This is a genomic window from Paraburkholderia sp. FW306-02-B (genome assembly GCF_058782725.1).
Genome location: NZ_JBYSXZ010000002.1, coordinates 3,106,860 through 3,164,530, shown reverse-complemented (window position 1 = coordinate 3,164,530; position 57,671 = coordinate 3,106,860). Strand labels below are relative to the sequence as shown.

The 57,671-nt window shown below is 63.0% G+C and carries 48 protein-coding genes and 1 pseudogene (2 of these 49 cut by a window edge); 34 read left to right on the top strand and 15 right to left on the bottom strand.

Annotated elements, in window-relative coordinates; all coding sequences use genetic code 11:
* The 3 genes from AC3WOG_RS35455 to AC3WOG_RS35445 all read left to right on the top strand — a co-directional run.
* On the top strand, positions 1–968 hold the 3' portion of the coding sequence (locus AC3WOG_RS35455; protein ID WP_492582364.1) for a pyridoxal-phosphate-dependent aminotransferase family protein. 253 nt of this gene lie to the left of the window's left edge; the window shows 968 of its 1,221 coding nt (coding positions 254–1,221); its start codon lies off the left edge, out of view; its stop codon occupies positions 966–968.
* A 189-nt stretch (positions 969–1,157) separates the two neighbouring features.
* Complete coding sequence (locus AC3WOG_RS35450) at positions 1,158–2,444, top strand: MFS transporter (RefSeq protein WP_492582363.1); 1,287 nt, start codon at positions 1,158–1,160, stop codon at positions 2,442–2,444.
* A 57-nt stretch (positions 2,445–2,501) separates the two neighbouring features.
* Complete coding sequence (locus AC3WOG_RS35445) at positions 2,502–5,522, top strand: FAD-binding and (Fe-S)-binding domain-containing protein (protein WP_492582362.1); 3,021 nt, start codon at positions 2,502–2,504, stop codon at positions 5,520–5,522.
* Between the two features lie 20 nt (positions 5,523–5,542).
* Here the strand turns inward: AC3WOG_RS35445 and AC3WOG_RS35440 are convergent, their stop codons facing one another.
* Positions 5,543–6,436: a helix-turn-helix domain-containing protein gene (locus tag AC3WOG_RS35440; protein ID WP_492582361.1), complete on the bottom strand. Its 894-nt coding sequence runs from the start codon at positions 6,434–6,436 to the stop codon at positions 5,543–5,545.
* Positions 6,437–6,623: 187 nt separating this feature from the next.
* Between AC3WOG_RS35440 and AC3WOG_RS35435 the strand changes: the two genes are divergently transcribed.
* From AC3WOG_RS35435 to AC3WOG_RS35405, 7 genes and pseudogenes are all read left to right on the top strand, one after another.
* Positions 6,624–7,523, top strand: coding sequence for a DMT family transporter (locus tag AC3WOG_RS35435; protein WP_492582360.1), 900 nt, complete (start codon positions 6,624–6,626; stop codon positions 7,521–7,523).
* 51 nt (positions 7,524–7,574) lie between these two features.
* Positions 7,575–8,282 (top strand): annotated as a pseudogene (locus AC3WOG_RS35430) (CaiB/BaiF CoA transferase family protein); the annotation flags it as partial.
* Positions 8,279–9,079, top strand: a complete 801-nt coding sequence (scpB, locus tag AC3WOG_RS35425) for a methylmalonyl-CoA decarboxylase (protein ID WP_492582359.1) — start codon at positions 8,279–8,281, stop codon at positions 9,077–9,079. The pseudogene AC3WOG_RS35430 and the gene scpB, both read left to right, overlap by 4 nt.
* 930 nt (positions 9,080–10,009) lie before the next feature.
* Positions 10,010–10,726 (top strand): ABC transporter permease, encoded by a 717-nt coding sequence (locus tag AC3WOG_RS35420; RefSeq protein WP_492582358.1) that lies wholly within the window; start codon positions 10,010–10,012, stop codon positions 10,724–10,726.
* Complete coding sequence (locus AC3WOG_RS35415) at positions 10,723–11,619, top strand: glycine betaine ABC transporter substrate-binding protein (RefSeq protein ID WP_492582357.1); 897 nt, start codon at positions 10,723–10,725, stop codon at positions 11,617–11,619. Before AC3WOG_RS35420 ends, AC3WOG_RS35415 begins: the two co-directional genes overlap by 4 nt.
* Positions 11,620–11,632: 13 nt before the next feature.
* Positions 11,633–12,286: an ABC transporter permease gene (locus tag AC3WOG_RS35410; RefSeq protein ID WP_492582356.1), complete on the top strand. Its 654-nt coding sequence runs from the start codon at positions 11,633–11,635 to the stop codon at positions 12,284–12,286.
* Positions 12,283–13,482 carry an osmoprotectant ABC transporter ATP-binding protein OsmV gene (locus AC3WOG_RS35405; RefSeq protein ID WP_492582355.1) on the top strand — a complete coding sequence of 400 codons (1,200 nt, stop codon included), beginning with the start codon at positions 12,283–12,285 and terminating at the stop codon, positions 13,480–13,482. Before AC3WOG_RS35410 ends, AC3WOG_RS35405 begins: the two co-directional genes overlap by 4 nt.
* Before the next feature lie 21 nt (positions 13,483–13,503).
* Here the strand turns inward: AC3WOG_RS35405 and AC3WOG_RS35400 are convergent, their stop codons facing one another.
* Complete coding sequence (locus tag AC3WOG_RS35400) at positions 13,504–14,931, bottom strand: MFS transporter (protein WP_492582354.1); 1,428 nt, start codon at positions 14,929–14,931, stop codon at positions 13,504–13,506.
* Positions 14,932–15,059: 128 nt separating this feature from the next.
* Between AC3WOG_RS35400 and AC3WOG_RS35395 the strand changes: the two genes are divergently transcribed.
* The 4 genes from AC3WOG_RS35395 (at position 15,060) to AC3WOG_RS35380 (ending at position 19,532) form a co-directional block, all read left to right on the top strand.
* Positions 15,060–15,929: a LysR family transcriptional regulator gene (locus AC3WOG_RS35395; RefSeq protein WP_492582557.1), complete on the top strand. Its 870-nt coding sequence runs from the start codon at positions 15,060–15,062 to the stop codon at positions 15,927–15,929.
* 311 nt (positions 15,930–16,240) lie between these two features.
* The gene (locus AC3WOG_RS35390; RefSeq protein ID WP_492582353.1) at positions 16,241–18,424 is read left to right on the top strand and encodes an NHL repeat-containing protein; all 2,184 of its coding nucleotides are present in this window, start codon (positions 16,241–16,243) and stop codon (positions 18,422–18,424) included.
* Between the two features lie 110 nt (positions 18,425–18,534).
* Positions 18,535–18,792 carry a hypothetical protein gene (locus AC3WOG_RS35385; protein ID WP_341317246.1) on the top strand — a complete coding sequence of 86 codons (258 nt, stop codon included), beginning with the start codon at positions 18,535–18,537 and terminating at the stop codon, positions 18,790–18,792.
* A 140-nt stretch (positions 18,793–18,932) separates the two neighbouring features.
* On the top strand, positions 18,933–19,532 hold the full coding sequence (locus AC3WOG_RS35380) for a LysE family translocator (RefSeq protein ID WP_492582352.1): 600 nt from the start codon (positions 18,933–18,935) through the stop codon (positions 19,530–19,532).
* A gap of 20 nt (positions 19,533–19,552) precedes the next feature.
* Here the strand turns inward: AC3WOG_RS35380 and AC3WOG_RS35375 are convergent, their stop codons facing one another.
* From AC3WOG_RS35375 to AC3WOG_RS35330, 10 genes are all read right to left on the bottom strand, one after another.
* The gene (locus tag AC3WOG_RS35375; RefSeq protein WP_492582351.1) at positions 19,553–20,776 is read right to left on the bottom strand and encodes a winged helix-turn-helix domain-containing protein; all 1,224 of its coding nucleotides are present in this window, start codon (positions 20,774–20,776) and stop codon (positions 19,553–19,555) included.
* Between the two features lie 190 nt (positions 20,777–20,966).
* Entirely contained in the window at positions 20,967–21,260 is a 294-nt protein-coding gene (locus tag AC3WOG_RS35370) for a hypothetical protein (protein ID WP_492582350.1), read from the bottom strand.
* A gap of 188 nt (positions 21,261–21,448) precedes the next feature.
* Positions 21,449–23,161, bottom strand: a complete 1,713-nt coding sequence (locus tag AC3WOG_RS35365) for an FAD-dependent oxidoreductase (protein ID WP_492582349.1) — start codon at positions 23,159–23,161, stop codon at positions 21,449–21,451.
* Between the two features lie 86 nt (positions 23,162–23,247).
* Positions 23,248–24,240 (bottom strand): DedA family protein/thiosulfate sulfurtransferase GlpE, encoded by a 993-nt coding sequence (locus tag AC3WOG_RS35360; RefSeq protein ID WP_492582348.1) that lies wholly within the window; start codon positions 24,238–24,240, stop codon positions 23,248–23,250.
* Between the two features lie 378 nt (positions 24,241–24,618).
* A complete protein-coding gene (locus AC3WOG_RS35355) occupies positions 24,619–24,870 on the bottom strand; it encodes a hypothetical protein (RefSeq protein WP_007178686.1) in 252 nt (83 codons plus the stop codon).
* Between the two features lie 310 nt (positions 24,871–25,180).
* Positions 25,181–25,774, bottom strand: a complete 594-nt coding sequence (locus tag AC3WOG_RS35350; RefSeq protein WP_492582347.1) for a DinB family protein — start codon at positions 25,772–25,774, stop codon at positions 25,181–25,183.
* Between the two features lie 455 nt (positions 25,775–26,229).
* Positions 26,230–27,930 (bottom strand): methyl-accepting chemotaxis protein, encoded by a 1,701-nt coding sequence (locus AC3WOG_RS35345; RefSeq protein ID WP_492582346.1) that lies wholly within the window; start codon positions 27,928–27,930, stop codon positions 26,230–26,232.
* A gap of 199 nt (positions 27,931–28,129) precedes the next feature.
* Positions 28,130–28,531 carry a RidA family protein gene (locus AC3WOG_RS35340; RefSeq protein WP_492582345.1) on the bottom strand — a complete coding sequence of 134 codons (402 nt, stop codon included), beginning with the start codon at positions 28,529–28,531 and terminating at the stop codon, positions 28,130–28,132.
* Positions 28,532–28,769: 238 nt separating this feature from the next.
* Positions 28,770–30,323, bottom strand: coding sequence for a diguanylate cyclase domain-containing protein (locus AC3WOG_RS35335; protein WP_492582344.1), 1,554 nt, complete (start codon positions 30,321–30,323; stop codon positions 28,770–28,772).
* 396 nt (positions 30,324–30,719) lie between these two features.
* Positions 30,720–32,120, bottom strand: coding sequence for a GntP family permease (locus tag AC3WOG_RS35330; protein WP_492582343.1), 1,401 nt, complete (start codon positions 32,118–32,120; stop codon positions 30,720–30,722).
* Between the two features lie 301 nt (positions 32,121–32,421).
* On the opposite strand from AC3WOG_RS35330, the gene AC3WOG_RS35325 reads away from it, so the two are divergent.
* The 10 genes from AC3WOG_RS35325 to AC3WOG_RS35280 all read left to right on the top strand — a co-directional run bounded on the left by AC3WOG_RS35325 (position 32,422) and on the right by AC3WOG_RS35280 (position 43,857).
* On the top strand, positions 32,422–33,894 hold the full coding sequence (locus AC3WOG_RS35325) for a sigma-54 interaction domain-containing protein (RefSeq protein WP_492582342.1): 1,473 nt from the start codon (positions 32,422–32,424) through the stop codon (positions 33,892–33,894).
* A gap of 76 nt (positions 33,895–33,970) precedes the next feature.
* Positions 33,971–34,231 (top strand): YgdI/YgdR family lipoprotein, encoded by a 261-nt coding sequence (locus tag AC3WOG_RS35320; RefSeq protein ID WP_492582341.1) that lies wholly within the window; start codon positions 33,971–33,973, stop codon positions 34,229–34,231.
* 501 nt (positions 34,232–34,732) lie between these two features.
* Positions 34,733–34,936: a hypothetical protein gene (locus AC3WOG_RS35315; RefSeq protein ID WP_341317234.1), complete on the top strand. Its 204-nt coding sequence runs from the start codon at positions 34,733–34,735 to the stop codon at positions 34,934–34,936.
* A gap of 135 nt (positions 34,937–35,071) precedes the next feature.
* Entirely contained in the window at positions 35,072–36,271 is a 1,200-nt protein-coding gene (locus tag AC3WOG_RS35310) for a serine hydrolase domain-containing protein (RefSeq protein WP_492582340.1), read from the top strand.
* Between the two features lie 133 nt (positions 36,272–36,404).
* Positions 36,405–36,695 carry an H-NS histone family protein gene (locus tag AC3WOG_RS35305; protein WP_492582339.1) on the top strand — a complete coding sequence of 97 codons (291 nt, stop codon included), beginning with the start codon at positions 36,405–36,407 and terminating at the stop codon, positions 36,693–36,695.
* A gap of 614 nt (positions 36,696–37,309) precedes the next feature.
* Complete coding sequence (fae, locus tag AC3WOG_RS35300; protein ID WP_492582338.1) at positions 37,310–37,834, top strand: formaldehyde-activating enzyme; 525 nt, start codon at positions 37,310–37,312, stop codon at positions 37,832–37,834.
* 43 nt (positions 37,835–37,877) lie between these two features.
* The gene (locus AC3WOG_RS35295; RefSeq protein ID WP_492582337.1) at positions 37,878–38,915 is read left to right on the top strand and encodes an aldo/keto reductase; all 1,038 of its coding nucleotides are present in this window, start codon (positions 37,878–37,880) and stop codon (positions 38,913–38,915) included.
* Positions 38,912–40,351 (top strand): NAD-dependent succinate-semialdehyde dehydrogenase, encoded by a 1,440-nt coding sequence (locus tag AC3WOG_RS35290; RefSeq protein ID WP_492582336.1) that lies wholly within the window; start codon positions 38,912–38,914, stop codon positions 40,349–40,351. Before AC3WOG_RS35295 ends, AC3WOG_RS35290 begins: the two co-directional genes overlap by 4 nt.
* Before the next feature lie 135 nt (positions 40,352–40,486).
* A complete protein-coding gene (locus AC3WOG_RS35285; protein WP_492582335.1) occupies positions 40,487–41,872 on the top strand; it encodes an MFS transporter in 1,386 nt (461 codons plus the stop codon).
* A gap of 383 nt (positions 41,873–42,255) precedes the next feature.
* Positions 42,256–43,857: a peptide chain release factor 3 gene (locus AC3WOG_RS35280; protein WP_492582334.1), complete on the top strand. Its 1,602-nt coding sequence runs from the start codon at positions 42,256–42,258 to the stop codon at positions 43,855–43,857.
* Positions 43,858–43,976: 119 nt separating this feature from the next.
* Here the strand turns inward: AC3WOG_RS35280 and AC3WOG_RS35275 are convergent, their stop codons facing one another.
* Entirely contained in the window at positions 43,977–44,846 is an 870-nt protein-coding gene (locus tag AC3WOG_RS35275) for a LysR family transcriptional regulator (RefSeq protein ID WP_492582333.1), read from the bottom strand.
* 362 nt (positions 44,847–45,208) lie between these two features.
* Between AC3WOG_RS35275 and AC3WOG_RS35270 the strand changes: the two genes are divergently transcribed.
* Positions 45,209–47,662, top strand: a complete 2,454-nt coding sequence (locus tag AC3WOG_RS35270; RefSeq protein WP_492582332.1) for a bifunctional acetate--CoA ligase family protein/GNAT family N-acetyltransferase — start codon at positions 45,209–45,211, stop codon at positions 47,660–47,662.
* An 81-nt stretch (positions 47,663–47,743) separates the two neighbouring features.
* On the opposite strand, the gene AC3WOG_RS35265 is transcribed toward AC3WOG_RS35270, so the two are convergent.
* Both AC3WOG_RS35265 and AC3WOG_RS35260 read right to left on the bottom strand, forming a co-directional pair.
* Entirely contained in the window at positions 47,744–48,289 is a 546-nt protein-coding gene (locus AC3WOG_RS35265; protein ID WP_492582331.1) for a hypothetical protein, read from the bottom strand.
* A gap of 132 nt (positions 48,290–48,421) precedes the next feature.
* Positions 48,422–49,207: an IclR family transcriptional regulator gene (locus AC3WOG_RS35260; protein ID WP_492582556.1), complete on the bottom strand. Its 786-nt coding sequence runs from the start codon at positions 49,205–49,207 to the stop codon at positions 48,422–48,424.
* Positions 49,208–49,510: 303 nt separating this feature from the next.
* Here AC3WOG_RS35260 and AC3WOG_RS35255 point away from each other — a divergent pair, with 303 nt between their 5' ends.
* The 9 genes from AC3WOG_RS35255 to AC3WOG_RS35215 all read left to right on the top strand — a co-directional run.
* On the top strand, positions 49,511–50,560 hold the full coding sequence (locus tag AC3WOG_RS35255; RefSeq protein WP_492582330.1) for a sugar ABC transporter substrate-binding protein: 1,050 nt from the start codon (positions 49,511–49,513) through the stop codon (positions 50,558–50,560).
* Positions 50,557–52,077: a sugar ABC transporter ATP-binding protein gene (locus AC3WOG_RS35250; RefSeq protein WP_492582329.1), complete on the top strand. Its 1,521-nt coding sequence runs from the start codon at positions 50,557–50,559 to the stop codon at positions 52,075–52,077. Before AC3WOG_RS35255 ends, AC3WOG_RS35250 begins: the two co-directional genes overlap by 4 nt.
* On the top strand, positions 52,067–53,116 hold the full coding sequence (locus AC3WOG_RS35245) for an ABC transporter permease (RefSeq protein WP_492582328.1): 1,050 nt from the start codon (positions 52,067–52,069) through the stop codon (positions 53,114–53,116). The genes AC3WOG_RS35250 and AC3WOG_RS35245 overlap by 11 nt, the downstream gene beginning before the upstream one ends.
* Positions 53,117–53,141: 25 nt before the next feature.
* On the top strand, positions 53,142–53,468 hold the full coding sequence (locus tag AC3WOG_RS35240; RefSeq protein ID WP_492582327.1) for a UxaA family hydrolase: 327 nt from the start codon (positions 53,142–53,144) through the stop codon (positions 53,466–53,468).
* A gap of 42 nt (positions 53,469–53,510) precedes the next feature.
* A complete protein-coding gene (locus AC3WOG_RS35235) occupies positions 53,511–54,824 on the top strand; it encodes a UxaA family hydrolase (protein ID WP_492582326.1) in 1,314 nt (437 codons plus the stop codon).
* Positions 54,825–54,902: 78 nt separating this feature from the next.
* A complete protein-coding gene (locus AC3WOG_RS35230) occupies positions 54,903–55,943 on the top strand; it encodes an aldo/keto reductase (protein ID WP_492582325.1) in 1,041 nt (346 codons plus the stop codon).
* 6 nt (positions 55,944–55,949) lie between these two features.
* On the top strand, positions 55,950–56,780 hold the full coding sequence (locus tag AC3WOG_RS35225; RefSeq protein WP_492582324.1) for an amidohydrolase family protein: 831 nt from the start codon (positions 55,950–55,952) through the stop codon (positions 56,778–56,780).
* Between the two features lie 54 nt (positions 56,781–56,834).
* Positions 56,835–57,578 carry an SDR family oxidoreductase gene (locus AC3WOG_RS35220; RefSeq protein WP_492582323.1) on the top strand — a complete coding sequence of 248 codons (744 nt, stop codon included), beginning with the start codon at positions 56,835–56,837 and terminating at the stop codon, positions 57,576–57,578.
* Between the two features lie 36 nt (positions 57,579–57,614).
* A protein-coding gene (locus tag AC3WOG_RS35215) for an ureidoglycolate lyase (protein ID WP_492582322.1) crosses the window boundary here: on the top strand, positions 57,615–57,671 show its 5' portion. The gene runs 792 nt beyond the window's last position; the window shows 57 of its 849 coding nt (coding positions 1–57); the start codon lies at positions 57,615–57,617; its stop codon lies beyond the right edge, outside the window.

Genomic DNA, 57,671 nt, shown 5'->3' with positions numbered 1-57,671 from the left:
GCGACAACGTGTTGATGTTCGAAACCGGCCACTTCGCAACGCTGTGGAAAAAGATGGCGGAAAGCCTCGGGCTGAAGCCGGAGTTCCTCGGCCTGCCCGGCATCGAAGGCTGGCGGCGCGGGGTTCAGCCGCAAATGATCGAGGAGCGTCTGCGCGCCGATACGCAGCACGCGATCAAAGCCGTCTGCGTGGTCCACAACGAAACCTCCACGGGCGTCACCTCCGATATCGCCGCCGTGCGCCGCGCCATCGACGCCGCCGGTCACCCGGCGCTGTTGCTGGTCGATACGATTTCGGGTCTCGCTTGCGCCGACTATCGCCATGACGAATGGGGTGTCGATGTCACGGTGTCGGGCTCGCAAAAAGGCCTGATGCTGCCGCCGGGCATCAGCTTCAACGCGATTTCGCCGAAGGCGTTTGCCGCCAGCAAGCAGGCCAAACTGCCGCGCAGCTTCTGGGACTGGACCGACATCGTCGAGATGAATAAGAGCGGTTACTGGCCCTACACGCCGAACACGAATCTGCTGTACGGGCTTTCCGAAGCGCTCGAGATGATTCTCGGCGAAGGGCTCGACAACGTGTTCGCCCGCCACGAGCGTCTCGCCGAAGCAACCCGCCGCGCGGTGCGCGCGTGGGGGCTCGAGATTCAATGCGTCGATCCGGCCGTGTATAGCCCGGTGCTCACCGGCGTGATGATGCCCGATGGCGTCGATGCCGACGCCGTCCGCAAGGTCATCTACGAACGTTTCGACATGTCGCTCGGCACGGGCCTCGGCAAGATGAAAGGCCGCATGTTCCGCATCGGCCACCTCGGCGATTGCAACGATCTGATGCTGCTGGCAACGCTGGCCGGCTGCGAAATGGGCCTGAGGATCGCGGGCGTGCCGCTCAAGGAAAGCGGCTTGCCGGCCGCTATGGAATGGTTGAGCGAGCCGGCGCACACGTCGGGCCTGAAAGCAGCGGCTTGAGCACAGTAGCGCATCCGCGCAACAAGCAACTCGCCGCAAGGCAAGACGGGGAGTGCTTCGCTCACGAAGCCGCGCGCAGAACGCAGCCCAAACAACTTGCGATGTTCCCGCGGCACGCGCCGCTGACGGGACGACGACGCAGCGCGCCATTCCAGGCGCGCCGTCGACAGACAGCAATGGAGAGAGACGATGAAACGGTTTCGTGTGACCAGTGCGACCAGTATCGTTCTAGTGATGCTATGCGTCATGTACTTCATCACTTACCTCGACCGCGTCAACGTCAGCACCGCGGCCGCTGGTTTCGGCAAGGATTTCCATCTCTCGCATACGGAAGTCGGCCTGGTGTTCTCGGCGTTCGCGTATCCGTATCTGATTTTTCAAATCATCGGTGGCTGGGTCAGCGATCGCTTCGGCGCCAAACGCACGCTGATTTTCTGCGGCGCGATCTGGGGCGTTGCCACCTTGCTGACCGGCCTGGCCGGTGGCCTGATTTCATTGCTGGCGGCGCGGGTGTTGCTCGGCTTCGGCGAAGGCGCCACCTTTCCCGCGGCCACCTCCGCGATGGCGCGCTGGGTCGCGAAAGAAAAACGCGGCTTTGCGCAGGGCATCACGCACGCGGCATCGCGTATCGGCAATGCGGTTGCGCCCGGACTGATCGTGCTGGTGATGGCGACCTGGGGCTGGCGCGAATCGTTCTATATCTGCGGTGTGTTCAGCTTGCTGTGGGTCGCGGTGTGGTCGTTCACGTTCACCGAACATCCGAAGGATCATCCGCGTATCACGACCGAAGAACTCGAGGTCTTGCCCGCGCCGAAGCCGAAAGCCGCCGGCGTGCCGTGGAAAGCACTGTTTCGCCGCATGGCGCCGGTCACGATCGTCTACTTCTGCTACGGCTGGACCTTGTGGCTGTTCCTCAGCTGGATTCCTCAGTACTTCCTGCACAGCTATCACCTGCAACTGCAGAAGTCGGCGATCTTCGCTTCGGCGGTGTTCTTTGCCGGCGTGCTCGGCGATACGCTCGGCGGCGTCGTCACCGACTGGATCTTCACGCGCACCAGGAGTCTGAAGCGCGCACGCAGCTGGATGGTGTCGGTGTGCATGATGTTCTGCCTGATCTCGCTTGTGCCGCTGATGTTCACGCACAGCCTGTATCTGTCGATGGCGTGCCTTGCGTCCGGCTTCTTCTTCGCCGAAATGACGATTGGTCCGATGTGGGCGATCCCGATGGACATCGCGCCGGAATACTCGGGCACCGCGAGCGGCATGATGAACACCGGTTCGGCATTGGCCGCGATCATCTCGCCTGTGGTCGGCGGCTTTCTGATCGACTATTTCGGCAGTTGGGAATTGCCGTTCGTCGGCAGCATGCTGTTGATGGCGATCGGCGTGGTGCTCGCGTTTCGCATGCAGCCGGACAGTAAGTTCGCCCTCAACGAAGCCGCCAAAGCGCACACGGCCACGCGCGTGGGTGTGTAAGCGAATCGCGCCGCTCTCGCTCCCCGCCTTCATCCAGCCTTCACTTGGGACGACGATATGACGAATGCTACTTCCGCTTTACTCGTCAAGCCGATCCATCTGGTGCCGTCCGCCGCGCGCCTGACGACTCCTCTCGCGCAGCACCTGCACAAGTCGTTACGCGGCGACGTGCTATTCGATGCGGCGAGCCGCGGCCGTTACTCGACCGATGCGTCGATCTACCAGATCACACCGATCGGCGTAGTGGTGCCGCGCGATCAGGACGATTTGCGCATGGCGCTGGAAATCGCACGCAGCGAGAAAGTGCCGCTGCTCGCGCGCGGCGCGGGCACGAGCCAATGCGGCCAGACGGTCGGCGAAGCGCTGGTGATCGACACCAGCAAGTGGCTGAACAACGTCGTCGCCTTCGACGCGGACGCGCGCACGGTGACGGTCGAACCGGGAGTCGTGCTGGACCATCTGAACGCGTGGCTGAAGCCGCACGGACTATGGTTTCCAGTCGACGTCTCGACGGCCGCGCAATGCACGATCGGCGGGATGGCGGGCAACAATTCGTGCGGCTCGCGTTCGATCGAATACGGCAACATGGTGCACAACGTCGAGGCGATCGACGCGATTCTCGCCGACGGCAGCGAAGCGCGTTTCGCATCGCTGCGAGTCGCGCCGCAAGGTGCGCGCTTGCAGCAGATTCTCGAAGGCGTGAAGCGGATTGCCGAGCGCGAGCGTGACGAGATCGTGGCGCGTGTGCCGAAGGTGTTGCGTCGCGTGGCGGGCTACAACGTCGACCTGTTCGATTGCCAGAATCCGCGCGCCTATACCGATGACGGCATTGCGAACCTCGCGCATCTGCTGGTCGGTTCGGAAGGCACGCTCGCGTTCAACCGGCAATTGACGCTGAAGCTCGCGCCGCTGCCCGCGCACAAAACGCTTGGCGTGGTCAACTTCCCGACCTTCTGGCAGGCGATGGACCTGACGCAACACATCGTCAAGCTGAAGCCGGTGGCAGTGGAGTTGGTCGATCGCACGATGATCGATCTGGCGACGAGCAATCCCGCGTTCCGGCCGGTGATCGAGAAGGCGCTGGTGGGCCGGCCGCAAGCGATCCTGCTGGTTGAATTCGCGGGCGAGAACCGCGATGCGCAACTCGCGTCGCTCAAGCAACTGACCGAACTGATGGCCGACCTCGGGTTGCCGGATTCGGTCGTCGAGATGCCGGATGCGAATGAACAGAAAGCGTTGTGGGAAGTCCGCAAAGCCGGACTGAACATCATGATGAGTATGAAGGGCGACGGTAAGCCGGTCTCCTTCATCGAAGATTGCGCGGTGCCGCTCGAACATCTGGCGCAATACACGAGCCGCTTGACCGAAGTGTTTCACCGCAACGGTACTGAAGGCACGTGGTACGCGCATGCGAGCGTCGGCACGCTGCACGTGCGGCCGATTCTCGATATGCGGCGCGACGGTGCGGCAAAGATGCGCGCGATCGCTGAAGAAGCGGCGGCGCTGGTGCGCGAATACAAGGGCGCGTATTCAGGCGAACACGGCGACGGCTTGTGCCGTGGCGAATGGGTCGCGTGGCAATACGGACCGCGTCTGAACCAGGCGTTCAACGAGATCAAGACGCTATTCGATCCGGACAATCGCTTCAATCCCGACAAGATCGTGCGTCCGCCGAAAATGGACGACGCGCGCAATTTCCGCTTTGCGCCGGGCTATAAAGCGCATCGGATCGGGACCGCGCTCGACTGGTCCGCATGGAACGTCGAACGCGATCCGCTGACGGGGCAGGAGACACTGCCGGGCAGCGGCAACGATCTATCCGGCGGTCTCGCGAAGGCTGTCGAGATGTGCAACAACAACGGCCACTGCCGCAAGTTCGACGCGGGCACGATGTGCCCGAGCTATCGCGTGACGAAAGACGAACAACACGTGACGCGCGGACGTGCGAACACGTTGCGTCTGGCGATCTCGGGGCAACTCGGCGAAGCAGGGCTCGCCAGCGACGACGTCAAGGACACGCTCGATCTGTGCGTGTCGTGTAAGGGCTGCAAGCGCGATTGCCCGACTGGCGTCGACATGGCGAAGTTCAAGATCGAAGCGCGGGCGGCGCGCGTGAAGCGGCATGGCTTGCGTCTGCGCGACAAGCTGGTGGCGTTCATGCCGCGCTATGCAGCAGTGGCGAGCCGTATGCCTGGCGCGATGGCGCTGGCCGACAACGTGCCGGTCTTGTCGGCCTGGTTCAAACGGTCGGTGGGTTTTGCGCCTGAACGCACGCTGCCGCGTTTCAGGAAGTCGTTTCTGTCGACGGTCACGCCAGGCAAGCCGGCTACCGGCGGCGCGTTGAAAGAAGTATTGTTGTTCGTCGACACGTTCAACAACAACATGGAGCCGGAAAACGCACGCGCGGCGCAGCGAGTGCTGCAGGCAGCCGGCTACACGGTGCATTTCAATGCGCGACAAGGCGAGCGGCCAGTGTGTTGCGGCCGGACTTTCCTTGCCGCGGGTCTGGTCGATGAAGCGAAGCAGGAAGCGCGGCGCATGCTCGACCTGTTCAAGCCGTTTGTGGAGCGTGGCGTACCGATTGTCGGTTTGGAGCCGTCGTGTTTGCTGTCGTTACGTGACGAGTTTTTGCATTACGGCTTTGGTGAAGAAGCGCAGCAGCTATCGAAGCAGGCGTTTCTATTCGAAGAATTTCTGGTGCGCGAGGAAAAGGCCGGGCGTTTGCAGCTTGCGTTGAAGCCCTTGGCAAAGGCGCAGGCGCTCGTACACGGCCACTGCCACCAGAAAGCCTTCGATGCGTTCACCCCCGTGCAAACCGTGCTGAAGTGGATCCCTGAACTGACGGTATCGACGGTCGAGTCGTCCTGCTGCGGCATGGCCGGCAGCTTCGGCTACGAAGCTGAGCACTACGCAACGTCGCAGGCGATGGCGGAATTGTCGTTGCTGCCGGCAGTGCGCAAGATCGACGGCAATACGGTGATGGTCGCCGACGGGACCAGTTGCCGGCACCAGATTCACGACGGCGCTGGCGTTGAAGCGATTCACGTGGCGCGGGTGTTGGCGATGGCGCTCGAGTAAGGGCGCGGCGGTGAAAGCTGCTATTCGGCGCCAACCGCCTGCCGATACGCCGTCGGCGCCACACCGATGCTCTCGCGAAACCGGTGGCTGAAGTGGCTGGCGTTCGCATACCCGCAACGCTCGGCGACTTGCGCCAGCGGCAGAGACGTGGTGCGCAGCAGCGTGCGTGCGCGCTCAAGCCGTTGTTGCGCGATCCACGCAGCGGGCGGTAGTCCGAACGATGTGCGGAACATCCGCGCGAGGTGAAATTCCGACAGCGTTGCCACACTAGCCAGTTCACCGAGCGTGAGCGATTGCGTCAAGTGATTCTCGATATAGTCGCGCAAGCGCCGCCGCGTGGCGACCGACAAACCTCCCTTGAGCGACGCATCGGTCCGGCGCACGCCTTGCGCGCGCAGCAGCAAGCTCAGCACCTGGTGCGCGGTTTCGTTGGTGCGCAGCAGACTATCGGGGTCCTGCCAGTTTTCGTCGACAAGCGATTGGCACAGCGTGGCGATACGAGCGTCTTCGAAATAGGTGCGATCGGCGAGCGTCAGTTCTCGAGGTTCGCGATCCAGTTCCTGCACGGCGCGCTGCGTGAAATGCTCGGGCAGAAAGTACAGGTGCATGAAGTGCATGTGACCGCGTACCCACCAGCGCGATTCGTGATCGCCGGGTAGTGCGCAAAGCCGCGCGGGCGCACCATAGCGGCCGGGCAATTTCTGCCGCTCCGTGCGATAGCCGCCGTCCAGATAACACGACAGCGTGTGATGGCCGGGCTGGTCGTAGACCGTTTCAGCTTCTTCGGTATCGCGGGTCCAGAGCGCGATTGCCAATTGATCGCCGAGCCACGCAAACCGTTCCAGATTCGCGTTGGCGTCGCGCAGCGTGTGACATACCGACTGCAGGCCAAACGGCGTGTCGGTGGAATCCATCACGGGAGCGGGAGGCGTGGCGTTCACGGGGCGAGCGGAATGCGGTCGGGTCAATGTGTAAGCGCCAGTATACGGCGAGGCTTTAGCGGCGGCTGGCCGCTACGAAAAAATGCGCAATCCTGGACAAGTGCCGCCGCCCGTGCCGCGGCATAGTCGAATCTCTGATTTCACTGCTGCCGGGTTTGCCATGAATGTGTTGCTCTATGCCGTCACCGTTCTGATCTGGGGCACCACCTGGATCGCGATCAAATGGCAACTGGGGGTCGTGCCGCCACCGGTATCGATCGCGTGGCGTTTCTGGATAGCGGCGCTGGTGCTATTCGCGCTGCTGCGCCTGATGCGCAGACCGATCTGGCCGCCGCGCGCCGCATGGCGCTTCCTGGTTGCGCAGGGGCTGGCGCTGTTTTGCGCCAACTTCTTGTGCTTTTACTACGCCGAACAGGTCGTGCCGAGCGGACTCGTGGCGGTGGTCTTTTCGACTGCGACGCTCCTGAACTCGATCAACGGCCGCCTTTTCATGGGCCGCCCATTGCAGCCGACTGCGATTGCCGGTGCGCTGCTGGGCCTCGTCGGCATCGTGTGCCTGTTCGTCCAGCAAATGGCGGGACACCTGGGCGACCACACTGTGTGGTTGGGCCTCGCGATCGCGTTCCTTGGAACATTGTGCTTTTCGACCGGCAATCTGCTGTCGAGCCGGATGCAATCGATGGGCTTGCATCCGTTCGCCACGAATAGCTGGGCGATGCTGATCGGCGCCAGTGTGTTGACGGTAGGGAGCGCGCTGGCCGGCTTTTCCTTCGCCATCGAGCCGTCCACGCGTTATCTCGGCGCGCTCGCTTATCTGGCTGTATTCGGCTCGGTGATCGGCTTTACGGCTTACCTGATGCTGGTCGGGCGGATCGGGCCGGAACGGGCCGCCTACTGCACTGTACTGTTTCCGATTGTGGCGCTGGCGGTGTCAACGGTGTTCGAAGGCTATCGATGGTCCGCGTTGGCGGTGGTCGGCCTCGTACTGGTGGTGGCCGGCAATCTGGTGGCGTTCGATTTGACGCGGCGCATCTTTGTGCGGCGTGTGAGGGTTTCCTGAGCGGCATCTGCCGCTCAGGAGCGGTGGCTAGATCGTCATGCGCGGCCGCCGCGCTCGCGCTTCGGGCGCGGCCAGCATGTGAGCACCTCGCTGCTCGCCAGTCTGGTGGGGCTGCTGAGCGTGCATGGTCATCGTTACCTGAGCCTTGGCGATATCCCGCGCCGTACCGGCAACGCGCATGCGGTGATCGCGCCGTACGGCGTGTTCGAAACCGCTGATGGTCCCCTCAACCTGGCGCCGATCACGTCCGACATGTGGCTGCGCCTATGCCAGTTGCTCGATCTGCCCACCTTACCGGACGACCCACGGTTCGCGACCAACGAAGCCCGCGTCGCGCATCGCGACGAATTGAAGGCTGCGCTGGAAGCCCGTCTGAAGACGCGCAGCAAACGCGAGCGGACCGAACTGTTCATCGGCGCGGGACTGCCGGCCGGGCCGATCAATACGTTGGACGAAGTGTTCGACGATCCGCAAGTGCGGCATTGCCGACTGGTCGAAACACTCGAGCATCCGACGCTTGGCGCGCTGCGCCAGGTCGTGACGCCGGTGTGCGCTTCCGCGGCAGCGGGCGAGCCTGCTGGGCACATCAGCCGGCATGCACCGCCCGGCCTTGGCGAACATACCGTCGACGTACTGCGCGAGGCCGGCTTCGATGCCGCGTCGATCGAGGCGCTAGTCGCCGCGAAGGCTGTGCATCAACAGGGCGGATACCATATGCTGGCAACAGCCTCGGAACCTGCAGCGGGAGTCACGCAATGAACACGCCGGAAACGTCGTCTTTCACGGTGACGGTCGATATCGTGGACGAACGGATTGCGCAATTAACCTTCAGTCATCCTACGCGAAGAAATGCGCTCAGTGCCGATCTCCTGCACGCGCTCGACGCGCGGCTTGTCGAACTCGCGGCGCGGCGCGTCCCGGTCGTCATACTTGGCAGCGGAATGGGACAGGACGTCTGGAGCGCGGGCCACGACCTCGGCGAACTGGCGCACGACCGCGACCCGATCGCCTACGGCAAGCCGCTCGAACAGCTGTTGCGCCGTGTGCGCGCTTATCCCGGCGTGGTGATCGCGATGGTGTCGGGCTCCGTGTGGGGCGGCGCCGTCGATCTGACGATGAGTTGCGACCTCGTCGTCGCCGACGGCAGCGCACGTTTTGCGATGACCCCGGCGAACATCGGCTTGCCGTATACGACGAGCGGCTTGCTGCGCTTCTTCAACAACCTGCCGATTCATGTGTTGAAGGAAATGTTCTTCTGCGCCCAACCGTTGGATGCGCAGCGGGCGGAGCGATTCGGCGTGATCAACCGTCTGGTCGACGGCGAGAAGCTGGAAGCAACGGCACTCGAACTGGCGCGCGGAATAGCCGGCAAGGCGCCGCTGGCGATCCAGGCCGTGAAGGAACAACTGAGGATACTTGAAGACCTGCAACCCATGCCTGTCCAGGCTATGGAGCAGATTGCCGAACTGCGCCGGCAGGCGTGCGAAAGCGCCGATTTCAGCGAAGGACTCGCGGCGTTTTCCGCGCGGCGGCCACCGGTGTTTGACGGCAAATAAGCCATATGTCTGCCGGGCTAAGCACTGCCGTTCGATCGTCGCTGTTCGGGCAACGGTGATGATCCGAATGGTGCCGCACGCACCGGCGGACTTTTAAGGTGAGATTTTTCGGGAGCGAGTAAGCAAAAGAGGAAACTGACGGTGAGCTTTTTCGGGAGCCAAAGAAAGCGCGAAGCGCGCATATGAAGTACCGCGACGGCGCGCGCAGCGCCGCCGGAAGAATGACTGCCTTGTCACCAGGGCGAAGTGTGCGAGAACACCGATTCCAGATGCACCACTACCGCAACTGCGCGAGAAACCCGCTTAAGAATTGGCGGTTTGAGCCGCTTTCTTTTGCCTACTTTTCTTTGCGGCCGGCAAAGAAAAGTAGGTGCTGCCCCGCACAGGGGCAACGCTAATAGACCACTAAGAAAGCAAGGAAAGGCCAACGAAAATGCCACCAAAAAGACCAACAAAAACAGCAAAAAGGATACCTAACAAAAACAAAAAACCAGAATATGAATGAACCACATGGGTAGACGAACCCCACTAACGCCCGTATAATCCCCTTCACCCTAACAGTGAACATCACAGCTACATAAGCCAAGTTAGAAGGGGTTGAATGCAAATTAGCAGCAATCCGCATTCAGCCTACCGCAGGTAAAAATCAAACCCCAGGGGCCCCAAACCCCACCGGCCAAAGCAAGCCCAGCGGCAGCTTGAGCCGGTCCTATCGATGAATCTGGCAGCACCAGTCTTTGCAGGCTGGCAAGCCACCGAGGGCGAAAGCAAACCACCGCACCACGCCCCCGCGTCAGGAAAAAACCCTGGCATCACTCGGTTCACTTCGCGGCACAAGCCGCGTCCCGAACTTCCCATTCGCAGCGTCATCACGACGCCTTTGCGGCGTGGCCATTCCTGCGCGCTGCTCGAACAAGGAGGCGCATCTTCATGATTCAACGTCCTGCCAGACTGATCGGCAGTCTTGTCGCCATCGGCATTGTCATCGCGCTGTTGTACCGCGCGATCGACCCCAGCGCGCTGCATCAGTACGCGCCCGATCTCGTCTACTACACGAAAAGGCACCTGCTGCTCGTCGGCTATTCGATGGCGCTCGCGCTGCTGGTCGGCATTCCTGCGGGCGTGCTGCTGAGCCGCCCTTCATTCTCGCGTCATGCCGAACGTTTCATGCAAATCTTCAACATCGGCAACACGATCCCATCGTTGGCCGTGCTGGCGATTGCGCTCGGCATCTTCGGCATCGGCGATATACCGGCGCTGGTCGCACTGTTCCTCGCGTCATTGCTGCCGATCACGCGCAACGCTTACGAAGGCATGAAAAACGTGTCGCCCGCTTTGCGCGAAGCGGCGCGCGGTCTGGGCATGACTGGGTGGCAGTCGCTGCTGCGCGTCGAGTTACCCAACGCGATGCCGATCATCATCGGCGGCGTGCGTACGGCGCTGGCGATCAACGTGGGCAGCGCGCCGCTCGCGTATCTGATCGGCGCTGACAGCCTCGGCACGCTGATTTTCCCTGGCATCTATCTGGACAATCAGCAGCAGCTTCTGCTCGGCGCCGCGGCCACCGCGATTCTCGCGCTGGTGCTCGACGGCATTGTCTCTGCCGGCAGCCGCTACCTGCTCGCACGACGCGGGGTGACGGCATGATGAATCTGTTCAAACGCGGCCGCTGGGTCGCGGCCGGCGCGCTGCTCCTAGCCAGCTTCCACGCAAGTGCGGCCACCTTGGTGCTCGGCGGCAAGAACTTCACCGAGCAATACGTGCTGACCGAAATCACCGCGCAGTATCTGCGTGCGAAGGGTTACACGATCGATGCCCGCACCGGTCTCGGCAGCACACTGCTGCGCAGTGCGCAGGAGAACGGTCAGATCGACGTGGTGTGGGAATACACCGGCACGGCTGCCATCGTCTACAACAAGATCACCGAAAAGCTCGATTCGAAGACGATGTACGAACGCGTCAAGACACTCGACGCCAAACGTGGCCTCGTCTGGCTCGATGCATCGCCGCTGAACAACACGTACGCGATCGGTTTGCCTGAGCAGGTGGCGCAGCAAACCGGCATCCGCACGATCTCGCAACTCGCGGCCAAAATCGACGCCGAGCCGAACAGGAAGCACGTGTTCGCGATGGATGCGGAGTTCGCCAATCGTCCGGATGGTCTGAAGCCGCTCGAAGCCGCCTATGGCATGCAGTTCAGCCGCGCGGAAACGCGTCAGATGGACCCGGGTCTCGTGTACACCGCGTTGCATAACAACCAGGTGTCGATCGGTCTGATCTACACGACCGATGGCCGCGTGAAGGGTTTCAACATCACGCCGCTTGAAGACGATCGCCACTACTTCCCCGCGTACAACGCAACGCCGGTGGTGCGCAAGCCGATCCTCGACCAGAACCCGCAACTCGCGACGCTGTTGGACGCGCTGTCCGCCGCGCTGAACAACGACACCATGCTGGAGATGAATAAGCAGATCGATATCGACGGCAAATCGGTGCGCGAAGTGGCGGCGGAATTCCTGCGCACGCACAAGCTGCCTTGAGGGGAGATCTTTGATGAACGTATTCGACTATCTATCGGCCAACTGGCCGGAACTGCTGCAACTGACCGCGCAACACGTGTGGCTGGTGAGCATCGCAGTGGGCTGCGCGATCTTGGTCGGCGTGCCCCTAGGCATCCTGATCAATCGCCATGAGTGGCTCGCGTCGCCGTTGCTGGGCGTCGCGACCGTGGTGCTGACACTGCCGTCGATCGCGTTGTTCGGTTTGATGATTCCGGTGTTCTCGCGCTTCGGCCAGGGCATCGGCGCGGTGCCCGCGATCACCGCCGTGTTCCTCTATTCGCTGCTGCCGATCATGCGCAACACCTACCTCGCGTTGCGCAATGTGGACGCGGGGATCAAGGAAGCCGGCATTGGTATCGGCATGACGGTCTGGCAGCGGCTGCGCCTCGTCGACTTGCCGCTCGCGGTGCCGGTGATTCTCGGCGGCGTGCGTACGGCGGTCGTGATGAACATCGGCGTGATGACGATCGCGGCGGTGATCGGCGCGGGCGGCCTCGGCACGCTGATCATCCGCGCGATCGGCCAAAGCAACATGATGAAACTGTTGGTGGGCGCCGTGCTCGTGAGCGTGCTCGCGATCGTCGCCGACCTGCTGCTGCAAGCGTTGCAACGCTTGCTGACACCGAAGGGAGTGCAAAAGACATGATCGAACTCGACAAACTGACCAAGACGTTTACGCAGAAGGACGGCCAGCAGGTACGCGCGGTCGACTCGGTGAGCCTCACCGTCGGCGAAGGAGAAATCTGCGTGTTTCTCGGCCCGTCGGGCTGCGGCAAGACCACCACGCTGAAGATGATCAACCGTCTGATCGCGCCGACTTCGGGCCGCGTGCTGATCAACGGCGAGGACACCTCGGGCCTGAACGAAGTCGAATTGCGCCGTCACATCGGCTATGTGATCCAGCAGATTGGTCTGTTCCCCAATATGACGATCGAAGAAAACATCACGGTCGTGCCGCGCTTGCTCGGCTGGGACAAGAAGCGCTGCCGCGAACGCGCGACCGAGTTGATGTCGATGGTCGCGCTCGATCCGAAGCAGTATCTGAAGCGCTATCCGCGCGAGTTGTCGGGCGGGCAGCAGCAGCGGATCGGCGTGATCCGCGCGCTGGCCGCCGATCCGCCGGTGCTGCTGATGGACGAACCGTTCGGCGCGGTCGACCCGATCAACCGCGAGTCGATCCAGAACGAGTTCTTCCAGATGCAGCGTCAGTTGAACAAGACCGTGATCATGGTGAGCCACGACATCGACGAGGCGATCAAGCTCGGTGACCGCGTGGCCGTGTTCCGCCGTGGCCAGCTGGTGCAATACGATCACCCGGACACGCTGCTCGCGCATCCGCGCGATGAGTTTGTCGGCGCGTTTGTCGGTCAGGACAGCACACTGAAGCGTCTGCTGCTGGTGAAGGCCGGCGACGCCGCGACGCAACCGGAAACCGCGCGTGCCGACACGCCTGTCGCACGCGCCTTCCAGATGATGGACGACAGCGACAGCCGCTATCTGACCATCGTCGACGACAACCGGCAGGCGCTCGGTTATGTCACGCGCCGTGCGGCGCGCGCGGCGCAGGGCGTGTGCGGCGAGCATCTGAGCGAGTTCAAGGCCACGGTGAGCGCCGACGAGCATCTGCGCATCGTGCTGTCGAAGATGTATCAGTTCAACTCGTCATGGATGCCGGTGATGGACAGCGACGGACGCTATGTCGGCGAAGTCACGCAGGATTCGATCGCCGATTATCTGAGCTCGGGCCGCTCGCGTCGGCAGTCCGGTCAACCGGCCATTGTGTCGCCTGCCGTTGCTGCGGCTGAAGCGGCTGCCGCGCAGGCTGCCGCGGTGCACGCCTGAGGTCCGCAACTAGCTAGCTAGTCAGGCCGCACGCCGGCCTTCGCTCCATCTCGGCGCGAAGGCCGCGTATGCCGCCAGAACCGCCGCGCTCGCATAGGTCACTAACCCGATGCCGGCAACGCACCACAACGCAATCGACACGCGCGGCGCCAGAATCGTCGCCGCGCCTGCCATCGCAACGCCGAGCAGGCCACCTGCCTGCCGCAACGCATTCAATACGCCCGAAGCCACGCCGGCCAACTCGCCCGGCACTTGTTCCAGCACCGTCGAAATCATCGGCGGGACCGACAAGGCCGTGCCGCCGCCGAATACCGCCATCGCCGCATACGTGACGACCCACGGCGCGCGCCATTCCAGACTCATTGCCATCACCGGCACGGCAACGGCGGCGAGTGCGAGTCCGGTCGTCATGAACTGCGTGGCAGTGAAACGCCCGTGCAACTTACCCACTAGTACGTTGCCCAGCGACAGGCTGCCGGCAAGCGGCAACAACGTGAGACCGATCTGCCGCGCGTTGAAACCGAACTCGCCGTGCAGATAGAGGCTCAGCATAAACAGCAAACCGAAGTAGCCGACGTAGACAAGCGTGCCCATCACGTTCATCGCGACGAACAGGCGGTTGCTGAACCACGCGACCGGCACCATCGGATCATGTGCGCGGCGCTCGACGGCAACCAGCGTCAACGTTGCCAGCACCGCGAGCAGCGCGGCGCTCCACACTTCGGGCGCGGCGATACCGCGCGACGGCAATTCGATCGCCGCGAAGCAGAGCGCGCCCAGCGCGACGATGCTGGTCAACTGGCCGCCCCAGTCGAAGCGGCGGCCGACGCTGCGCACCGAGTGGCGAACCACGATCCACGCGCCGGCGAACGCAACCAGGCCGGTCGGCACGTTGATCAGAAACGCACTGCGCCAGCCGAACCCTTCCACGAGGATGCCGCCGAGCACCGGCCCGACCGCCGCCGCCACCGATGCGATCCCTGCCCACACCGCGATTGCGCGGCCACGTTCGACGGGGTCGTCGAAGGTACTGCGCACGATCGCCAGCGACGCCGGCAGGAACAGCGCCGCGCCGCTGCCTTGCACGAAGCGCGCGGCCACCAGCGCACCGACGTTCGGCGCCAGCCCGCAAGCCGCCGACGCCGCGACGAACAGCGCCAGGCCCCACAAATACACCGCCTTCGCGCCGAAACGGTCGGACGCGATGCCGCCCGCGAGGATCAGCGCGGCGAAGCTCAGCGTGTACGCATCGACGATCCACGCGAGGCCACCCACGGACGCGCCCAAGGTGGCGTGCATCGCCGGCAAGGCGACGTTGACGATGGTGGTGTCGAGCACGGCCATGAACATGCCGCTCGCGACCAGTGCCAGCGTCAGGCGCGGCCGCTTCGCGGGCCGTGTCTCGTCGGCATGCGCTAACGGTGGCCGTTCAACAGTGCATTCGGTCATCAAGCGTTCCTCTGGCTAAATCGGCAATTGGGTAGATCGGCGAAGTGTAGTCACGCGCCCGTCTGCAATAAAGCAGTGATTTCGCATCCGTCTGATGCAAAATTGCATCACGGAGGAACCGACCGATGATGAACTGGGACAATGCCCGATTTTTTCTCGCAGTGGCGCGCGCCGGCACTTTGCGTGGCGCGGCGCTGCGCCTCGATGTCGATCAGGCGACGGTCGGCCGCCGGATCGCCGCGCTCGAAGAAGCCCTCTCGGCGACGCTGTTTCTGCGCACGCCCGCCATGTATGTACTGACGCCCGCGGGCGAAGCGCTGCTTGGGCCAGCCGAGTCGATGGAACAGGCAGCGTTGTCGATCGAACGGCGGATCGCCGGGCTCGACGATCAGCTGGCCGGCACGATCCGCGTCGCCACTACCGATTCGCTCGGCAAACGCTTTGTGGTGCCGGCTATCGCCAAGGTGCGCAGCGCGCATCCAGGCATCGAGATCGTCTGCGTGACGTCCGCACAGATCACCAATCTGACCAGGCGCGAAGCGGACGTGGCGATCCGCACGCTGCGGCCCGATTCTCCGGATCTGATCGCGCGCAAGCTGGGACAGCTGGAAGTCGGCATCTACGCGTCGCGTGAGTATGTGGCGGCACGTGGCGAGCCGCAGGAGGGCGATGCGTTCGACGGTCACGATCTGGTGATGTATCAGCAGCCGGTCTCTCCGTCGCTATGGGCGCCGCTGTGCGGCGAACCGACTTCGCGCGGACGTCTCGTGTTCCAGACGCAATCGACCGCGATGCTGTTCGAGGCGGCCATCGCCGGTTTCGGTATCGCCGAGCTGCCGTGCTTCCGCGCGGATCATGAGCCGGAACTGGTGCGCGTCATGCCGCATCGAACCGAGCCGTTCGATGTGTGGCTGGTCGCGCATGCGGATCTGTACAAGACGGCGCGGATGCAGGTGCTGATTGCGGCGGTGGCCGAGGAATTCGCGGACGCGCGTTAATGGTCAATGCGATGCCGTGTCGAACCCGTATTCGCGCTGCGCATCGAGCACCGGCCAAGCCGGCGGATCGGCCAGCGGTGGCGCGCTCGCGCACACGAGCGTGCCGCGCGCATGCAAACTTATGCACATCGAATTATTTAAATTCCACACAAGCCCGCAAGCAATTTTTTACGAATAAATTTCCACCTTTTCTATGCGAGGATAAAACGCCAACGTTCACGTATGCGCGATAGCTATCGATCCGCATACACGCTGAAGCGCGCCGGACACGCCGGCCGTGCGCGCTTTGCACCTCGCAAGGAAACACCGTCGTGAAATTGTCCTCGCGCCTTGGCGCCGCTGTGCTTTTTCTCCACAGCCTCGTTCCGCTCAGCGCGCTCGCGCAATCTCAACTGACCTACACCACCTCCTGGATCGGCAACAGCTTCGGCTTTGGCGATGGCAAATGGATGCAGCAGGACATCCAGGCGATCAGCGTCGGCGCGGACGGCACCGTCTACACCAATGCACCGTGGGACGAAAGCGGCAGCGAGATCGCCGCGTATCGCGCGGGCGACAAGCTCGCGGTCGCCGGCTCGACGCACGGCTGGGGCAACACCGGCGGCGATGCGGTCGCGACGAACCATACCTACCTGTACGCCGCGATGTCGATCGGCAACGAGAACAACGGACTGGTCGGCGCGGACTATCCGCCGGCCAACCAGAAGTGGTTCGGCCTCACGCGCCGCACGCTCGCCAATCTCGCGACCGGCGCGCCGTTCAGCGGCGGCATCGGCAACAGTGCGAATGCGACGAAGAACAGTTTTCTGCTGCTCAACGCCGTGACGACCGGCACCGATGCGGGCGTTCGCGGCATGGCCGCCACCGATAGCGAACTGTATGTCGCGGATACGTCCAACAGCCGGATCCTCGTGTTCGACGCGAACTCGATGCAGCGTTTGCGCTCGTGGAATGTGCCGTCGCCGGGACGCATCGCGGTGGATACGGATTCGACGCTGTGGGTGATGAGCGGCGTCTCGACCGGAAGCCTGAGCATCCTGCACTACGCCGCCAACGGCACCGCACTGTGCGGCACGCTGGCCTTGCCCGCCGGCACGGTGCCGACCGACATCGCGGTCACGCCGTCAGGGCAAATCCTTGTCGCCGACAATGGACCGACGCAGCAGATCCTCGTCTTCAACAAGGACGCCAACGGTCAGCCGCAAGCCGCCGCGCCGATCGGCACGCGCAATGGTATTTTCCACGTGACCAAGGGTGTGCCGGGCAACTGGCGCTTCAATGGCATCACGGGCATCGGTGTCGATCCGGCCGGCAATCTGTACGTCGCGCAAAACGGCGAAGGTCCGCGACCGCTCGGCTCGGCATCGGTCGGTCAAGGTGCGGTGCTCGAGAGCTACGTCTTCAGCACGCACGCTTTCAACTGGCGTCTGTACGGACTGGTCTTTGTCGATAGCGCCGCCTTCGATCCCGCGACGCCGAATTCGGTCTACACCGGCTCGAAGCGCTTCACGCTCGATTACAGTCAGCCGGTCGGGCACGAGTGGTCGTATGCGGGCTTTACGCTCGACCGTTTCGATTATCCCGACGACCCGGCCTTCCACCAGCCGCGCGGCGTGCGTGGCGAGCCGATGGTGCGGCAAATCAACGGTCAGCGGTATCTCTACACGCTCGATCCGGGCGCGCATTATCTGAACGTGTATCGCTTCGACGCCGCGCACGGCGAAGTGGCGATTCCGTCCGGCTTGCTGGCGCAAAATCCGCTTCCCGGCACCTGGCCGAGCGGACAACCCACGTATGGCGAATGGCTGTGGCGCGACAGCAATGGCAACGGCACCGTCGACGCCAGCGAGATCACCGGCAATCCGTCTACCGGCAGCACGGTCGGCAACGGCTTCTGGTGGGTCGATACGCCCGGCAACGTATGGCTCTCCACGCCGACGAGCGGCATCCGCGAGATGCCGTTGCAAGGTCTGGATTCGGCCGGCAACCCGATCTACACCTACGCGAGTTCGAAGATGTTCGCGATGCCGCAACCGTTCACGCGGATCGCGCGGATCGTCTACATTGCGGAAACCGACACAATGTACATATCCGGTTTCACGAGCGCGATTCCGTGGGATTCGACGCACTGGAAGGAGGCCGGCCCGGTGCTCGCGCGTTACGACAACTGGAGCTCGGGCACGCCGACGCAGCAATACACGATCTCGCTGCCGTGGAATACGCAGAGCAATCCGCAGACGACGACGGTGGGTGTCGCGGTGGCGGGCAATTACGTCTTCGTCGCGGAGCTGTACACCGCGAAGGTGGACGTCTACGACGCGCGCACCGGCCAGGCGGTCGGCTATATGACGCCGGGCGCGAGTGTCGGCAATACCACCGGCTGGGTCGATGTGTATCTCGGCATCAGCGCGGTGCAGCGCGGCAATGGCGAATACGTCGTGCTGCTGGAAGACGACGCGCGCGCGAAAATCCTGATGTATCGATGGACGCCTTAACGTGGATCGCGCTCGGTCCCTTCACGAATGGACGGCAGCACACGATCGGTATATAACAACGTGAAAGGATGGCTTGTTCACCGGTGCTTCACTAGGAGAGATGTTTCATCATGACGCAAGACGAAACGCCTAAGCCGCCCACAGACGATAAGCCCGACCTGGAACACCTCGATGCAGCGCTCACGCATGTGGAACGGCAAGTATCGTCGGGCAGCATTGCTTCGGGTGCTGCAAAGGGCATTCTGTACAGCCTGATCGAAACGCTCGGCGCGCTCGTCGGCGATCCCGATTTACCAGAGCATGCTCGTTCGGGTTACGAAGGCCTGCTGGAAACTGCTCGCGAGATGCGCGCAAGGCTCGAGCACTGAAAGCGGTGGCTCGCCGTCCGCGGGCGGCGTGGTTTGCATCGGCGTGAGCGTCGATGCGGACCGTGCATTGGCCGCCGCATTTCGGCGGCGCGGTTCTCTGTGATAAAAAGGTGCACTGTTTTCTTCAGTGCACCTTTTTTATGCTCTCCACGTCCGCTATCGCGTTGCTGGCCGTCGGCATTGTCGTCGTGCTGATTACGCCGGGCCCCACCAATACGCTGCTCGCCGCAGCGGGTTTGCGCCAGGGCGTGCAACGCTCGTTGCCGTTGATCTCCGCCGAACTGGCCGGCTATCTCGTGTCGATTTCCGTTTGGGGACGTTTTCTCGCGCAAGCGGCGCATGCACTGCCGTGGTTGCCGTCGCTGCTGCGCGTGGCGAGCGGCGTGTACATCGCGTATCTCGCCGTCGATATGTGGCGCGCGGCAGTGGCGTTACCCGTATCGGCTCAGCGTGCGAGCGGTATGCGCACGTTATTCGTCGCGACGCTGCTCAATCCGAAAGGCTTGTTGTTCGCCGGCACGATCTTTCCCGCGGTCGCGTTTGCGCGTGCGCCGGCATATGCCTTTTCGATGTTAATGTTCGCGTGCCTGTTAGTGCCGATTGCACTGGCGTGGATCGCGTTCGGCGCCGCGCTCGGCAGCGGCAAACTCACGTGGGTGAACCCGGTGAAGATACAGCGCGGCGCGTCGATCGTGCTGGGCGTGTTTTCGTTGTCGCTCGCGTGGGCAGGGCTTCATTGAGCGCGCGTGATGTAACACGTTCACGCTACCACGCCGCTGTCGGCGCTCAACGCTTCGAGCCATTCCGGCGGCGCGGAGGTGATTTCCAGTTGCGGCGTGCCGTGCCAATCCGCGCAACGCTGCAACGCGCGGTGCAGATCGCCCGCAAGACGCGCGCTCAGGCGCACGCCGGGTTCGATGTGCAGCGATTTCAGTTCGAACACGCCGTGGGTCCGATGCGCCTTGGCATCCACGCGGCCGACCAGACGGCCGCGGCTCAACAGCGGTAGAACGAAGTAACCATATTTGCGTTTCGCCGCGGGCGTATAGCATTCGATCGCGTAGTCGAAGTCGAATAGCGCGGCGGCGCGCTTGCGGTCCCACACGACCGGATCGAACGGCGAGAGCACCGTGGTGACGCTCGAAGCGAGTTTGCCATTGGCCGCATCGTCGATCATCGACGCGAATTCGTGGTGGACGAAGGTGTCCTGTTTCCAGCCTTCCACTTGTACGGGAGTCAGCTCGCCCCGATCGGCGAGCGCATGCAGTTTGTCGCGATACGGACGGCGCGGCAGCCGGTAGTAATCGGCGACCCAATCGGCACGCGCGACGCCGAGCGCGCGGCAGGTGCGGCGCAACACTTCCCAGGTGACGGTTTCCGCCGGCGGCAGATCGCGTGCATCGTCCCAGTCCGGCAGCACGCGCTCGGTCAGATCGTAGACACGGTGAAAATTGCGCCGCTCGGCCACCATCAATTGCCCGATCGCGAACAGCACTTCCAGGTGGCGCTTCTCCGGCTTCCAGTCCCACCAGCCGTTGCTCTTGCCCGCTTCGCGAGCGAAATCCGCTGAGCGCACCGGGCCAGCCGCACGAATATGCGCGAGCAGGCGCTCGATGTCCTTGCGATGCTTCTTGTGCCACTCGGCCGCGTATTTCCAGCCCATGCCGCTCGGATCGAGCATGCGGTGGCGCAGCAGACCGTAGTCTTCGGTCGGCACGAAACAGGCTTCGTGCGACCAGTACTCAAACAGTTTGCCTTCAGCGAGGTGCTCGTCGAGCCACTGCTGCGGATACGCGCCGAGCCGGCTGAACAGCACAAGGTAAGGGCTGCGCGCGACGACGTGGATCGTGTCGATCTGCAATTGCGCCATGCGGCGAATCGCGTCGAGCACATCGGCTTTAACGGCCTTGCGGCGCGGCGGCGTCAGCAAACCTTGCGCGGCCAGATGCAGGGTACGGGCGGCGGATAGCGGAAGAGTCTTCACGCGAGTGTCGGTCAGTGAGTGACTGCGTTGAGGAGCGGACGCGAGGTCCGGCGCCAGGATCGGCAGTCGCTACTTTAGCGTGAATACGGCAGACGAATCGGTGTAGGGCGCGACGCCGGCGCGGGCGCAACTGGGTGGCGTAACCGGACCCGACAGAACCAGGCGCGCGGAAACGTTGGATGAGACCTTATCAATCGCGTCCGTGGCGCCGTTCCCAGCCGCGGTGCCGGCCGTGGTCATGCCGGCGGTAGCCGTCGCGGTAATCGCGGTAATAGTCGGCGCGATAACCGTAACCATAGCCATAGGCCGGCTGGACGGGCGCATAAACGACCGGCGGGGGCGGCGCATAGACCACGGGCGGCGCGGCATACACGGGACCCGGCGTATTGATGAACACGCCGACATCCACCCTGGCCGAGGCGGCGGTCGATGCGCAGGCGGCGGCAAGGCCGAAGGCGGCGAAAACGGTCACGCGTTTGATCATGCTTGTCTCCTGGTTCGAACGGGTCAGCCATTCGCTGTCGAATGGCTGACATCAATATTACGAAACAGTAAGCATGTCAGGTGCAACCAGTTGAAGTCGTGTGTAACGGCAGATTACCCGCCGACCGGTTTCGAACCGGGCGGCGGATCGGGGTGCGGGCCGGGAAGCCAGCCGAAACGCGAGCCGATTCAGGCGCCCAAGGCGACCGCTTCGCCCGCCGACACCGCCAGAAGCTGATGGATCTGCGAGACCACCGCCGCGCCTTCCCCGACCGCCGCGGCGACCCGTTTGGTCGACCCGGCGCGCGCATCGCCGATCGCGTACACGCCTTCGACAGTCGTGCCGAGATCGCAGGTCGAGGTGCCGTCGGCGCTGGTGCCGGTCAGCACGAAGCCCTTGGCGTCGAGTTCCACGCCGCAGGTGCGCAGCCAGTCGGTATTCGGGTCCGCGCCGGTAAAGAGGAACAGATGGCGCGTGTCGAAATGATCGGTGCCGTCGGGCAGTGGCTTCTTCAATGCCACCGACGCGAGGCCGCTTTCGTCCGCGTCGAGCCTGCCGATCTCCGAGTTCGGATGCACGAACACATTCGGCAGCGAGCGGATGCGGTCGATCAGATAGCGCGACATGGTGGCTTCAAAGCCGCTCCGGCGGATCAGCACATGGACTTTGGCCGCGTGCGTCGCCAGATAGACAATCGCCTGGCCCGCCGAGTTGCCGCCGCCCACCAGCACGATCTCCGCGCGCTTGCACAGCTTGGCTTCGACCGGGGACGCCCAGTAATAGACGCCGCGCCCGTCGAGGCGGTCGAGGCCTTCGAGCTCGGGGCGCCGGTACACCGCACCGCTCGCAATCACGATCGCGCGCGCGGAGATGTGGCCGCCGCACTTGAGTTCCAGCCGATGCGGCGACTCCGCGCAATGCAGCGCCTTGACGTGGACCGGAATCGCGACATGCGCGCCGAATTTCTGCGCCTGCACGAATGCGCGGCCCGCCAGTGCCTGGCCAGAGATGCCGGTCGGAAAGCCAAGATAGTTTTCGATTCGCGAACTGGCGCCCGCCTGGCCGCCCGGCGCGCGGCTGTCGAGCACGATCACCTGCAATCCTTCGGACGCCGCATACACCGCGGTGGCGAGGCCTGCGGGGCCGGCGCCGACGATCGCGACGTCGTACACAACCGAATCGTCGAGATCGGGCAGCAAGCCGAGACAGCTGGCGAGTTCCGGCATGCTCGGATGGCGCAGTACCGAGCCGTCGGGGCAGATGACCAGCGGCAGGTCTTCTTTTTGCGCGGCGAACTGTTCGATCAGACGCAGCGCGTCTTCGTCGCGCTCGTCGATCACCGAATGAGGATGGCCGTTGCGCGACAGGAAGCCTTGCAACAAAACGAGCCGCGAGTCGGTGCTGTTGCCGATCAGAATCGGGCCGCCGGCGCCTTTTTCGATCAGCGCGACGCGGCGCAGGATCAGCGCTCGCATGATGCGCTCGCCAAGTTCGGCTTCGGCGACGATCAGCGCGCGCAGCTTGACCGGCGGGATCAGCAACGCATCGACCGGACCGAGCGCCATGCCGTTGACCAGCGCGGGCCGTCCTGACAGTTGACCGACTTCGGCGAGAAATTGCCCTGCGCCGTGTTCGGCGATCAAGACTTCACGTCCGATGCCGTCGCGCTGATACACCTTCACCTGCCCGTTCAGCACCACGAACATGCCGGGGCCGGTGCGGCCGGTCTCGAACAGCAGATCGCCGGCTTCCCAATGGTGTTCTTCGCCGAACCGGCGCAGGCGCTTGATTTCCTCTGACGTAAGCTCCGGAAACATCTGGTGCTTGCGCGTCGCGAGCGACGAAAACGGCGCATCGGCGACTACTGCTTGTTGCCCTTCAGCTTCATGAGTCGAAAGCATTGAACCGCTCCTTCTGTCTTCATCCTGATTATTCGACGGCGAAGCGGCGCGGGCGCGCGATGGCGCTAATGCGGGTGCGCGCTGCGCTACACGGCCTTCGGCGCGATATGGTCGACCGCCACGTCCGGCGGCGGCGTATCGGGCAGCGCTTCCACCGCCTTGCCCGAGTCGCGCCAGGCTTCCATGCCGCCGCGCAGCGGCAGCACATCGGCGAAGCCGGCTTCGTTCATCTGCTTGGCCATCCATGCCGCGGAAATCTCATTCGGGCACGAACAGTAAATCACCACCTTCTGATCGCGCGGGTACTTCGCGACGATCTCGTCGAGCTGCCGCTCGTCGGCGAATAGCGAGCCCGGAATCACGAACGGATCGAGCTTACGCTTTTCCTGCGAACGGATATCGAACAGCACCGGCGTGCGGCCGGCCGCGACCAGGTCCGCCAGCTCGTCGACTTCGATTCGCGCGGACGCAAGCTTCGAAATCAGTTGGCGCCGGCGCATCCAGCGATAACCGGCGTACAACAGCAGCAAAGCGACGGCTACCAGCGCGGCCGTACGGCCGAGGCGCCCGGCGGCGGCGAACAGCATGTCGATCTGCTTCGCGAACAGCGCGCCGATGATCAGGCCCGTACCGGACCACAAAGCGGCGCCGATGCTGTCATACGTGAGGAACGTGCGGTAGCGCGTGCCCATCGCGCCGGCCATCGGAATCGACACGATCGACAGGCCCGGGACGAACTTTGCCACGGCCAGCACGCGCACGCCCCAACGTCCGAAAAATCGTTCTGTCTTTTTCACGCAAGTGTCGCGCGACAGCGAAAGACGGCAGATCGCCTTCAGCGTGTTGCCGCCGTATAGACGCCCGGCGAGATACCACGCGCTGTCGCCGATCAGCGTGGCGAATATCGACAGCACGAGCACGGGCATCAATTGCGTGCCCACCGAGCCGGGATGCATCGCGGCCATCGCGCCGAACAGGACGAGCGACGGCATTGCCGGAACTGGCAGCCCCAGGGAGGCGGCCAGCACATTGGCGAAAATGAGTGCCGGCCCGTATTGCTCGACGAGATCATGTAGCATCGGCTTACATCCGCAGCCCTTTCAGGAGCGGAATAGGTGGGGGAAACAATGGAGAATGCAAGGATTATGGACGCATTTTCAATACGTGCAAACGCCCAGCAAAGATGCCCGTTATTCGGGTGCGGCAAGCGCTTATGCGGCGCGCTGATTGCCCGTCCGGCCGGACGTCCGCCGATTAAAAAGAGTATTAAAAAGGTGACTAACTTGAGGCTAGGCTTGCTCGGCGCGCGTGTGCAGCGGCATTGAAAGCCAGTCACGAAAGCGAATTAAAAGCAGCGAATTAAAAGTGCGCGTGGGACAGATCGAAATGAATTGAAGCGCGCGGCGGCGCGTGGCCACCCGGCACCCGCGAGACAGCGCGATGCCGGGTGCTCAGCGTTATTGACGATGATTGTGTTGTTCGCCCGGCAACTCCGCGCCATGCGCGCGAATCGCCGCAATCAGTTCCGCAGGCGTGATTTCGTAGCGCACTTCGCGGTGAATGCCTGGCTTGCGCTCATCGACTTCGATCAGAAGAATGCCTTTGCCGTCTTCTGTCGATTCGAGGCGCAGCGAGCGGAGTTCGCGCGCCGTTGCGTCGTCGTATTCGGTGAGCAGGGCCATTGACCCGGAGGACCCGGTAGTGCGCATCGAGCTTGTCCTTGTTCCGTTGTAGATCGAACCATTGTACGGGCAGGATGGAGCGCCGTCTGTCGCGCCGCGCTCACATCGGGGCATCCGCCCGTTCATTCAACTGCCTGCGGGGTGCCGCCCTGCGCGCCCTCTTGTTGCCCGGTGTCGCGCGGTGCGTGCTGCGCCGTGCGACTATGACAGCCAGTTTAACGCGACTCTTCGCAACGGCGGACGCATTTTTCGTGCCCCGTGGCGGTGCAATCCTTCTTCCTGGCTGTCATGTTGCTGACGCGCGCTTCGGTTAGCCAGTTTGCGGACTTGTTTTGACTTATCGCGGCGATCCTGGCGGCTCGTTCAGGCTAGCCAGCTCACCCAGGTCGAGCGCGCGTAACGGCGCGTCGGCGGCGAGGAAAAACTCGTCGAGCTGAGGCGGGGCGGCGGTGGTGCCGCTCAACATCGCATGCGCCTGGCCGCGATGATGGATCTGATGGACGAAAACATGCGGCAATACGTTGCCGGTCTTTTCGTGCTGCACGCCGACAGCCGGGCCGCGGTCGATCCGCACGTCGCGTTGTAAAGCATCGTCGGTCAGCGATTCGCAGAAGGCCAGCAGTTGCCGGTCGCTCTCTACTTGTGCATCCCACAGGTCGGCCGCGCGCGGATAGGGCAATTCGTTGTCGAAAATGGTGAGCCCTTTACCGCCGTCGACCAGCGCATCGAAGTAATACCGATCGACCAGAAGAATGTGATTCAACGTGAGCTGCAACGACGGAAAGAAACTCACCCTGCGCTCGGCGAAGGCCTCATCGGTCAACGTGAGACAGGCGCGGTACAGGCGCAGATTCGACCACGCATTGTTGTGCGCCATGGCGGTGTAGTGCGAAGAGAGCGGATTGATGTGCGGCGCGTCGGAAGCGGTCACGTCAGTCTCCGGTGACGGTGGATCGTGTTGCTTGCGTCTCGCCAGGCGTGGTGGCAAACGCGGGCAAATGCAGGGGCAGCCTGCTTAGCGTAGCATCGCTTTGCGCCGGGCGCGCCATCCGTGCCGCGCGGTGCCGGGTTATAGCAACGCACCAAACCCCCGCCGATTGCTCCCGTATTCCCTCACCGTTCGCATGGTTGCCTCGATCGACGGCTATGCTCAGCCGCGAGCACGGCCTCAAAGATCGCCACCCGGAAAAGCTACCAGCAAACAACGGGCAAAAAAACGGGCAAAAAATAGCCCGTCCAGAAAAAAGACGGGCCGCTAAACGCCGTTGTTACTCAGGTCAGCCGGCCCACACAATCCACTGGGCGCTGACGGTTCCATCCTGGTGTGTCAATACCGGGCTGTCGAGGTGGGAGTAACGCCGATCTATCAGATTAATGTCGTGTCTATCAGATCGATGTCGCTTCTTCCTGCTCGATATCGCGTGCAATTGCGTGTGCAGCACGGCGCGTGACTTCGTGTGCCTCTGCGTGTGCCCGATCGTGGGCGGCGGCCTGGCGCTTCGGCGTGGCCGCGCGCCGCGCGGGCGTTGCGTCGGCGACAGTGAAGAGGCGCACCGCTTCGTCCAGCACGTCGGCCTGTTCCGCGAGACGTTGCGCCGTGGCGGCCGCCTGCTCGACCAGCGTGGCGTTCTGCTGCGTGGCGCCGTCCAGATGCGAGACCGCCTGATTCACCTGGCGAATCCCTTCGGCCTGCTCGCTGCTGGCATTCGCCACTTCGACGATGATCGACGACACGCGGCTCACCGCCTCATCGATCACCCGCATCTGCGAGGTTGTGCGTGCAACCAGTTCGGTGCCCAGCGCAACTTCGGTTGCACTTGCCTCGACCACCGATTTGATTTCCTTCGACGACGCCGCGCAACGTTGCGCCAGCATGCGCACCTCGCCGGCGACGACCGCGAACGAGCGGCCCGCTTCGCCCGCGCGCGCCGCTTCGACAGCGGCATTCAGCGCGAGGATGTTGGTCTGGAACGCGATGCCGTCGATCACGCCGGTGATGTCAGCAATGCGCTTCGACGCGGCCGTAATGCCGGCCATAGTCTGCTCGACCTGGCCTGCGATCTTGCCGCCGACCGCCGCCGCCGCTTGCGCGTCTTTCGCCAGGTCGAGCGCGCGCACGCTGGCCTCGGCATTGGCCTGCACCGTGGTGGTCAGTTCTTCCATGGTGGCGGCGGTTTCTTCGAGCGACGCAGCCTGCAATTCCGTGCGGCGCGCGAGATCGACATTGCCGCTGGAAATTTCGCGCGCGTTGTCGAGCATGCCGGTGATCTGCGCGCGCACGTCGTAGACGATCGCCGCGAGATTCGCCTTCAATTGATTCAATGCCTGCAGCACGTCGCCGAGGTCGTCGTGACGCGCGATCACCAGATCGGCGGTCAGGTCGCCGGCGGCGAGGCGGGTTGCGAAGCCGGACATCTCACGGATCGGCTCGGCGAGTTGCCGCTTCAGTATCTGCCACGACGCGATGCTGAACGCCGTGGTGACGGCGAACGCGATCCAGAACGGCGCCGGTGGCGTGCCGCTCCAGGCGGCGAAGCCGGTAAGCAGCAGCGCCAGCGGTGTGATCGCATAGCCGATCGCCGCGCGCGTCGCGACGGGCAGGCGCATCAATGCTTGCAAACGGCCGGGCACGCCGGTGCGTACCACCACGCCGCGGCGCAACCTGAACGCGCGCGATTTGCCCGTGCGGATGCGCGCATACAGCGCTTCGGCGGCGCGCACCGCGTCGCGTTCCGGTTTCACGCGCACGCTCAGATAGCCGACCACCGCACCTTTCTCGACCACCGGCGTGACCTTCGCGTGCACCCAGTAGTGGTCGCCGGTCTTGCGGCGGTTTTTGACGAGCGCGGTCCATGGACGGCCGTCGCGGACGGTTGTCCACATGTCGGCGAAGGCTTCGCGCGGCATGTCCGGATGACGGATCAGGTTGTGCGGCTGGCCGATCAGTTCATCGCGCGTAAAGCCCGAGACGGCGATGAACGCCGGATTGCAATACTGGATGCGGCCGGTCAGATCGGTCGCGGAAACAAGCATCTGCGACGAAGGGAATTCGTATTCGTGCCCGGTGACGGGCTGATTGTTGCGCATGGCTTTCCTTGCTTGGGGCGGACGCGCGTCCGCGCGGTCCTTACGTCTATGCAAGGATTAACGGCATTGACCCTGCACTCTTGAGGGTTTCCCAGTAAACCACTCAGGTTTATGCCGCGCTGAGCCGTTATTGCAGGGTTGCTTTATGCGTGCCGAGTACTCGTGGAAACGAGTGCCGGATGCGTTTCGCCGCAGCGGATCAGCCTGGCCGCTTCGCGATGAAATCGATCTCGACCAGCGCCTCGCGCGCCAGCGCGGTGACGCCAATGCAGGTCCTCGCAGGCAGCGCGTCCGCGGGGAAGTAGGTGCGGTAAGTGTCGTTCATCGCCGCGTAGTCGCGCTTGAACTCGGTCAGAAAGATGCGTGTGGCGACCACGTGTTGCAGGCCCAGGCCGACGCCTTGCAAGACGAGAATCAGGTTGTCCATCACGCGCTGCGTTTGCGCGACGACGCCGTCGGGTAACGGCGCGGCATCGTCGGTGGGCGAGGTCGGCATCTGGCCGGTCAGGAACAGCCAGCCGTCGGCTTCGGTGGCATGCGAGAACGGTCCGACCGGTGTCGGGGCGTTGGGAATCATCCAGAAGGCGGGCGTTGGGCTCATGGGCGTGGCGGTGGGCGGGTTTGCGGGGCAAGCCTCTAACCTAACTGAACAAAAGTCTCGCTGTTGCTGTCGCCATCACGCGCCTCCGGTTGAGCAACCTGGAAGTGCATTGCTTTTGCCTTCCTTCGTAATCTCAGCGGGCAACGCCATAGACAGTTGACTGAATTGGTTTTCAGGCGGCTGCCGTTGTGCGATTGAGCAGAGTCGAGCGTACCTCCTGGGATGTTTGCAATGCGGACTAGCTAGTCCCACAAGGAATATCCTTCGCGGTAACCTCCGCGGTCGAGAAGCGATACGTACCTTTGCCGGCTTCCTTTGCGTCGTACAACGCCGCGTCGGCGCGCTTCATCAATCGTTCGAAGGACTCACCGCTCACCGCGAACGCGATGCCGATGCTGGTGCCGATGCTTACTGCATCGCCTGTTGATAGCCAATACGGCCTGGCGATTTGGCGGATAACGCGTTGAGCGAGTGCGACGGCGCCGGAAGAGGTTGCGTTCTCGAAGACGACGGCGAACTCATCGCCGCCAAGTCGCGCCACCAACTCCTTATGTTGAAGCAACTCTCTCAATCGGTCTGCAACGGTTACCAGTACCTCGTCTCCGGCATGATGACCGAACCTGTCGTTGACCTGTTTGAAGCCGTCCAGGTCGAGACACATCACCGCCACTGAAGCTTCGCGTTTCGCCGCGCAACGGCAGAGAATCCCTTCAATCTCGGCGCGCAGTTCGCGGCGATTGGGAAGGCCCGTGAGCGGGTCGTGACGCGCCAGATAGAGGATTTTCGCTTCGGACTCCCGGCGCTCCGTGACGTCTTCAATAATGATGACAGCGCTTCCATCAGGTACCGGGTTTCGGGTCATCTCGAGCTGGCGGCCGTCGTTGAGTTCCATGTCGAAGGGACTCCCTTCATTTGATAGCCATACGGCGCACTGCTCGACAAGTTGCCTTCTGAGCGTTTCTCCAAACTTCGCCAGTCCCACGTGGCCGATAAACTCAGGGAGCGGGACGTTGAGCTTCAGCATTTCGACCGTCGCACCGAACAGCTCTGCGGTTCGGCGGTTGGCAATAATCACCTTGCCGGCGCTATCAATCGTGCATAGCCCGTGAGGCATATGGGCCAATGCGGCGTCGAATCTGGCTGCAAGTTCAGCATGCCGCTGTTCCGCCGTCATCAGGGCAACGAGTACCTCGTAGTGTCTCCGGACAACCGAAGCCATTGCGGCGATGTACATGAGGAGCGGCGGCACGAGAATCCACGACCCGCTGCGAGGTGCGAGCAGCGCACCCAGACCAATGGGACATGCGCCCAGGCAAATCTGTGCGATGGCCAGACGGGGCAACGCTGCATTTCTCGACGCTATACCGCCAAGAATTCCGGCGGTTACCATGACGGCGAGTGAGGCTAACTCCGCATCCGGGGACATGACACACGCCATCGTCCCGATGCCGAACAGGAAGCAGGCCAGCAGCGAAATCGGAGCGTAGTGCATTGCCCACGGACCGGGATGAGCCGCTTCTGTCCGGTTGCGCACGACGTAAGCACGCGCGATGCCGAGCCGTGCGGCGAGGAGGCATAGATCCGCTACCAGCCATAGAGCCGCCCACGTCTGATGCAGACGGAGGAGGGCAACGAACGCAACAAATGCACTGGCGAGGCCCGACAGGAGCAGTGGCCGCGTATGCTCAAACAAAGTAGATAGCAGTGACGACCGGATGGCGGCTGCAACCTGTCCGTGACCCGACGACGGCGTCGCAAGAATTGAATTGAGGATGGACGTCCTGCCTGACATGGTGTGACCGCGCAGTGAAGGTTAGTTTCCGGGCCGCGTCAATTGACGGCGGCTCTCTGCGTTTACGGCGGAAGCGGCTGTTTTCTTGATGAGCGTAGATACTGACTTAACATGCCAGGCCAATTCATCCGATAAATGAGCGATCGGTCGGCTCCTATATTTCTGGTCGACTGTAACGTGCTGTCCGCCATTAACCTGTTCACCGGGCACGGGCCGCAGGGGTGCCTTCGCGAAATAATCGGCACCGTTGTTCCGCCATTTGGCACACCTATCGCAAGGCAGACGGACGGAACTACCATGGCGCGCCCCCGGCGCGCATCAAACAAACCTCACGTGCCGCATCGCAAATGTTGGCCGCGGGCTTTGCGGCAACAACGCCCGCAGCCTATCGGGCAATCAAACCAACCCGGTCATGTAATACACCGAGATCACGAAGAACACCGCCAGCGTCTTGATTACCGTCACCGCGAAGATGTCGCGATACGACTGGCGGTGCGTCAATCCCGTCACCGCCAGCAGCGTGATCACCGCGCCGTTATGCGGCAGCGTGTCCATGCCGCCGCTCGCCATCGCGACGACCCGGTGCAACACTTCCATCGGGATATGCGCGGCTTCCGCGCCCTTGATGAACACGTCGGACATGGCCGCGAGCGCGATACTCATGCCGCCCGATGCCGAACCCGTAATGCCCGCCAGCGAGCTCACCGAAACGGCCGCATTGACGAGTGGATTCGGAATGCTCTTCAACGCATCGCTGACCACCAGAAAGCCGGGCAATGCGGCGATCACACCGCCGAAGCCATACTCCGATGCGGTATTCAACGAGGCCAGTAGCGCGCCCGCCACCGCAGCCTTGGTGCCGATCGCAAAACGCTCGCGCACGCGGCCGAACGCCGTCACCACGACCATCACGACACCGAGCAGCAACGCGCCTTCGACGGCCCAGATTGCAACCACGCTCTTGATCGTCGTCGTGACCGGTGCATGGACGCCCGGCAGGATGTCCGGTGCGACCGTATAAGACGCGCCGTACCAATTGGGAATCCAGCGGGTCAGCAGGAAGTTCGCCACGCCGACCAGAATGAGCGGCGCGACCGCCAGCAGCGGATGCGGCAGTTGCTTCGATTCGACGCGCTCCGGTTCGTTGACGAGATCGGTACCGTAACCTTCGCCGGTCGCCATTGCGGCACGGCGGCGCCATTCCAGATAGGTCAGCCCAACCACGATGATGAACAGCGAGCCGATCACGCCGAGCGTCGGCGCGGCCCACGACGTCGTCTTGAAGAACGTGGTCGGGATGATGTTCTGGATCTGCGGCGTGCCCGGCAGCGAATCCATCGTGAACGAGAACGCGCCGAGTGCGATCGCGCCAGGCATCAGGCGCTTCGGAATATTGCTCTGGCGGTACAGCTCGGCCGCGAACGGATACACGGCGAACACCACGACGAACAGCGACACGCCGCCATAGGTGAGCAGCGCGCACACCGCGACGATCACCGCATTGGCGCGCGAGCGGCCGATATAGCGAATCGCCGCGGCCACGATCGACTCCGAGAAACCGGACAATTCGATGACCTTGCCAAACACCGCGCCCAACAGAAACACCGGGAAGTAGAGCTTCACGAAGCCGACCATCTTCTCCATGAAGATGCCGGAGAACACCGGTGCGACGGCGGCGGGTTCGGTCAGAAGCACCGCGCCGAGCGCGGCGATCGGGGCGAAAAGAATGACGCTGTAGCCGCGATAGGCGGCAAACATCAGAAACGCCAGTGCGGCGAGGACGATGACAAAGGACATTGAGTCTCCGAAGCTTGGTTGTTCTACGTGTACGCCGTCCCGAGGGTACGACGGCCCGGCGCCCGCAAACGCAGGTTTCGTGCCACGCGCACCACAGCGGCCCGCTGATCGATTCCGCAGACCAAAGCTCGAAACGTGATGCGGCCGATTGTACCCAAACGTCTCTAAAGCTGGACGCAAAATAAGCTGACCTGGGTAAACTCCTTATGTGGTGGGATTGCTGGCGATCTCTCTGTTGAGATAAGCTTGTCTACCAAACGAGACAAGCACAAATAAAACGATAGCCGGAGACAGCGACACCATGATGAACGACTGGGCGGGTCTGCCCGCCACCTACGGCGACGTGCTGCGCCGGGCGATGGACTCGCTCTTCCGTACTTTCGAAAATTTCAGCGAAGGCACTTTCATTGTCGATGCCGACGCACGCGTCGTGTGGATCAACAAGCGCTATGCGGCGCGTTTCGGCTTTTCGGATCCGCAGCAGGCCATCGGCCGCGACTGCGAAGCGGTGATTCCCAACAGCCTGATGCGCGAGGTCGTGAAGACCGGCAAGCCGATTTTGCTCGACATCCTCGAAACGGACCGCGAGCCGCTCGTCGTCACGCGGCTGCCGCTGAAAGACGATGCGGGCGAAACGGTCGGCGCGGTCGGCTTCGCGTTGTTCGATGAACTGAAAGCGCTGACCCCGATCTTTTCCCACTATTCGCGGGTGCAGGAGGAGTTGATTGCGACGCGTCAGTCGCTGGCGCAGGCGCGGCGGGCCAAATACACATTCGGCAGTTTTGTCGGCACCAGCGCGGCCAGTCTCGAAGTGAAGCGCCAGGCGCGCCGGGCGGCGCAGGTCGACTCGCCGGTGCTTCTGCTCGGCGAAACCGGCACTGGCAAGGAACTGCTGGCGCACGCGATCCACGCCGGATCGGCGCGGGCGAATCAGCCGCTCGTCACCGTCAACGTCGCGGCGATTCCCGATACCTTGCTCGAAGTCGAATTCTTCGGCGCGGCGCCCGGCGCGTACACCGGCGCCGATCGCAAGGGCCGCGTCGGCAAGTTCGAACTCGCGAATGGCGGCACGCTGTTTCTCGACGAAATCGGCGACATGCCGCTGCCCTTGCAAGGCAAGCTGCTGCGTGTGCTGCAGGACAAGGAGTTCGAACCGCTCGGCTCCAACCGGATCGTGCGTGCGGACGTGCGGATCATTGCCGCGACCTCGGCCGATTTGCCGGCGCTGGTCGCGGCCGGGCGCTTTCGCGCGGACCTGTTCTACCGTCTGAACGTGCTGACGATCCAGGCGCCGGCGTTGCGCGAGCGTCTGTCCGATATCGAAGCGCTTGCCTACGCGATGCTCGAGGATCTGTCGACGCAAGCGCGCGGCGTCAGTCACTACGAATTGCAGGACGACGCATTGCGGCTGCTGTGTTCGTACGGATGGCCCGGCAATGTGCGGGAATTGCGCAATACGCTGGAGCGCGCCGTGATGCTGTCCGATAGCGAGCGCATCGACGCGCGCGCGTTGGCGCCGTTCATCGGTCCGCTGCATGCGGCCTCGCGCCGGCCGCGCGAGCTCGATATGACGACTGGGGCGCGTGCCTCGGCTGAAACGGCCGCTGCGCCCGAACGGCCATTGTGGAGCGATGCCATGGCGGCGTTCGAGAAACGCTTCCTGAGCGACGCATTGCACGCCAATGGCGGGCGCGTGATCGAGACGGCGGCGCAGATCGGCATGGGCCGCGCGACGCTTTACAAGAAGATCGCGGCTTACGGCATCGAGGTGTGAAGACATCGACTGACGCGGCGCAATTCGCGCGTGGCACAATCGCGTGATTGAAAAACAAGAAGCGATCGGGGTTTCAATGAAACGCAGTCTTTCCTCTTTTGCGCGCCGGGCTTGCGCGGCGCTGGCCGTCGCCGGAATCGCCGTGCTGAGCGGTTGCAGCAGCAGCGCGCCGCTGTTTCTCCCGGACGGCCGCGCCACTATACTGGTCCAATGCCCGGCTGGCTCCGACTCCTGCGTGCAACAGGCGCGCGCGAGTTGCGGCAGCGCTTTCGACGTGGTGCGCCAGTCCACCGACAGCGGCACGCTCAGCCTGATTTACGCCTGCCGGGCGAAATAACAACGCGCCAGCCCGCGGCTGGCGCGGTTTGGGTTACCCCTTCCTCTATTTAGAGCACGCCAGTCGGCCCGCGACGGCGGGCGTCTCCATTCTGGTGTGCGCCGACTTAAGCTCGACCTGAGCCATTCAGCCGGCCGGTGTCTGTCGATAAGCACATTGTCGTCATAAAAATCTGTATCTAATGCGTATTGGCTGATGGTCTGTGATGCGCAACGGATTTTAATGAACGCTTTCGCATTATTTCTTTCGCCGCCCCCGCCAGAATTGAAGGCACTCGGGTTTTTCGAAAAGCCAAGTCGGTGCGGCATCTAACGGAACGCGAATATTAGTCGCAGTATCCTCGTCCTGGCGACTTGCAGATTAATGCGATACGCATGTTTGCCGATTGGGGTCGGCAGAATGAGTGGTTAAGAAAGATTTTCCGTCTCGAACAATACTGTGGCTCGATTGCGGCACGTTTTATGCTAAGCAATTTTTTGATTTGGCTTTCCGGGGAAAGAAATGAATCACCACCAACTCGAAAAAGATATTGAACATCTTGAGCACGTCATCTCGCACATTTCCGCCGAAGATCGCATCCCGCTGTCATATTGGCGCAACCGGATCGATTCGGTGTCTGGCGCGGCGCTGGTGCCGGCGCAGGCTTCCCGCGTGAAACGGCTCAATGCTGCGCTGCTGGCATTGGAGGCACGACAGAAAGCCTGACCGCGAGCGGTAATGGTAGTGGATGACCGCATGCGGGCTCTGATCGGGTAACATTTTTCGCAAAATAACGGAACATGGCGCGCCAACGCAAAACGGCGTGCCAGACGAACCCACATCCACCCATTCAGGACGATCATGCATCCAGCGGGATTTTCAGCGGCTCGGCTGACGGCGCTCACGAACGCCATGCAAGGCTACATGGATCGGGGCGAGGTGGCGGGTGTCGTTTCGCTGGTCTGGCGGCGCGGCGAAATCGGCTACTTCCAGCCGCTCGGCTGGCGCGACGAAGCCGGACAGTTGCCGATGGAGCGTGACACACTGTTTCGCATCGCGTCGATGACCAAGCCGGTCACCAGCGCGGCAATCCTGATGCTGATCGAAGAAGACCGGCTTGCACTCGACACGCCGATCTCACTGTGGCTGCCGGAGCTAGCCGCGCCACGCGTACTGCGCGACCCGGCGGGCCCGCTCGACGAAACCGATGCAGCCCGAGCGCCGCTTACCGTGCTCGATCTGCTGACGCATCGCGCCGGCTTCGCCTATCACTTCACTGCCACCGGGCCGCTTGCCGAAGCGTACGCGGCGGCTTTCAACGGTCTTGAAGCACGGGCGGACGCCAATGCCTGGCTGGCTCGCATCGCCGGCTTGCCGCTGATGTTCCAGCCTGGCTCGCGCTGGCATTACGGCATCGCAACCGACGTACTCGGCGTGTTGATCGAGCGTGTCAGCGGAATGTCGCTCGGCGAGTTCTTCCGGACTCGGATCTTCGAACCGCTCGGCATGCGCGATACGGCTTTCTGGGTACCCGACGCGCAGCTTGCGCGGCTCGCCACGGCTTACGGCGTCGAGCAGGGCACGCGGCAGCGCGTGGTCGAGGATCATCCGACGGCGAGCCGTTGGGCGAATCCCGCACGATTTCAGAGCGGCGGCGGCGGGCTCGTTTCGACGGCGCAAGACTACTTGCAGTTTGCGCAACTGCTCCTCGGGCGTGGACGTGTCGGTGCTACGCGTTTGCTGTCGCATCGTTCGGTCGATCTGATGCGCTCGAATTTTCTCAGCCGGGACCAGCGCCGCCTGCCGGCGTTCGGGCATGTGCTATGGGCCGGCCAGGGATTTGGACTCGGGCTGTCCATCGTCGACGATCCGGCGCAGCAGTTGCCGCTCGGTTATCGCTCGATGGGTTCGTTCGGCTGGCCTGGCGCGTATGGCACCAGCTGGTTCGCCGATCCGGTGGAAAACCTGATCGGCCTGATGCTGATCCAGCGCCGCGCAGTCGAACCGTTCCCGATGTCAGTCGATTTCGAGCGGCGCGTATACGATGCAATTGACGATTGAGTGTGCCGGTTCCTCCAGCCCGCGGCCTTGATGGGTAGGGGCAGCGGGTCTCCTTGCGCGGGCCGCTCTATCCGGTGCTTTTTTCGTCTGATAGGGTCACACTGCAGTTAGTCAAACCGATCGGAGCACTGTCATGGCCTCGTACAAGCAGTTGACTGCCCAGCTCGAAAAACTCCACAAAGAAGTCGCGCTGGCGCGTGAGAAGGAAGTCGCACAGGCGATCGCCGACATCAAGCAAAAGGTCGCCGAATACGACTTGACCGCGGAAGAACTGGGCTTTTCAAGCAAGCGTGCGGCGGGGCGCAAATCGGCCTCGGTGGCCAAGTATCGCAACCCGAAAACCGGCGAGACGTGGAGTGGTCGTGGCCGCTCGCCCAACTGGCTGGCGGGCAAGAATCGCGAGCGTTTTCTGATCGAAGCCTGAAGTCCCGCACTGCATGGCGGGTTCGCTCGCAATGCGGTGGTTTCTCCAAAGTGAACCGGTGCGTACTTTTTTTCGCACCGCAGCAGTGGTCCCGAAAACGCTCACCTTTCACGTGAACCTGGGTCGCGATGCATGGATTTTTCCGTGCACCTTGCGTCGGGCCTGGTTTGTTCGGTGAACCTGGCGTCGGCGTTTTGCGCACCTCGCGCAAGCGATCGATCGCGCTGATCGCAGCCATACCTGAATCTTCCGCATAACCCGCGTCGGCCTTTGGTGGCAGGCGTTTCCGAGCTTTGCGAAGCATCGTGCCCGCTGTCCATTGCTTGTTGAGGCGCGTCTTCGATGGACATTGGCGACCTGCTGAACTTGCGCATTGCCGGTGCGTGAGCAACGTTCGGCGTGGTCACCTTTGGCCGCGATTCGATGTCGGCAATCGCGGGTCCCGAAAACCCTCACCTTTGCGCCCGTTGCACTCTTCCGTGTGTTCCGATCGATCCGCTCGGGACAAACCCGGAGTTGAGTTCGCCTCATACCCCGTATCAAAACTCGTCGATACATGGTCGCGGATGCCGAACAGCACAATTGGTCATCCACTCAACCTCGACGGAAAGACCATGAGCGTATCGACGGACAAACAACTCTTTATCGGCGAAGGATTCGACGGCCCGGGCGTCAACCTCGCGCATATCAACGTATTGGTCGGTCCGCGCAATGGGCCGGCAGGGCAGGCCTTCGCCACTGCGTTGGCGACGCCTTCCGCTGGTCATGCGCCGTTTGTCGTGATCGCACGGCCGGGTGTGCCGACCAAGCCGCTGACGTTGTATGTGAACAAGGCGCAGATCGACGGCGACTTCCACGGCAACGCGACGTGGGGCGCCTCGCAAGCCGGCATCGCGAAGGCGGTGGCCGAGTCGCTGGAAAACGGCACGCTGCCGCCCGAAGCGGAAAACGATTGGGTGGTGGTGTCGGCGAATTGGGTCAACCCGAAAACCGACGATCTCGACGCGGTATTCGAGAACAACTACCGCGCGTGCAAGAACGCGATCCTCGCGGCAATGAAGGGTTTGCCGCATCGCGATGAAGTGTTCGCCGCCTCGCGCGATGTGTCGAACCCGTTCTATACGCCCAACCAACGCTAAGACGTGCAAGCGCATCGTGCGCTATCAGGAAGGAGACAACGCTATGGAATACATTCGCCTCGGCCAATCCGGTCTGAAGGTTTCTCGTCTGTGCCTCGGCACGATGAACATGGGCACGCCGCAATGGAAGCCGTGGATTTTCGACGAAGCGCGAAGCGAGCCGATCGTGCGCCACGCGCTGGACGCCGGTGTTAATTTCATCGACCTCGCTGACTTCTATTCGACCGGCGTCGGTGAAGAAGTAGTGGGCCGCATTTTGAAGCGCATCGCGCGCCGCGAGGGAATCGTCGTGACGACCAAGGTCGGTTACGAGATGGGCGCGTATCAGAACGCCGGCGGCCATTCGCGCAAGCACGTCATGGATGCCATCGATGCATCGCTGACGCGCCTCGGTATGGATTACGTCGACATCTACATGCTGCATTTCTTCGATGTGAATACGCCCGTCGAAGAAACCATGGGTGCGCTGAACGATATCGTGTGCGCGGGCAAGGCTCGCTACATCGGCGTATCGACGATGTACACGTGGCAGTTCGCCAAGATCATGCAAGTGTGCGAGCGCAACGGCTGGCACAAGCCGATCAACATGCAGTTGCAGTTGAACCTCGCGTACCGCGAGGAAGAGCGCGAAATGATTCCGTACTGCCAGGATCAGGGTGTGGGCGTGTCGGTATTCAGTCCGCTTGCTCGCGGCCTGCTGTCCTGCGAGCCGAACTCGACGCGCAACCAGACCGATTTCTTCACCGCGCAAATGTACGGCGATACGGTGTCGCGTGAAATTGCGGCATCGGTGGCGCGCGTGGCGGCGCGGCGTGGTGTGTCGGCTGCGCAGATCGCGCAAGCGTGGGTGCTGAACCATGGCGGCGTCGCCAGCATGCTGGTCGGCGCGGATACACCGGCGCAATTCGACAGCGCGCTGGCCGCGCTCGGCACGAAGCTCTCAGCCGACGAGCTCTTCGAACTCGAACGCAACTACACACCGTGCGATCTGATCAACGACTACACCGCGGGTAAGCGCATCGCCCGCGAAGCGCGGCTTGCGCAACGCGTGTTCGTCGAGAACCTGGAGAAGGCAGCATGAACGAATTTCTTCGAACCGGACATTACATTGGCGGCGAGTGGTACGAAAGCGCGAGCACCTATGCCGTTCTGAATCCTGCAACGGGCGAGGTCATTGCCCAGGTCGCGAGAGGCGGCGCGGCGGAAACGACGCAAGCCGTCGCCGCGGCGGAGCGGGCCTTTCCGGCATGGCGCTCGTTAACAGCCAAGGAGCGTGGCGCGCGCGTCAGACGCTGGGGCGAGTTGATGCTCGAGAACCGCGAGTCGCTCGCCGAATTGCTGACGCTCGAGCAAGGCAAGCCGCTTGCCGAAGCGCGCGGCGAAGTCGGCTATGCAGCGAGCTTCTTCGAATGGTTTGCCGAGGAAGCCAAGCGCAGTTATGGCGACGTGATCCCGAGCCCGAATCCGAACGCGAAGATCATCGTGACGCGCGAACCGGTCGGCGTGGTCGCGGCGATCACGCCGTGGAATTTCCCGCTCGCGATGATCACGCGCAAGGCCGGCCCGGCGCTCGCGGCAGGCTGCGCGATGGTGCTCAAGCCTTCCGAAGAAACGCCGTTGTCCGCCTTGGCATTGGCGGTGCTGGCGGGGATGGCCGGCATTCCAGCAGGCGTGTTCAACATCGTCTCCGGCGATGCGGTGGCGATCGGCGGCGTGCTGACCGAATCGGAGGTGGTGCGCAAGCTGTCGTTCACCGGCTCGACGCGCGTCGGCAAACTGCTCGCGAAGCAGTCGGCGGATACGTTGAAGAAGCTGTCGCTTGAACTAGGCGGCAATGCACCGTTCATCGTATTCGACGATGCGGATATCGACGCGGCCGTGCAAGGCGCGATGGCCTCGAAATTCCGCAACACCGGACAGACCTGCGTGTGCGTGAATCGCTTCTACGTGCAGGACGGCATCTACGATGCATTCACGCGGGCGCTGACACAAGCCGTGCGGAAAATGCGTGTCGGTAACGCGCTACAAGGCGAGGTTGAGCAAGGTCCGCTGATCAACCAGGCGGCGCTGAGGAAGGTGGAAGCGCACGTCGCCGACGCGTTGCAAAAAGGCGCGAAGGTTTTGACGGGCGGCAAACCGCACGCGCTCGGCGGCACGTTCTATGAGCCGACCGTGCTGATCGACGCATCAAAGTCGATGCTGATTGCTGCGGAAGAAACTTTCGGCCCGGTAGCGGCGTGTTTTCGTTTCAAGACTGAAGACGAAGCCATTGCTGCGGCCAACGACACACCGTTCGGCCTCTCCGCGTATTTCTACACGCGCGATCTTGCTCGCGCATGGCGTGTCGGCGAAGCGCTTGAGAGCGGCATGGTCGGCATCAACGAGGGTATTTTGTCGACAGAAGTCGCGCCGTTCGGTGGCGTCAAGCAGTCGGGCCTTGGTCGCGAAGGCTCGAAGTACGGGCTCGATGAATACACAGAACTGAAGTACATGATGATGGGCGGCCTCGGACGCTAGCCCTCGCCCTTGCATCGAGCGTTTACGCGTCCGCTTCGAGCCGCACGTGCGAGAGGCGGACGATGCAGCCCTGCGTATCTGAAGCCGGTCATGCACCGGCCACGCGACAGCGGCCCACACAACGAAGGAGACTGCGTGAGCAATCAGGAAATCCAGGCCGCCACTCTCGGCCTCGCCCCCACTTTGCCGCCCGCCGCTGCTGCAGCCGCGCACGGCCCCATTCCTCTCGACGACGTTCCGCTGAACGCGTTCCACGTCAAGATCGCCGGCCTGACGTTCGGTGCTCACTTTACCGAAGGTTTTGCGCTCGGTACGATCGGCTACGCGCTCGCCTCGCTGAATCGCCAGATGCCGCTCGACGCATTCTGGATGGGCATGATCGGAAGTTCCGCGCTGATGGGCATCTTTGTCGGCAGCCTCGTGTTCGGCTGGCTGTCGGATCGGCTGGGACGACAGAAAATCTTTCTGTTGAGCTTTCTCGTCATCACCGCGGCGGCGTTTGCGCAGTTCTACGTGAGTTCGCCGTTCGAGTTGTGTCTGCTGCGGGTGTTGATCGGCTTCGGCATGGGCGGCGATTTCGGGGTCGGACATGCGATCCTCGCCGAGTTCTCGCCGCGCAAGCATCGCGGCACCTTGCTCGGCTCGTTCAGCGTGGTGTGGACCATCGGCTATGTGGTGGCTAACGTGCTCGGCATGCAGTATGCCGACGCGTCGCCCGATGCGTGGCGGTGGCTGCTTGCGTCGGCCGGCATTCCCGCGCTGATCGTGTTGATTTTGCGTATGGGCACGCCCGAATCGCCGCGTTGGCTGCATGGCAACGGACGTGTGGCCGAAGCCAAAGCGATCGTTCTCAAACACTTCGGTCCCAACGTGACGCTCGACGGCGGCGGCGATGAACATGCGCAAACGCATGGCGGCTTCATGCGTCTGTTCAGGAAAGATCTGATCCGCAGAACGATCTTCAACTGCGCGTTCTTTGTGTGCCTCGTGATTCCCTATTTCGCGATCTACACGTTTCTGCCGACCATTCTTAAAGCGATCCACCTGGACGACGGTTCGGGCGCGGATTTTCTGTTGAACGGCTTCCTCGTGCTTGGCGCGCTGATCGGCATCTGGCTCACCATTAAGTTATCGCGCCGCGCGTTTCTGATCGGCTCGTTCGCGGTGACATGCATGTCGCTGATTGCGTTGAGCTTGCTGCCGGAGTCTGCAACGCTCGCGATGATCGTCGCATTCGCGATCTTCACGCTGGCGATGTCCGCGTTCTCGAACCTTGTTGGTGTGTTTCCACCGGAGTGTTTTCCGACCGAGGTGCGCGCGTGCGGTGTCGGGCTGGCGATTGCGTGCAGCCGTCTCGGTTCGGCGGTCGGTACGTTTTTGTTGCCGCTCGGCATCGTCCACCTGGGTTTCCACGCGACGATGATGGTGCTTGCCGTCGTCCTGCTGATCGGCATGGTGGTGTCGATTGCGTGGGCGCCGGAGACGAAGCATCTGACGTTGAACGAAGCCAGCGGCGCATAGCCCGCGGTTAGCGCTGTTTAGAAACCCCGCCGCACCGGCAACGATGCGGCGGGGTTTCTATTTACCGTGCGAGAGCCGGGTGACGTGACCCTGGACAACTTTCGGGAAAGTCTCAATCGCCGATTGCTCATGTGGCCCCAAACCCCATTTCCCTACGTCCACCCCCATGACGTGTATCATTCGTTCCCTGCGCTGTTCTGTGCCGGCAATTCCCGTATTTTCAAACGCTCGGTCGTAACCTGTTTACGACGCGGCGGACTTGCCGCGTGAAGCGGGTCCCGGACCGGCTCCCGCAGTTCGGCGCCGCCGCGCCAGACATGGCAGACCGGAGGCCACAAGCTTCTGAAGACCGCCTGAACCTCTATCCGTGACCGCCAGACCCGATGTCAGTCTCCGAACTCAAACGCCGCCGCACGTTCGCGGTCATTTCCCACCCGGACGCGGGCAAAACCACGCTCACTGAAAAGCTGCTGCTGTTCTCGGGCGCGATTCAGATCGCCGGTACCGTGAAGGGCCGCAAGAGCAATCGCTACGCGACCTCGGACTGGATGGAGATCGAAAAGCAGCGCGGCATTTCCGTTGCCAGTTCGGTCATGCAGTTCGAGTACGGCGACGCCGTCATCAACCTGCTCGATACCCCGGGCCACGAAGACTTCTCCGAAGATACCTACCGTGTGCTGACCGCGGTCGACGCCGCCGTGATGGTGATCGACGGGGCGAACGGCGTCGAAGCGCAAACGCTGAAGCTGCTCGAAGTCTGCCGCAGCCGCAAGACGCCGATCGTCACCTTCATCAACAAGCTCGACCGCGAAGTGCGCGAACCGCTCGAACTGCTCGATGAAATCGAGCAGCATCTGGGCGTCGCCGCCGTGCCGTTCACGTGGCCGATCGGCATGGGCAAGGAATTCCAGGGCGTCTACGACATCCAGCGCGATCAGGTGCGCCTGTTCCGCGCCGGGCAGGATAAGGCGGGCGGCGACGTCGAAACGCTGCAAGCGCTCAGCGACGAAGAAGGCGAACGCCGCTTCGGCCATAGCTGGGTCAAGGCGAAAGAAGAAATTGACCTGATCACCGGCGCGTCGCCGGATTTCGATCGCGAGCAGTTCCTTGCGGGTCAGCAATCGCCGGTGCTGTTCGGCTCGGCGATCAATAACTTCGGCGTGAAGGAAATTCTCGACGCGCTGGTCGATCTGGCGCCGCCGCCGTCGATGCGCATGACCGTGCAACGTCCGGTGATGCCGGACGAGCCGAAGTTCACCGGGGTCGTGTTCAAGGTGCAGGCGAATATGGACCTCGCGCACCGCGACCGCGTGGCGTTCATTCGCGTGTGTTCGGGGCATTTCGAACGCGGCATGGCGGTGAAGGTGACGCGCACGAACAAGACGTTCCGCGCGAATAACGTGGTGACGTTCCTTTCGCAGCGTCGTGAGACGGTCAGCGAGGCGTATCCGGGCGACATCATCGGTATCCCGAATCACGGCACGCTGAGCCTCGGCGATACGCTGACCGAAGGCGAGCAGTTGCAGTTCGTCGGCTTGCCGTTCTTCGCGCCGGAAATTTTCCAGACGGTCGAAGTGGTGGACCCGATGCGCGCCAAGCAACTCGGCGAAGCGCTGAAGCAGCTCGGCGAAGAAGGCGCGATTCAGGTGTTCCGTCCGGAAGTCGGCGGCTTGATGATTCTTGGCGCGGTGGGCCAACTGCAGTTCGAAGTGGTGTCGCACCGCTTGTCGACGGAATACAAGGTCGACGTGCGGATGGCGCCGGCGCGCTATCGGATGTCGCGCTGGGTGACGTGCGACGATGCGGCCGAATTGCGCCGTTTCACCGATTCGTACGCCGCGCGGATCGCGCTGGATGCGTCGGATGCACCGACGTATCTGGCGTCGCACGTGTCGGAGATCGAAGTCGCGCAGAAGGCCTGGCCGAAGATTGTCTTTAACGAATTGCGTGAGCACTCGGGCGCGCCGTTCAAGAAGGCGATGTAACTGCGTTCTGCCGCGAGCGCCTGGTGCTTGCGTCGTTAGACGAATAAAAAAGCCGCGCCGAAAACGCGGCTTTTTTTCGACCCTGCGTTGCTGCTCGCCGCGCAGTGCAGTGCGCCACCTCACTCCATCTTCAAAACCTCTTCCCGCATCCAGCCGGCAAACGCTTGCACATGCTCAAGCGCCGCGTGGCGTTGCGCCACGTCGAGCCAGTAGCCGAAGGGGCCTGCCACTTCGATATCGGCGAACCGCGCCAGACTCCCGTCCGCCAGTTCCTCGACGATCATGTTCCGATCGACCACCGCGAGCCCCGCGCCTTTACGCGCGGCGCGGATCGCTTGCTCCAGTGTCGAGAACTCGATGCCGTTTTCCGCATAGCGTGCGGGCAGGCCCGCCTTCGCCAGCCAGTTCGGCCACAGGTCCAGGCGGGCATCGTTATGCAGCACGTGTAGCGCGGGCATATGCTCGAGCAGCATGTCGAGTGGTTCGCTGAGCAGACGTGGTGCGCCGACCAGTACGTGGCGCTCGGTCATCAGCAATTCGGAATGTGCACCCGCCAGCGCGTCACGGCCGAAGCGGATGTTGCAGTGACAGTCTTCCGTGGGCGAGGTGCGAACGGACAGTTCGACATCGGGCAATTCGTCCCCCAGCGATCCGAGCCGCGGCGAGAACCACTGTGTCGCGAAGGTCGGCGGCACGGCGACGACAAGACGCCGCCGGCCTTTGGCCGCGGTGATCTGACGAAAGCCGCGTTCGATCGTATCGAAAGCGTCCGAGAGGCAGGGCAGGAATTGCACACCGGCCGGCGTCAAACGGATGCCCTTGTGATCGCGCTCGAACAGTTTCGCGCCGAGCGATTCTTCGAGCAGCTTGATCTGCCGGCTCACCGCGCCTTGCGTCACGCACAATGCGGTAGCGGCGCGATTGAAGCTCATATGGCGGGCGGTCTCTTCGAAGACGCGCAACGCGATCAGCGATGGCAAGCGCCGCATAAATCACCTTCCGTCTCTTTGATCATCCGGTGCCGGCTGTAGGTGTCGTGCCAGGACCGCAGAATTTATGTTCGTGCCGCGTCGCTGGCTGCGCGTTGTCTCCGACGCGCCATCAGGCAATGATCAGCCGGCGCTTCTAAAGCAAAGGCGCCGTGCAGCTTGTTAAGGATTGTCGCATTTCGGCTCGATATTTTGCTTAAGTGCGCTAAAAAAATTCCGATGCACGTTGGCACGGATCAAGCGGAATTTCGCGCGCATCGCGCTACCCATTCAGAAGCACCGCGCAAGCCCCCGACTTCGCCTATTCTGACGAAGACACGCGCCTCGCCGCCGGCGCGCCCTTTTCAATCTGCGGAGCGCCCGTGACCGTTCGTAACCTCGACGCCTTGTTCCGACCTGAATCCGTCGCCGTGATCGGCGCTTCCGAGCGACCGGGCAGCACCGGCGCGATGGTGTGGGCGCGCGTGCTGGAAGGCGGCTTCGGCGGCCCCATCTGGCCGGTCAATCCGAAATACGACACGCTCGGCGGCCGAGCGGCGATCAGCGATGCCGGCGATCTGCCGCAAGCGCCTACCGTCGCGCTGATCTGCACGCCGCCCGATACCTGGCCTGGCATCATCCATAGGCTTGGCGGTATGGGCACGCGCGCGGCGATCATCGTCGGCGAAGTACGAACCGATGACGACCGGCTCGCGCTGCGGCACGCGCTGTCGGCGGCGCGCCCGCATCTGCTGCGTATCGTCGGGCCTGGCAGCCTCGGCGTGGTGTCGCCGGCACTGCGCGCGCATTTCGGCGCGCCGTCATGCACGGTGAAGGCGGGCGGCGTCGCGTGGGTCTCGCAGTCGAATGCGCTGACCAACGCCGTGCTCGGCTGGGCGCACGCGCGCGGACTCGGTTTTTCGCACGCGGTGGCGCTGGGCGGCGAGGCCGACGTGGATGCCGGCGACGTGCTCGATTACCTGGCGAGCGATTCCGGCACGCGCGCCATCCTGCTCGAACTGGATACGGTACGCGCGGCGCGTAAGTTCATGTCGGCGGCTCGCGCGGCAGCGCGCAACAAGCCGGTGCTGGCGTTGCGCTCGGGCCGCGCCGATCCCGCCGACGCGCTGTACACCGCTGCATTCCGTCGCGCGGGCATGGTGCGCGTGGATGCGCTCGACGATCTGCTCGACGAAATCGAAACCCTCGGTGTGGGCCGCGTCGCGGCGGGCGCAACGGCGACGCTGATCACCAGCGACCGCGGCCTCGCCACGCTCGCCTGCGACGCTTTTGTGGCAGCCGGCGACACGCTCGCGCCGTGGCCCGCCGAAGCCGACGCGGCGCTCGCTGAAGCACTGCCATACGCGGTGGCGGGCAACCCGCTGCAACTCGGCGACGACGCCCGTCCCGAGCATTTCGGCAGCGCGCTCAAGATACTCGCCGAGCATCGCAGCACGGGCACGGCGTTCGTGGTTCACGCGTCGACACATGGCGCGCCGGTCGGCGAGGTCGCGCAGGCGTTGATCGCGAATCAGCGCTTCGCCTATCGCGGATTGCTTGCGTGTTTTTTCGGCGGCGTGGATGCGGCCACGCGCGACGCGCTGCATGCACAAGGCATTCCGGTTCATACGACGCCACAGCGGCTCGCGCGTGCTTTCGCGCGGTTGGTCGATTACCGGATGGGCCGCGAATTACTGATGCAAACGCCGGAAGGATTGCCGGCGCAGATTCCCGAAGCGATCGACGCGGCTCAGGCGCAGGCGCGCGCCGCCATCGCGTCAGGTGAGCACCAACTAACCGGGGAAGCGGCGGTGCGCGTGCTTGAGCGCTTCGGACTGCGTGTCGAGCAGCATGCGGAAGGACAGGCGGAAGAGCGCGTGGAACAGCCAGCCGACCCCTGCGCGGAACTAGCCGTCACGCAGGCCAAAAAACCGGTCGTCGACCTGGCCGTCGAGCTTCACGACGACGACAACTTCGGCCCCGTTTTCCGCTTTACCGCACCGTCGGCGGATGGCGTATCCGAGCCACTGCGGGTCTACGGTTTGCCGCCGCTCAATCCGATCCTCGCGCGCGACATCGTCGCACGTTCGCGTTATGCGCGTCTGGTCGAACCAGAGCCGGCATTGGCCGCATTGACGGCGTTGTCGCAGGCGGTGTGCGACGTCAAGGAGATCGTCGGCCTCACGCTGACGCTGCGGGTGTTCAGCGACCACGTGGTGGTCGTCGAGCCGACCCTGAGCATTGCATCGACGCGCAGCCGGCTCGCGATCGTCCCGTATCCGCGCCGCTTTGAAGAGACGCTCGACTGGCACGGCGTGCGCATCACGGTGCGGCCGATCCGGCCGGAAGACGAAGCCGCGCATCACGATTTCGTCGAAGCGATGACGCCCGAAGATTTACGCCTGCGGTTCTTCGGCGCGGTCGGCAGCTTCGACCACTCGCAGCTCGCGCGGATGACGCAAATCGACTACGACCGCGAAATGGCGCTGATTGCGACGGTGACAAGCGAAGAGGGCTTTACGCGGACGCTGGGCGTGGTGCGGGCAGTGGCCGATCCCGATAACGAAACGGCCGAATTCGCCGTTGCGGTTCGCTCGGACCAGAAGGGCCGGCGTCTCGGACAATTGCTGATGGACCGGATCATCGCGTACGCGCGGGCGCGCGGCATACATTGGCTGGTCGGCGAGGCGTTGCGCGAAAACGGTCCGATGATCGCGCTGGCCAAATCCAGCGGGTTCACCATCACGCAGACGGAAGATCCGGGCGTGGTCGGCTTCAGGATGGCGTTGGATGAAACCGCCCGGGAAAGCGCAGAGGCGGCGCGCAGCAAGAATTGAACTGGAGAGAGGGGCATCATCACCGCCCGCGCCGATCAGACGGCTAAGGCGGTGATCGAAAAACAAGAGACGTTTATGGCCTCAAGCCGGCAGCTTGGCCGCGGCTTCGTCGACTTGCGTGCGGGTCACGGCCAGTTCTTCCAGCCATGCATCTGCGTAGACCGCACCGGTCTCGCGCTCCAGACGCGCAATCGTCGCCGCGCAACGGTTCGCGTCCTTCGGCGTGGCGATGAACGACTTCACCGATTCACCCGCCTTGAACGCATCGAACAGCGGCACGCGAATGTCGTCCGGCAGCGCGCGCGTCGTCCATTGATACGGCTTGCCGTTGAACGTGAACGACGGCGGCAGCACGCGCTCTTTCTTCGCCGCCGGAATCAGGCCGTAGGTGCGTGCGGCGTCGCCGATCTGCTCGGGCGAAAACAGCTCGTCCGGGCTGATGTCGAATTGCTGAATAAAGGTCTCGATGCTTTGCATCGCCGCGGCGCGGTCGTCGCGGCGCTTCTGCGCATGAGCGACGATGTCGCGCAGTTCGTCGGCTTCGTCGGGCGTGATCGCGAAGCTCGATTGCTTCTGCTGGAGTTCGGAAAAACGCTGGAATTCGGAATCGGTCAGAAGTTTCGCCATTGCTTATCGAGGGCGCGCATGAGGGGACCCATGCGGCGTCATTTTTGGGAGGGTCGCCATTCTAAACCATGTGCGGATGGGGTTGATTGTGCAGCGGCCTGCTGCACAAATTCGCACTCCGCCAATGCCACGCTAGACGTCACTCTCCCGAAACATCGACAACGCCTCCACCGTCTCGCGCAGCAGCGCTGTAACGGCCTCCAAAGTCGGCGCAACGTATTCGTCGATGCGTCGCAAGTACGGGCACGTGAGCGCCGCGATCGCCTGGCCAGAGGGTCCTTGGATCGGGAAGGTGACGTCCGTCACGCCAACAGTCTGCTGGCTGTCCTTCTGCGAGAATCCTGCCGCGCGAGTCCGTTCACACGCCTGTTCCAGCGCATCGCGATCGATCGTGACTTCGCCTTTCACCTTGGTGTGTTCGGCCAGCATCTGCTCGCGCTGCTCCGGGCTTTGGAAAGCCAGCATCACCCTCCCCGAACCCGTATCGATCAGACCGACACGCGAACCGAGCCGCACCGAAATACCCCAGGTGCCCGGTCCATCCACCTGCGCGATCACGAGCAGATTGCCGCGGTCGTACACCACGAGGTGACACGATTGCTCGGCGGTATCGGCAAAGCGCTGCATCAGCGGTAACGCTTCGGAAATCAGCCGGTTCATCGGCGGGTGCCGATGCGCGAGCGCGTACAGCTTCAGACTCAGCGAATAACGGTCGCCCGCCGCCGAGCGCACGACGTACTGCCGCGCGACCAGTCGCTCCAGCATCCGATACATCTCGCTCGCGTTGCGTCCCAATAACTTGGTGATTTCGGCGCGCGTCAGTCCGTCTTTCTGCTCGGCGAGCAGTTCGAGGATATCGAGGCCTTTGTCGAGCGCGGGCGCGCGGTAACGGTCGTCGTCTTTGTCTTCCGCATCCATCTTGAATGTCGTTCCGTGGGCAGTTCTCATTATCTGGCGCATGAGTGTAGTGCGTGGTGAATTCCATGCGGGGCTGTGCCTGGCCAGGGAAAACACCGACACTTGGTGCAGTGCACTTTTCTTGACTTCAAAAAGTTCGTATATGAATAATACGTTCATTGGTGAATGAACGCACGCCAATACGATAAGAAAGCGCAGGACGAAGTGCCTGTCATCCAACATGGCCGGATCACGCAGTTCAACAACGCATGGGGCCGGAGTAAGCGCTAAAGCGCTAACCCCGGACCGACACAGGAGACAACGATGTCGTTCGCAAAAGGGCCGTTCGCGGCTCGCCGTTTTTTCAGGAATTCACTATTTGCCGCAGCGGCGGCAGCTTGCGTTGCCGGCCTCGCTGTCACCGGCACCGCGCAAGCTGCCGAGGCCGGCAAGATCGGTCTCGACCTGCCGCTCCTCACCTCGCCGTTCTGGCAGTCGTACAACAACTATCTGCCCAAGGTCGCGAAGGATATGGGCATCGATATCCTCGCGCCAGTCAACTCCAACGGCGATCCTGCCCAGCAGATCACCGACATGAACAATCTGCTGAATCTCGGCGCCAGGGGCATCGTGGTCGGGCCGCTGGATTCGGCGGCGATTAGCCGCGCGCTCGATGCGGCGGCGGCCAGGAACGTGCCGGTTGTCGCCGTCGACGTCGCGCCGACGCAAGGCAAAGTCGCGATGGTGGTACGCGCCGACAATCGCGCGTATGGCGAGAAGGCGTGCAAGTACATCGGCGAGCATGTGAAGTCGGGCAAGGTCGTGCAGATCATGGGCGATCTGGCATCGGTGAACGGGCGCGACCGGTCTGAAGCGTTCCGGTCCTGTTTGAAGGGCTATCCGGGTTTGTCGCTGCTGGAGATTCCGGCGAGCTGGAAGGGCGACGTGGCGGCCACCGCGCTCGATAGTCTGTTGACCGCGAACCCTGATGTGAAGGGTATTTATATGCAGGCGGGCGGCGTCTATCTGTCACCGACGCTGCAAACGCTGCGCCGCAAGCAGATGCTGTTTCCCACCGGCGACGCGAAGCACGTCGTGATCGTCAGCAACGACGGCATCCCGCAGGAGTTCGACGCAATCCGCCGTGGCGATATCGACGCCACCGTTTCCCAGCCCGCCGATTCGTATGCGAAGTACGGCCTGTTCTATATCAAGGCGGCGCTCGCCGGACAAACCTTCAAACCGGGTCCGACCGATCACGGCAGCAACATCATCCAGTTGGCGCCGGGCGTTCTCGAGGACCAGTTGCCCGCGCCGCTCGTGACCAGGTCGAATGTCGACGACAAGGCGTTGTGGGGAAACACGGTTAAATGAGCGAGCGCACGCCATCCGTGCCGGTCGTCGAAGCGTTTGAGATCACCAAACGCTTCGGCTCCACGGCCGCGCTGAACGACGTGAGCATCCGCGTGATGCCCGGCGAGTCTCACGCGCTCGTCGGGCGCAACGGTGCGGGCAAATCGACGCTGGTGTCGATCCTCACCGGCCTGCGCAAGCCCGATACCGGCGAGGTGCGTTTCAGCGGCGCGGCTGCGCCGTCGATCGCGGACCGCGATGCGTGGCGCGAACGCGTCGCCTGCGTCTATCAACATTCGACCATCATCCGCGATCTCACCGTCGCGGAAAACCTGTTCATCAACCGGCAACCGTCGCGGCACGGCGTGATCGACTGGAACGCGATGCGCCGCGACGCTCGCGCCTTGCTCGACCACTGGAAAATCGACGTGCGCGAAGATGCGCGCGCCGGCGATCTGACAGTGGAAGCGCGGCAACTGGTCGAAATCGCGCGGGCGCTGTCATACGGCGCTCGTTTCATCATCCTCGACGAGCCGACCGCGCAACTCGACGGCGATGAAATCAAGCGCCTGTTCCGCCGTATCGGCGAGTTGCAGCGCGAGGGCGTGACGTTCCTGTTCATCTCGCATCACCTGCAGGAGGTCTATGAGATCTGCCAGGCCGTGACGGTGCTGCGCGACGCGCGGCATATCGTCAGCGCGCCGGTTTCCGCATTGCCGCGCGAGCGGTTGATCGAAGCGATGACCGGCGAGCGTGGCGGCCTCGCAGTCGCCGACGCGGCGGCGCGTGACGCGTTGCCTGCCGATACGGCCATTGCGCTGGAAGTCGAAGAACTGGCCGGCTCCGATTACGACGACGTGTCGTTCACGGTGAAGCGCGGCGAAGTCGTCGGTCTCACCGGCGCGACGAGCAGCGGCCGCACCAGCGTGGCGGAAGCGATCGCCGGATTGCGTGCGGCGAAACGCGGCGCAATCCGCGTTGACGGCGCCACACTGCCGCCTGGCGACGTACCCGCGGCATTGGCACATGGCATCGGCTGCGTGCCGAAGGATCGCCATCACGAAGGCCTGGTGCTGACGCAATCGGTCGCCGAAAACGCCTCGATGACCATCGCACGCCTGCTCGGCAAATTCGGCATTGCGCCACCGTCGAAGAAAAACGCCTTCGGCCAGAAGATGATCGACGCGCTCGGCATCGTCGCGCAAGGTCCCGAGCATGTCGTCTCAGGGCTCTCGGGCGGCAATCAGCAGAAAGTGGTGATGGCCCGCGCGCTCGCCACCGATCCCAACGTGCTCGTGCTGATCGACCCGACCGCCGGCGTCGACGTGAAATCGAAGGAAGCGTTGCTGTCCGTTGTGGATCGCGTGCGCGAAGAAGGCAAAGCCGTGCTGGTGGTGTCCGGCGAACTCGACGATCTGCGCACCTGTGACCGTGTGCTGGTCATGTTCCGTGGCCGCGTCGCGGCCGAATTTCCCGCCGGTTGGCAGGACCACGATCTGATCGCATCCGTTGAAGGAGTCAGTCTCCATGAAGAATAGTGTGCCCAGCCCCGCATTCGGCACGACGCAAGTTCAAGCGCAGCCAGCCGTGGCGGCCACCCGCGGAAAACGCGCGCGGATCGAATTCGCTCGCCTGCGCGATTTGGCGTTGTTGCCCGCACTCGCGTTGCTGCTCGTGATCGGCGCGTTTGTCAGCCCGAGCTTTCTGACGCGAGCGAATCTGATCAGCGTGCTGGGCGCGTCGGCGGCATTGGCGCTTGTCGTGCTCGCCGAATCGCTGATCGTGCTGACTGGCAAGTTCGATTTGTCGCTCGAATCGACGGTGGGCATCGCGCCTGCTGTCGGCGCGATGCTGGTGATGCCGGCGGCGTCCGCGGGCTTCGGCATGCAATGGCCCGCAGCGATGGGTTTGCTCGCCATCGTCGTAGTCGGCGCGGTGATCGGGTTCATCAACGGATTTCTGGTGGTGCGTTTGCGGCTGAATGCATTCATCGTCACGCTGGCCATGCTGATCGTGTTGCGCGGCATGCTGGTCGGCGCCACCAAAGGCGGCACGCTGTTCGATATGCCGCCGTCGTTCTTCTCGCTCGCGACCACCATCGTGCTCGGCTTGCCGTTGTCGGTCTGGCTCGCGGCAGCGGCGTTCGCGATTGCAGCATTTGTGTTGCGCTATCACCGTTTGGGCCGCGCGCTATACGCGATCGGCGGTAATCCGGAAGCGGCGCGCGCGGCGGGGATTCGTGTCGAGCGCATCACGTGGGGCGTATTCGTGCTCGGCAGCATGCTCGCGGCGGTCGGCGGTTTGATCGTCACCGGCTATGTCGGCGCGATCAACGCGAACCAGGGCAACGGAATGATTTTCACGGTGTTCGCGGCGGCGGTGATCGGCGGCATTTCGCTCGACGGCGGCAAGGGCACGATGCTCGGCGCGCTCTCCGGCGTGCTGCTGCTCGGCGTCGTGCAGAACCTGCTGACGCTCGCACAAGTACCGTCGTTCTGGATTCAGGCGATCTACGGCGCGATCATCCTCGGCTCGCTGATGATCGCGCGCCTCGCCAGCGGCGAAGGCCAAAACTAATGCGCACGCATGACGGAGAACACACTTGACCAGCCGCCCATTGCAAACCGACCCGCGCCTGATCCTGCTCAGCCCCGCCGATAACTGCCTGATCGCGGCGGCGCGCCTCGAAGCGGGCACGCAAGTCGAGATCGAAGGCGAGCGCGTGACGCTCGCCAAAACGATCGAACTCGGTCATAAGGTGGCACGCCATGAACTCGCGAAAGACGACAAGGTGCTGCGTTACGGCGCAGTGATCGGTCACGTGACCGAAGCAGTCGCGCGTGGCGCGCATCTGCATACGCACAACCTCGAAAGCGATTACCTGCCGACTTATACGCACGACGCGGGCCACCAGTTCGTACATCACTGATTTGTGCACATTGAAGTGGCCGCGCGCCACGCTGGAGCGATCATGACTGACACTTCCGTAGCATCTGCCGCCGCGCGGCAGCCGACGCTGCAAGGCTACCTGCGCAACGATGGCCGCAAAGGTATCCGCAACGTGGTCGCGGTGGCGTATCTGGTCGAGTGCGCGCACCACGTCGCGCGCGAGATCGTCACGCAGTTTCGCGAGCCGCTGGATGCATTCGACAATCCTTCGGCCGAGCGCGAGCCGCCGGTGCATCTGATCGGCTTTCCCGGCTGCTATCCGAACGGTTACGCCGAGAAAATGCTCGAGCGTCTCACCACGCATCCGAATGTGGGCGCGGTGTTGTTCGTATCGCTCGGTTGCGAGAGCATGAACAAGCACTATCTGGCGGACGTGGTGCGCGCGAGCGGCCGTCCCGTCGAAATACTGACGATTCAGGAAAAAGGCGGCACGCGCAGCACGATTCAATATGGCGTCGACTGGATTCGCGACGCGCGCAAGCAGCTCGCCGCGCAACAGAAAGTGCCGATGGCGCTGAGCGAGCTGGTGATCGGCACGATCTGCGGCGGCTCGGACGGCACCAGCGGCATCACCGCGAATCCGGCTGTGGGCCGCGCGTTCGATCATCTGATCGACGCGGGCGCCACCTGCATTTTCGAAGAAACCGGCGAACTGGTGGGTTGTGAATTTCATATGAAAACGCGCGCGGCGCGGCCCGACCTCGGCGATGCAATCGTCGCGTGCGTGGCGAAGGCGGCGCGTTATTACTCGATTCTCGGGCACGGCAGCTTCGCGGTCGGTAACGCGGACGGCGGCCTGACCACGCAGGAAGAGAAATCTTTAGGCGCGTATGCCAAAAGCGGCGCGTCGCCGATTGTCGGCATCGTCAAACCGGGCGATGTGCCGCCGACCGGTGGCCTCTATCTGCTCGATGTCGTGCCGGACGGCGAACCGCGCTTCGGTTTTCCGAACATCAGCGACAACGCGGAAATCGGCGAATTGATCGCATGCGGCGCGCATGTGATTCTGTTTACCACCGGCCGCGGCTCGGTGGTCGGCTCGGCGATTTCGCCAGTCATCAAGGTGTGCGCGAATCCGTCGACGTATCGCAATCTGGCCGGCGATATGGATGTCGACGCGGGCCGCATTCTCGAAGGACGCGGCACGCTCGACGAAGTCGGCCGCGAAGTGTTCGAGCAAACGGTGGCGGTGTCCCGAGGCGCGGCATCGAAATCGGAGATGCTCGGGCATCAGGAATTCATTCTGACTTACAAGACCTTCGAACCGGTCGGGCCGGCGTGCTTGCCGTCGAGCGCTGCAGCGCCGCATCGGGCTGTCGCGATCGAGGCGCACTGAGCAGATCGGTTCACGAACGCGCTGGGCAAACCTCGTCCGCGCGTGCTAAAACACGTTTAATCACAGGAGACGCGGTCAATGACGGCAACGATCGGTTCGAAGATCGGGCAGCGGCGCGGCATCGGCCGCCGCGCGCTGCAAGTTAGCGGATTGGGGCTCGGTACGGCGCCACTGGGCGGCCTTTACCGCGATCTGTCCGATGACGAAGCGCACGCAACGATCGCCGCCGCGTGGGACGCGGGCGTGCGTTACTTCGATACCGCGCCGCATTACGGCCATACGAAAGCCGAGCATCGTCTGGGCGACGCGTTGCGCTGCTATCCGCGCGGCGAGTTCGTGCTGTCCACCAAAGTGGGGCGCCGCTTCGTGCCGCGCACCACGCCCTACGACGGCAGCGAAGGCTGGCAAAACCCGCTGCCGTTCGAAGCGATCTACGACTACACGCACGACGGCATTCTGCGTTCGTTCGAGGATAGCCAGCAGCGCCTGGGCATTGTCGATATCGACATCCTGCTGGTGCACGATATCGGCCGTGTCACGCACGGCGACAAGAATCCCCATTACTGGCGGCAACTGACCGAAGGTGGCGGCTTTCGCGCGCTCGACGAGTTGCGTTCATCGGGTGCGGTTAAGGCGGTCGGCCTCGGCGTCAACGAAGGCGCGGTAATACTCGACGCGATGGCGGAGTTCGATATCGATTGCGCGTTGCTCGCGGGTCGTTATACGCTGCTCGAACAGACCACCCTCGACGACCTGCTGCCGGCATGTGAACAACGCGGCGTCAGCATCCTGTTAGGCGGCGCGTTCAATTCGGGCATTCTGGCGCGCGGCGTCGAAGGCGATCTGAAATTCAACTACGGCGATGCGCCGCGCGAAGTGATCGAGCGCGTCGCACGGCTGGAAGCGGTGTGCCGCGAGCATGGCGTGCCGCTTGCCGCCGCGGCCTTGCAGTTTCCCTATGCGCATCCGGCGGTCGCCACCGTGCTGACCGGCGCGCGCAGTGCCGATGAATTGCGCGAGAATGTGGCGTCGTTCGAGCAGCCGATCCCCGCGGCGTTGTGGTCCGCGTTGCGCGACAAGGGTTTGCTCGACAGCCGCGCGCCCGCGCCGGAGGATTGACCGACGATGCATATCGACGCCCACCAGCACTATTGGGACCCCGCGCGCGGCGATTACGAGTGGCTCACACCGGAACTGAAACTCCTGTATCGCCCGTTTGGCCCCGCCGACCTCGCACCGTTGCGCGACAGAGCGGGAATCGAGCGGACGGTGGTGGTGCAGGCGGCGCCGACCATCGATGAAACGCGTTACTTGCTAGATATCGCGCGCCATGAGCCGTCGATTGCGGGCGTGGTCGGTTGGGTGCCGTTGTTGTTGCCGACAGCGCCGGACGTGATCGATGCTTTTGCGCATGAGCCGAAGTTCAAAGGCGTGCGGCCGATGTTGCAGGATTTACCTGACGATACGTGGATCGCCAACCCCGATCTCGCCCCCGCGATTGAAGCCCTGATCGCACACGATCTTGCGTTCGACGCGCTGATTTACGCGCGCCACGTCGAGCACTTCGAAATCTTCGCGACGCGCTTTCCGGTGCTGCGCATCGTCGTCGACCATGGTGCGAAGCCGCCGATCCGTTACGCTCGCGCGGGTTGGCAAACATGGGCCGACGCGATCACGCGGCTCGCAGCATTGCCGCACGTGCATTGCAAGCTGTCGGGGCTCGTCACGGAGGCCGCGCCTGGCTGGACCGAAGAAACCTTGCAGCCGTATGTCGATCATCTGCTGGCGTCGTTCGGTCCGGCGCGTTTGATGTGGGGCAGCGACTGGCCGGTACTCGATCTGAACGGCGACTATCTGTTGTGGCATTCGGTGGCGAACACCTTGCTCGCGTCCTTGAGCGACGGCGAGCGCGAGGCGGTTTTCGGCGATAACGCCGCCGCGTTTTATCGACTTTGACGCGATGAAGACGAGTCGCGAGGACAAGAGAAGCCCATTCAACTGGAGTCGTAGATGACACAAAGACTGGCCGGCAAGACGGCCCTGATCACCGCGGCGGGACAAGGCATCGGCCTCGCCACCGCGGAACTGTACGCACGCGAAGGCGCGCGCGTGATCGCCACCGATATCCGCATCGACGGGCTCGCCGGCAAGCCGGTCGAAGCACGCAAGCTCGACGTGCGCGACGACGCGGCGATCAAGGCGCTGGCCGCCGAACTCGGCGCGATCGACGTGCTGTTCAATTGCGCGGGCTTTGTGCACGCCGGCACGATTCTCGAATGCAGCGAAGAAGATTGGGACGTCGCGTTCGACCTGAATGTGAAGGCGATGTACCGCACGATCCGCGCGTTCTTGCCGGCCATGCTGGAGAAGGGCGGCGGCTCGATCATCAATATGTCGTCGGCGGCGTCGAGCGTGAAGGGCGTGCCGAACCGCTTTGCGTACAGCGCGTCGAAAGCCGCGGTGATCGGACTGACGAAGTCCGTTGCTGCGGACTTCATCACGCGTGGTGTACGCTGTAATGCGATCTGCCCGGGCACGGTGGCCTCGCCGTCGCTCGAACAGCGGATCGCCGAGCAGGCTCAGGCGCAAGGCGTGACGCTCGACGTCGTGCAGGCGGCCTTTGTCGCGCGCCAGCCGATGGGCCGTGTCGGCAAGCCCGAAGAGATCGCCGCGCTGGCGCTGTATCTCGCGTCCGACGAGTCGTCGTTTACCACTGGTCACGCGCATGTGATCGACGGCGGCTGGTCGAATTGACGCACACCGAATATCACTGAAAAAGGACGTGTCAGGATGAAACTGCTTCGTTATGGGCCGAAAGGTCAGGAAAAGCCGGGCTTGCTCGACGCG

Coding starts and splice junctions, on each gene's coding strand:
- AC3WOG_RS35450 (WP_492582363.1), top strand. CDS start 1,158: ATGAAACGGTTTCGTGTGACCAGTGCGACCAGTATCGTTCTAGTGATG.
- AC3WOG_RS35445 (WP_492582362.1), top strand. CDS start 2,502: ATGACGAATGCTACTTCCGCTTTACTCGTCAAGCCGATCCATCTGGTG.
- AC3WOG_RS35440 (WP_492582361.1), bottom strand. CDS start 6,436: ATGGATTCCACCGACACGCCGTTTGGCCTGCAGTCGGTATGTCACACG.
- AC3WOG_RS35435 (WP_492582360.1), top strand. CDS start 6,624: ATGAATGTGTTGCTCTATGCCGTCACCGTTCTGATCTGGGGCACCACC.
- scpB (WP_492582359.1), top strand. CDS start 8,279: ATGAACACGCCGGAAACGTCGTCTTTCACGGTGACGGTCGATATCGTG.
- AC3WOG_RS35420 (WP_492582358.1), top strand. CDS start 10,010: ATGATTCAACGTCCTGCCAGACTGATCGGCAGTCTTGTCGCCATCGGC.
- AC3WOG_RS35415 (WP_492582357.1), top strand. CDS start 10,723: ATGATGAATCTGTTCAAACGCGGCCGCTGGGTCGCGGCCGGCGCGCTG.
- AC3WOG_RS35410 (WP_492582356.1), top strand. CDS start 11,633: ATGAACGTATTCGACTATCTATCGGCCAACTGGCCGGAACTGCTGCAA.
- AC3WOG_RS35405 (WP_492582355.1), top strand. CDS start 12,283: ATGATCGAACTCGACAAACTGACCAAGACGTTTACGCAGAAGGACGGC.
- AC3WOG_RS35400 (WP_492582354.1), bottom strand. CDS start 14,931: ATGACCGAATGCACTGTTGAACGGCCACCGTTAGCGCATGCCGACGAG.
- AC3WOG_RS35395 (WP_492582557.1), top strand. CDS start 15,060: ATGAACTGGGACAATGCCCGATTTTTTCTCGCAGTGGCGCGCGCCGGC.
- AC3WOG_RS35385 (WP_341317246.1), top strand. CDS start 18,535: ATGACGCAAGACGAAACGCCTAAGCCGCCCACAGACGATAAGCCCGAC.
- AC3WOG_RS35380 (WP_492582352.1), top strand. CDS start 18,933: ATGCTCTCCACGTCCGCTATCGCGTTGCTGGCCGTCGGCATTGTCGTC.
- AC3WOG_RS35370 (WP_492582350.1), bottom strand. CDS start 21,260: ATGATCAAACGCGTGACCGTTTTCGCCGCCTTCGGCCTTGCCGCCGCC.
- AC3WOG_RS35365 (WP_492582349.1), bottom strand. CDS start 23,161: ATGCTTTCGACTCATGAAGCTGAAGGGCAACAAGCAGTAGTCGCCGAT.
- AC3WOG_RS35360 (WP_492582348.1), bottom strand. CDS start 24,240: ATGCTACATGATCTCGTCGAGCAATACGGGCCGGCACTCATTTTCGCC.
- AC3WOG_RS35355 (WP_007178686.1), bottom strand. CDS start 24,870: ATGCGCACTACCGGGTCCTCCGGGTCAATGGCCCTGCTCACCGAATAC.
- AC3WOG_RS35345 (WP_492582346.1), bottom strand. CDS start 27,930: ATGCGCAACAATCAGCCCGTCACCGGGCACGAATACGAATTCCCTTCG.
- AC3WOG_RS35340 (WP_492582345.1), bottom strand. CDS start 28,531: ATGAGCCCAACGCCCGCCTTCTGGATGATTCCCAACGCCCCGACACCG.
- AC3WOG_RS35335 (WP_492582344.1), bottom strand. CDS start 30,323: ATGTCAGGCAGGACGTCCATCCTCAATTCAATTCTTGCGACGCCGTCG.
- AC3WOG_RS35330 (WP_492582343.1), bottom strand. CDS start 32,120: ATGTCCTTTGTCATCGTCCTCGCCGCACTGGCGTTTCTGATGTTTGCC.
- AC3WOG_RS35325 (WP_492582342.1), top strand. CDS start 32,422: ATGATGAACGACTGGGCGGGTCTGCCCGCCACCTACGGCGACGTGCTG.
- AC3WOG_RS35320 (WP_492582341.1), top strand. CDS start 33,971: ATGAAACGCAGTCTTTCCTCTTTTGCGCGCCGGGCTTGCGCGGCGCTG.
- AC3WOG_RS35315 (WP_341317234.1), top strand. CDS start 34,733: ATGAATCACCACCAACTCGAAAAAGATATTGAACATCTTGAGCACGTC.
- AC3WOG_RS35310 (WP_492582340.1), top strand. CDS start 35,072: ATGCATCCAGCGGGATTTTCAGCGGCTCGGCTGACGGCGCTCACGAAC.
- AC3WOG_RS35305 (WP_492582339.1), top strand. CDS start 36,405: ATGGCCTCGTACAAGCAGTTGACTGCCCAGCTCGAAAAACTCCACAAA.
- fae (WP_492582338.1), top strand. CDS start 37,310: ATGAGCGTATCGACGGACAAACAACTCTTTATCGGCGAAGGATTCGAC.
- AC3WOG_RS35295 (WP_492582337.1), top strand. CDS start 37,878: ATGGAATACATTCGCCTCGGCCAATCCGGTCTGAAGGTTTCTCGTCTG.
- AC3WOG_RS35290 (WP_492582336.1), top strand. CDS start 38,912: ATGAACGAATTTCTTCGAACCGGACATTACATTGGCGGCGAGTGGTAC.
- AC3WOG_RS35280 (WP_492582334.1), top strand. CDS start 42,256: ATGTCAGTCTCCGAACTCAAACGCCGCCGCACGTTCGCGGTCATTTCC.
- AC3WOG_RS35275 (WP_492582333.1), bottom strand. CDS start 44,846: ATGCGGCGCTTGCCATCGCTGATCGCGTTGCGCGTCTTCGAAGAGACC.
- AC3WOG_RS35265 (WP_492582331.1), bottom strand. CDS start 48,289: ATGGCGAAACTTCTGACCGATTCCGAATTCCAGCGTTTTTCCGAACTC.
- AC3WOG_RS35260 (WP_492582556.1), bottom strand. CDS start 49,207: ATGGATGCGGAAGACAAAGACGACGACCGTTACCGCGCGCCCGCGCTC.
- AC3WOG_RS35255 (WP_492582330.1), top strand. CDS start 49,511: ATGTCGTTCGCAAAAGGGCCGTTCGCGGCTCGCCGTTTTTTCAGGAAT.
- AC3WOG_RS35250 (WP_492582329.1), top strand. CDS start 50,557: ATGAGCGAGCGCACGCCATCCGTGCCGGTCGTCGAAGCGTTTGAGATC.
- AC3WOG_RS35245 (WP_492582328.1), top strand. CDS start 52,067: ATGAAGAATAGTGTGCCCAGCCCCGCATTCGGCACGACGCAAGTTCAA.
- AC3WOG_RS35235 (WP_492582326.1), top strand. CDS start 53,511: ATGACTGACACTTCCGTAGCATCTGCCGCCGCGCGGCAGCCGACGCTG.
- AC3WOG_RS35230 (WP_492582325.1), top strand. CDS start 54,903: ATGACGGCAACGATCGGTTCGAAGATCGGGCAGCGGCGCGGCATCGGC.
- AC3WOG_RS35225 (WP_492582324.1), top strand. CDS start 55,950: ATGCATATCGACGCCCACCAGCACTATTGGGACCCCGCGCGCGGCGAT.
- AC3WOG_RS35220 (WP_492582323.1), top strand. CDS start 56,835: ATGACACAAAGACTGGCCGGCAAGACGGCCCTGATCACCGCGGCGGGA.